Source organism: Serinicoccus kebangsaanensis (assembly GCF_008919445.1).
Classification (GTDB): domain Bacteria; phylum Actinomycetota; class Actinomycetes; order Actinomycetales; family Dermatophilaceae; genus Ornithinicoccus; species Ornithinicoccus kebangsaanensis.
Map to the genome: position 1 here is coordinate 168,850 of NZ_VSLG01000002.1, position 55,904 is coordinate 224,753.

The window sequence follows — 55,904 nt, forward strand, 5'->3', positions numbered from 1 at the left end:
TCGGCGATCCGTCGAAGCCCACCACGAGTGGGCGGGTGGTGTGTTCCGAGTCAGCCATGATGATCACCTCTCCGTTTATACTACTTAGTATAGTAGATAGAGCTGGCTATGTCGTCCAGTGTGGGTTTCGCTCAGCTGCCGATCCGGGGGAAGGGCGATCGGCTGAAGACCGTCTCGACCGTCACGTCGAAGAACTCGGCGATCTGCAGGGCGAGGACCAGCGACGGGCTGTACTCCCCGCGCTCCAGGTAGCCCACCGTCTGGTAGTGCACGCCGAGCGCGTCGGCGAGGTCGCGACGGGTGATCCCGCGCTCGACCCGCAGCATCGCGATCCGGTTGTGCAGCGGCGTGGACTCGCTCGGCACGGAGCTCAGTAGCCCTTCGCCAGCACGCGCTCGCGCGCCGCCTGCACCGTGCTGCCCGACTGCCGACGCGCCATCCGGCGCAGCAGCACCGGGGCCACGAGCAGTCCCACCACCGCCCAGCCGAGCAGCACCAGCAGGGCGAGGGCCAGCCGGAACTCGCCACCGATCTCGGCCGCAGCCGCGCTCTCCGGCAGGACGATCGAGCGGACCGCCACCCCGATCCAGTAGAGCGGGCTGAGCTGGGCCAGCCACTGCAGCGGTGCGGGCCAGCCGCCGACCGGGTAGAACACCCCGGAGAGCGCGGCGACGGCATACATCGTCATCATCGCCCACGCCAGGCCGATCATGGTGCGGAAGACCGACCCCAGCACCGCCCCCCACGGGAGCATGGTGGCCACGCCGAGCAGGAAGACGAGGATGAGCAGCACCCAGCCCGGGACGTCCCGGGGCATGACCTCGGGCAGGAAGATGGCCGCCCCGACGATCGCCGGCAGCATCGGGATGAGCGCGTCGAACGGCGCCACGAGGAGCTTGGCCAGCAGGTGACCGCTCATGCCGTGCGGCACCGCCTTGGCCCGCAGCAGGGTGCCGTCCTCACGCTCGGCCTGCAGCTCGCCGGCGACCCCGAGGACCGCCGCCGAGATGACGCCGAAGGCGAGGAAGCCGCTGAAGATGTAGCCGCTCGCGCCGACCTGGGCGGCGCCGAACTCGGCGTCACGCAGGAACCACAGCACGACGAGGACGACCAGCGAGACGACGATGACGCTCAGCCCGGCGGCGGAGGTGTACTTGCGGACCAGGGTGATCCGGGCCTGCCGGGCGGCGGCCGCGAGGACGGCGGTGGGGATGGTCTGGCTCATCGCAGGGCCTCCAGCGCGGTGGTGTCCAGCTCACCGGTGGCGGCGTCGTCGGCCTCGGAGCGGCGCACGATGTCGAGATAGACGTCCTCCAGGGAGGCGGCGCGCACCTCGAGCACCTCGACCTCGCCGGGGCGGCTGCCCAGGACCTGCGTGAGGTATGCCGTGGGGTCCGGCTCGGCGTGCACGGTGACCTGACCCGTGGCGCGGTCCCGCAGCCGCACCTCGCTGGACCGGGAGAGCTCGAGCCGCAGCGCGTCCGGGGTGCCGTCGGCGACGATCCGGCCCCCGGCGAGGATGAGCAACCGGTCGGCGATCTTCTCCGCCTCGGCGAGGTCGTGCGTCGTGACGAGGACGGTCGTGTCCAGGTCGGCCAGGTCGGCGACGAGGTCGTGGATGTCCCGTCGCCCGGCCGGGTCGAGGCCGGTCGTCGGCTCGTCGAGGAAGAGCAGCTCGGGTCGCCCCACGAGGCCGATCGCCACGTCGAGCCGGCGCCGCTGACCGCCGGAGAGCTTGTCGATCCGCGCGCTCGCGTGCTGAGCCAGGCCTACGCGGGTGAGCAGCTCCTCGGTCGGCCACGGCCGCGGCACCGCCGCGGTGGCGTAGGGGCCGTAGTAGCCACCGATCACCTCGATGAGGTCGCGGACCTTCCAGGTGCCGTGGTCGCGCCAGCTCTGCAGCACCACGCCGACCCGGGCCCGCCACGCCTCCGGCGCCGAGGTCGGCGTCTGGCCGAGCACCGTGACCTGACCGCCCGAGGGCTGCCGGAATCCCTCCAGGATCTCCACCGTCGTCGTCTTGCCGGCCCCGTTCGGCCCGAGCAGGGCGACGACCTGGCCGCGCTCGATGGACAGGTCGACGCCGTCCAGCACGAGGTTGTCCCCGTAGGCCATGGTGAGGTCGCGGCAGTCGACGACCGGATCGTGCGGCATACCGGTGAATGTAGTATGAATGCTACATTTCGTGCAAGACCCACTATCTCGTTCCCGCTGCCGCGATCGCGATTTTGGTGGCGCTCTGGCGCGTGGGGTAACCTCGATCTTCGCGTGCGAGACACGTGTGAGGGCCTATAGCTCAGTCGGTTAGAGCGCTGTCCTGATAAGACAGAGGTCACTGGTTCAAGTCCAGTTAGGCCCACCACCCGCCGGCCGACGTCGACCCGGATGCAGGAGTTGATGGAACAGATGAAGCGCCTTCTCATGGTGGCCGCTGCCGCGGCCGGACTGGTCGCCCTCAAGCGGATGCAGGACCAGCAGGCCGAGCGCGAGCTCTGGGCCGAGGCCACCGACGACGTGCCGACCCAGCCGGGTCAGTAGTCTGGCCGCCCGGCGCGCTGCCGGGTGACACAACTGCATACCCCTCGGGGGCGTGGCGCAAGTGGTAGCGCATCTGCTTTGCAAGCAGAGGGTTGTCGGTTCGAGTCCGGTCGCCTCCACCCGAGCACAGAGGCCCTCCAGGGGATTCGGGGAGGGCCTCTGCCGTGCCCGTACTCCGGATAGCTGATGATGGTCTCGATGACTCGCTCATGTCCGGGCCGTTGCTGGTCGACCGACTCAGTCAGCAGTCGCGTCGTCGAGCAGCTCCAGCGTCGCCCGGACGATGTGGTCCTGCGCCACCTCGCGCGCCACCCCGGGTGTCCCGTCGCCCGGCTGCTCGCCGTAGTCGCCGAAGAACGCATGCACCCCGCCGCTGATCTCGATTACCGAGGTCCGCGGCGGAAGCAGGTCCAGGCTCGCCTCGATGTCCGCCGGTGTTGCCAGCCCGTCCTCGCTCCCGAAGATCGTGCTCACCTCGAGGTCCTCCCGCGCGCTCAGGTCCCCGATCGGGTATGCCGCCCACAGGACGAGCCCGTCGACCTCACCCGGGTGCTCCTCGGCATACGCCGACGCGGCGACCCCGCCGAGGCTGTGCCCGCCGATGCTCCACCGGTCCACCTGCGGATGGTCGGCGATGATGTCGCCGGGCGCTCCCAGTGCGGTGAAGCCGACCGCGAGGGGCTGCTTCACGATCACGACGAGGTGTCCCTGCCCGGCGACCTCGGTGAGGACCGGTAGGTAGGCCCGCGGGTCGACGCGGGCACCCGGCTGGAAGACCAGGCCGTCGGTCAATCCCTCACTGCCGGGCGTCAGCGTGATCCGTGTGGAGCTGTCGGTGACGGTGACCCGTTCTGTGCCCGCCGTGAGCGCTGCGGCGTCGGGGGTCGCGCTGAAGGGCCGCAGCCAGGCCACCGCCGCCAGCACGAGCACCGAGATCGTGACCAGGACGACGCGCGCGAGGACAGGGAGCCAGGCCGGTCCGCGGCGGGTGCCACCCGCGCGCTTCCGGGGGCGCAGGCTGAGCGCCAGCAGCGCCAGTCCGGCGACGCCGACCAGGGTCACGAGCAGCAGGTATGACGGGTGTCCGGCCAGCAGGACCCCGGGTCGCGTCAGCCAGACCCATGCGGCCACGGCGACGCCGGCCAGGCCCAGCACGAGGGGGAGCCAGGCCACCGGTCGGGTGCTGGTCGTGGTCACCTGGCGATTCTCAAGCCTGGCACCACCCTGGGCAAGGTTGTGCACGACATGCACGAGTCTCGACGGTGCATCCGGTGCAAACCCTTGCCCAGGTCAGGGCAGCCCGGCCAGCCGGCCCAGGGCGGCGGCCAGGGCTCCCGCCACGACCACGACGAGGAAGGGTGCACGCATCCGGAGCGCCACGATCGCCGCGCCCAGGGCCAGCAGGCGCGAGTCGAACGCCAGCCGCTGACCGTCGCCCACGGCATTCATCATCACCAACGAGGCGAGCAGGCCGACCGTCATGCACGCGGAGATCCGGACGAGGGCCGGGGACTCCAGGATCCGTTGCGGCACGAGATAGCCGCTGAGCTTGGTGAGGTAGGCCAGGGCGCAGGCGCCGAGGATCCATAGCCAGAGGGTCATCGCCGCGGCACCTGCTCCGTCGGGCGCGCCTGCTCCCGGCGCAGCTGCCACCCTCCGATCGCGGCGGCCACCGCGGCGGCGACCAGGATCGGGATCCCGGGAGGCACCAGGGGTATGCAGGCCACCGTCACCACCGCGCACACCGCCGCGATCGACCAGGGCTCACGGCCCCGCAGCCGCGGCCAGAGCAGGCCGCAGAAGGCGGCGACGGCAGCGCCGTCCAGGCCCCAGCGCCGGGGGTCCCCCAGCGCGTCCCCGGCCAGGGCCCCGACGAGGGTCATGAGGTTCCACAGCAGGAAGATCCCCACCCCCGCGGTCCAGAAGCCGCGCGCCCGCTCGCGCGGGTCCTCCTGGGCCAGGGCGGTCGCCGTCGACTCATCGATGGTCACCTGCGCGGCCGCGAGACGGCGCCATCCTCGCGGCCGCAGCAGGGCGTTCATCTGCATGGCGTAGACCCCGTTGCGCAGGCCCAGCAGGGTGGACGCCCCGGCCGCGGACGCCGCCGATCCCCCGCCCCCGAGCACGCCGATGAAGGCGAACTGCGACCCACCGGAGAAGGTCAGCAGGCTCAGCGCGCAGACCTCGAGCACACCGAGCCCGCTCGCCGTGCCCAGGGCGCCGAAGGAGACGCCGTAGGCGCCGGTGGCCACCGCGATCGACAGCCCCGCCCGGACGGCGGGACTGTCGCGCACCAGCCCGGCCACAGTCATACCGTTAGGATGCAGACCATGGGTAGTGTTCGTCAAACCGAACATTTCGATCGGGATAGAGAACGCGGCCAGGCGGTGAGCCGGCTGGCGGCGGCGGTGCGTGGCGAGCGCGAACGGGCCGGACTGAGCCTGTCCGAGCTGGCCCGGCAGGCGGGCATGGCCAAGTCCAGCCTGTCCCAGCTGGAGGCCGGGCACGGCAACCCCGGCGTCGAGACCGTGTGGTCGCTGGCCACCGCCCTCGGGGTGCCGTTCTCCGCGCTCATCGACCCGCCGCAGCCCGAGCGGGCGCTCATCCGCGCCGGGGAGGGCGACCCGACCCGCTCCGACCTGGCCGACTACACCGCCCTCGTGCTCTCGCACAGCCCGCCGCACGTGCGCCGCGACCTCTACCGCATCGAGGCCGAGCCAGGGGCGGTGAAGGTCTCCGAGCCGCACGCCGCGGGCACGGTGGAGCATGTCGTGGTCATCTCGGGGCGGGCCAGGGCCGGCGACCAGGCGGACCCGGTCGAGTTGGGTCCGGGTGACTACCTGCGCTACCCGGGGGACCAGCAGCACGTCTTCGAGGCCCTCGAGCCGGGCACCAGCGCGGTGCTCGTGTCACAGCAGCGCTGAGGTCCGGGTCAGAGGAACTGCATCGGGTCGAACTCCTCGATCGGGATGATCCGCAGCCGGGGCAGGGTGGTGTTGAAGGCCCGGGTGTCGTGCTCCAGGTCGAAGAACTCCATGCCCTCGGCCACGAGCTGGTGGAATCCCGAGTTGCGGAACTCCTCGAACGCGATGAGCCCCACCCGGCGGTCGCCGTCCAGCAGCGGGGTGACGGCCTCCAGGAAGTCGCCGTCGTGGCTCACCAGCATGACGTTGTCGGGCCGTTGCGCCAACGCCTCCAGCGTGCGCTGGATCGCGATGTCGACGACCTTCTCCTCCGCCGTCCCGGACAGCGGCACCGGGACGTAGCCGAGCGCGCGCAGGGCCTGGACGAAGGACATCGGCAGCCCGCTGCTGGCGTTGAGGAAGAACAGGCCCTTGGCGCTGTGCCCCCACGTCTCCTGGGTGAAGGTGAGCAGACGGTCCCAGCGCGGCCGCTCCTCCGGCTGCGGGCGGCGACCCAGGATCGAGTTGCCGAGGGTGGCGTCGATGTTCTCCCCGTCGACGAGCAGATAGGTGAGGCGCTCCATGACTGCGGCTTTCTGTCGATATATCAGTTCATTCGTAGACAAGCTTCTGCGGCCCCGGGAAGATCCAGGACAGCCCGTCCCGCAACCGGTCCCGCCAGTTCTCCCACGAGTGCCCGTCGCGCGACTCGACGTACTGCACCCGCGCCCCGGTCGACTCGAAGACCGGGACCATCGACCGGTTGGGCACGATGAGCGGCTCGTAGACCCCGCAGGTGACGAACATCCGCTCGGCGACCCGGCGGGGACTCTCACGGTAGCGGTTCATGAACTTCACCACCGGGTCGAAGGCCGGGCCACCTCCGTGGTCGGAGCCGATGTCGGTGAAGACGAACGAGCCCGACTGCAGGAAGAGGTTGTCCCACGCGCCGGGGTTGCGGGCGGCCGTGGACAGCGAGGCCACCGCACCGAAGCTGGCGCCCATGAGGCACCGCGCGTCCGCGCGCCGGATCACCGGCAGCTGCTCCTCGATCGCCGGCAGCAGCTCAGTGGTGAGGTGCCGGGCGTGCGGGGCGTAGTTCGGGTACTCCCGCAGCCGGTCACCGGGGTTGGAGAAGACCACGATCGTCTCGGCCATGTCGAGGTCGTGGATCAGGTTGTCCAGCACGGTCCGCATCGCGGCGTACTCGAGGTAGTCGTCGCCGTCGTGCACCACGAGCAGGGGATAGTGGCTGCTGCGCCGGAACCGCGCGGGGAGGTAGACCCGGTTGTGCGTCGTGCGCCGCAGCGCCTTGCTCTGCAGGGTCAGGTCGACCAGCTCGCCGGGGCGGGCGTCCGGCTGCGGTGTGACCCACTCCGGCGTCCGGTATCCCGCGGCCTGGCACACGCTGGAGGACCCCACCGGGCTGTGCGCGACGTGCGGGTTCAGCGGGTCGTTGAAGGTCTCGACCGCCTCCCCGACCCGGACCTCGATCTGGTACTCCACCCGGGACGCCGCGGGCAGCTCGATGGTGACGTACCACAGCGGCACGGTCGGCCCGGGCGCGTCCACCCGCTTCATCGGCACGTGCTGCGGCTGGTTCACGATCCGGTGCCGCACGGCGACCGCGTCGGCCTCGCCGCGGTAGAGGAAGGTGCACTTGGCCCCCTCGACGACGGGCACCTCGCGATCGGCCAGGAACCGGGAGATCACCTCGTCGTCCAGCTTGCGCGCCCGCAGCTGGTTGATCGCCAGCTTGCCCTTGTGCCGCGGCGGCAGGGGGTATGCCTGGGGCTGGCTCATCGGGCACCGTCCTCCGCGCTGAAGACCCGGGCGCCGTCGGGCACCCGCCCGGTCGCCGTCAGGGTGACCTGGTCGCCCCGGTCCAGCGGCAGCGCGAGGCGGGGACGGCAGCGGCTGACCAGCGTCTGCATCCGCAGCGGGTCGGTGACCGCCAGCCGGTCCGCCGCCGAGGGCAGGGTGACCAGCCCGCGGGTGAGACCCAGGCCGTCCATGAGCATCTCCGCGACTCCTGGTGCGACCACCGAGTCGTCGTAGAACAGCAGCACCCGCTCGGTGAGGGCCATCGCGCCGGCCCCCCAGGCGACGACCGGCCGGTCGACCCGCGCGTGCACCCCCGACGGGTCGGTCTCGTCCTCGACCGCGTGCGCCAGCACGGGGGCCAGGTTGAACATGTGCAGCGTGCCCAGGAGGACACCGACGTGGCCGCCGGTGATGACCACGGCGTCGCAGCCCTCGACCAGCCGGCCGACCTCCGTCCGCCCGCGGACCACGGCCTCCCGCTGCTCCGGGGCGTGGACGGCGTAGAACTCCTGGTGCAGCTCGGCCACCCGGGCGACGTGCCGCTCGTCGAGGTCGCGCATGATCCCCAGCACGTCCTCCACCGCCATCCGGTGCACCCGCACGTCCCGGGGCTGGTGGCCGCGGATCCGGGCCAGGGCGTCGACCGCGTGCTGCAGGCCGATCACATACAGCTCCTGCATCTCGGTGAGGATCTGGCGGCGACGCCGGTCGGCCCGCTCCAGCTCGGGGTCGTCCTCCCAGATCTGCTGCATCCGGCGCCACAGGCCGAGGTTGACCGACTGCCCCCCGAGCTGCTGCACGAGAAGGGCGTCGTCGTGCTCCCGGTCCCGCCAGCCCGCGGTGATCGTCGCCACCCGCGCCGTCGCCAGGCCCAGCGACGTCATGACCTGGTCCAGCTGCGGGTCCCGTTGCGGGCCGAGCAGGGTGATGCGCGGATCGGACCTCGCGTCGGGGGCGGTGGGGGTGTCGGCCTCAGCCGGCATGGACGTGCACCGTGCGCCCCACGTCGTCGAGCATGCCCCGGAGCGCGTCGAAGTCCGGGTGCCGCATCCGGATCCACGCGTTGGCCATGAAGCCCGCCTCGACCGGCTGCGTGCCGGTGCCGGCCACCGGCACGTGCGCGTCGATGATCCACCGGCCGTAGCGGTTCTCGATGTCCTCCAGGCCGCTGTAGCCGGTGATGACACCGTCCCGGTCCGGCCGCAGCGCCACGATGCCGGCGCTGTGGCTGCGGCTCGCGTGCTCGCGCACCTCGCCGTGCACCACCGCCTGGGCCCAGGCGGTGTAGACGTCCATGTCGTTGGCCGCGCAGTAGAGGTCCCAGCACCCCACCCCCGGCGGCCGGCAGCCGATCTCGGAGAACTTCAGGCCCTTGGGTCCGTGGAACCACTCCATGTGGGTGGCGGAGGTGCCGATCCCGAGCGCCTCGTTGACCCGGTGACCCATCTCCCGGATCTCGTCGTAGAGGCCGCCGCCGTCGATCCGGTTGGTGGCCACGAACTGCGGCGAGATCCACCGGGTCCGCATCGCCTCGAGGACGCCGGGGAAGTAGTGCGAGGCGAAGTCGACGGCGATCCGGCCGTCCACCGAGACGGTGTCGTAGAACCCCTCGTGCCCCTCGATGAACTCCTCCACCGCGATCGAGGAGTAGCGGCCCATCCGCTCCAGCGCCGCGGCGAGCTCGGTGTCGTTGTCGACCCGCACGGTGTCGGCCGCCCCGGCGGCGTCCCGCGGCTTGAGGATGAGGGGGTAGCCCACCCGCCGGGCGAAGTCACGGACCTGGTCGGCGTCGTCGGCGCCGGTCGACGCGGCGGTCGGCACCCCGGCGGCGCGCAGCGCCTCCTTCATCGACGGCTTGTCGCGGCACAGCCAGGTGGTGCGCACCGAGGTGCCGGGTATGCCCAGGTCCTCGCGGACCTGGGCGGCGACCAGCTGGTGCGACTCGATCGTCGACTCCATCCGGTCGACCCACACCATGGACTGCACCCGGCGCACGGCGTCGGTCATCTGCCGCCGGTCGGTGACCGAGCCAACCTGCTCGTAGTGCACCATCCACGACTTCAGCTGGTCGTCCAGGTAGTCCAGCGGGGTCTCGCCGATGCCGATGACGTTGGCACCGGTCCCCGCGAGGGCCCGGGCGAACTCACGCTGGTTCTTCGGGAAGTGCGGCTCGACGAGGACGATGTTCACAGGTCTGAGCCTGCCACATCGGGGCGGCGGGCGGGAGTGGGGCGGGTGCGTCCGCTCAGCCCTGGTCGGCCAGCTGGTCGAAGGCCCGGGCCACCACCGCGGCATACACGTGCATACCGTCGATGTCGGGGTGGACCTGGTCGCTCTGCAGCACCTCGGGGCGCTTGCTGATCGTGGCGCGCCACTCGCCGACCACGGCGTTCGGGTAGTCGGAGACGACCCTGCGGATCGCCTCGTTGGACTCCTGCGTGAACGGCGCCTGGACGTAGAGGTCCATGACCACGACGTTGCGCTCGGGGCCGAGCAGGTCGAGCACCTCGCGCAGCGCCGCCTCGTCGACCCCCGCGTTGGTCCCGAGGTGCAGCACCACGTTGCCGCGGATCTCGCCGGCCTCCAGGGCCGAGGAGACGATCGCCGCGGCATCGCCCCACTGTCGGTTCGACTGGGCGACGTAGGACGTGTCGGGGAAGCGGTAGGACAGGCCGTCGGCGCTGGTCACGACGAGCGAGTCGCCGATCGCGGTGAGGTCGGCCCCGGAGGGCACGACCAGGCCGTCCTCGTCCGGGCGGAAGGTGGAGCCGCGCACCTGCACCTCGCCGGGGGCCGGAGCCGCCGCCGCGGAGTCCTTCTGGTCCTTGTCCTGGGTCTCCTTCTCCTTCGCGTCCTTCGCGCCCCCGTCGGAGCCGGAGCCGGCGTCGCCGTCGTCCTCCCCGCTGGCGGCACCGCCGCCCGCGGTGCTCCCCAGCCAGGCACCCGCTGCCCCGGCCTCGCGCCCGGCCGGGGTGAGGTCGGGGGCGGCCGGCTGCGTGTTGTCGATCCGGGCCTGCGACTCCTCGATCTGCCGCTGGGTCGCCGACTTCTCCGGTGCCGTCGCGAGGGCGACCACGGTGCCGACCAGGAGCAGCACCAGCCCGGCGGCGACGATGCGCGGCAGTCGGCTGCGGTGCCAGCCGCGGGTGAACCAGCTGCCGACGTCGCCGATGCTGGCCCGGATGCCCCGGCGCCGCACCGGCACCTCGAGCAGCCGCCAGGAGGCCTCCGCCAGGACGAGGGTCGCCAGGAGCGCCCCGACCAGGACGAGGGCGCCGCGGACGGTGCCGGCGGCATACGGCACGAGCACGCCCGCGATGACCAGGACCGGCCAGTGCCACAGGTAGATCCCGTAGGAACGGCCACCGAGCCACACCAGCGGCCGCAGCGACATCAGCCGCCGCCACGCGGACGGGGCCTCGAGCAGCCCGGCGATGAGGACGACCGTGGCCAGCGACGCCAGCGCGATCCCACCCCGGAAGGTCAGCGCCGAGTCCTCGCTGGTCCAGAGCATGAGGGCGGCCAGGGTCAGCAGCGCGCCCAGGACGGCAGGGCCGCGCACCCGGCGCCAGCGACGGCTCCGCAGGCCGGCGCGGTGCCGCGGGTCCGCCCAGGCCAGGGCCAGCGCGGCGCCTCCCATCAGCCCGACCAGGTGGGTGTCGGTGCCGTAGTACACCCGGGTGGCGTCCTGCCCGGGGTCGAACAGGGTGGCCATGAGGACGGTCGAGGCCAGGCCGACGGCTGCCACCGCGCCGACGCGGGAGCGGGTGCCCGGCGCGAAGGCCAGCACCACGACGAGGGTGAGCGGCCAGAGCAGGTAGAACTGCTCCTCGACCGCGAGGCTCCAGAAGTTGACGAAGAGGATCGGGCTGGTGCTGTGGAAGTAGCTCGACCCGGCCGCGATCTCCAGCCAGTTGCTGGTGAAGGTCAGTGCCCCGAGGGTCTGCCGGCCGATCCCGACCAGCAGGTCTCCGCCGACGATCCGGCCGACCACCACGCTGGTGACGACGACCAGGGCCAGCGGGGGCAGCAGCCGTCGGGCGCGACGGCGCCAGAAGGTGAGCAGGTCCACCCGGCCGGTGCGGTCCACCTCGCGCAGCAGCAGCGTCGTGATGAGGAAGCCGCTGACCACGAAGAAGACGTCGACGCCGAGGAAGCCGCCGGGGAGCGTGGCGGGCACGAAGTGGTAGGCGAGCACCGCGATGATCGCCAGGGCCCGGAGCCCGTCCAGACCCGGGATGTGACCCGGGCGCGGGTCGACGTCGGTCGGGCCGCGACCGCCGCGCCGTGGCCGCCGGGGCGCGCTGTCGGCCTCGAGCGTCGACGGGGTGTCGGTATGCCGCGCCGCCGGTGTCGCGTGCGTGGCGGGCCGTCCTGGATCCACCAGGGCGCGCTCGCCGCCGGGGACGGGAGCGTCGTCGGCCTCCGGGTTCGGGTGAGAGGCGGGCAGCGACATCTGCCGTGCCACCTCCTTCGTCGACCGGACCGGGGACCGCTGTCGCCCAATCTAGGGTCGGCTCCGGCGCAGGTCGGGGACGGTCGACGGTGTGTCGTCAGGCGTGCGTCGCCGGACGCGACGAGGCGCCCACCGCCTGGTGGGCGCCTCGTCGGCGGCAGGTGCCGGGTGCCGGCTCAGACCTGCTTCGGCGTGTCCTCGTCGGAGTCGTCGTCCGCCGCGTGCGGGAGCGCGTCGTGCTGGTGGCTCCGGGCGTGCTCGATCTCCTCGGTGGGCGACTCGCCGACGCCCTGCTCGTCCACGGAGCTGGGCGTGTCCGTGCCGAGGTCGTCGATCTGCTCGGTGTCGAGCATCCGGGGCGAGCCGTCGTCGGTCAGCGCGGGGGCCGCGGTCTCGGAGCCCTCGTCCGCGGTGGTCTGCTGCGCGGCGGTCTGCTCGGGGCCGTCCGCCTGCTCCGCGGCCGGGCCGTCGGCGGACGTGCCGGTGGTGTCGTCGTGAGCGTCGTTGCTCATGGTGGTCTCCCTCTCGGTGGTGGACGTGGCCGCAGCCGAGGTGGTGGCGGCCACCGCGGGCGCGGCGGTCGCCGCACCCGAGCCGGAGGAGGTGCTGCTGCCGGCCCACGGGTCCCGCTGGGTGTCCTTGTCCGCCCAGGGGTCGGCGGCCGGCTGCTGCTGCTGGCTGAGCCACCAGGCGACACCCGCACCGACGGCCGCGAGCAGGCCCAGGGCGATGAGCGTGCCGCCCTTGCGCCCCTTGGCCTTCGGCGCGCCGGTGACCGTGGCGACGACGCCCTCGTCCTGCGCGAGCAGGCGGTCCTTGCCCGACTGCACCTCGCCGAGCATCTCCTGGATCTTGGGCAGCAGCTCGTCGTTGATCAGGTCACGGACGTGGTCCACCACCGGGGCGACCCCGGAGAGACTTTCCTGCGCGCGGGGCACTGCGGCGTCGATCCCGTGGTCGAGACCGGACACCGCGCGGTCGCGGGTGGTCGCGGCCAGCCCGGCGAGGGCGGCGGCACCGGCCCCGGCCTTCGCGACGGTCGCCTCACCGAGCGGGCCGGCGTCGCGGGCGCGGTGCAGCGCCTCCGACCCCCGGTCGCGCAGGCTCTCGGCCGCGTGACCGCCATGCTGGCGCAGCGCCTCCGACTGGTGGCGCAGCGCCTGGCCGGCGTGCGCACCCTGGGTGCGGGCCTCGTCCGCCAGGCGGGAGGCGTGGCTGCTGGCCAGACCACCCAGGGCAGCGGCGCGACCGCCGGCCTTGTCGGACTGCTTGTCCAGGGCCACCCTGCCGTGCTTGCCGGCCCGGCCCGCGGCGTCCCTGGCCTTGGTGGCGGCCTTCGCCGCGGAGGAGCGGTCCTTGCCCGCGGCCTTGAGCGCCTTGGCCCTGGCCTTCTGCGCGTGCCGTCGGCCCGAGGTGTCGTCCTTGGGGGCGGTCACCTCGGCGAGCGTCGCCAGGACGGCGGCACCGAGGTTGCGTGCCCCCGAGGCGGCGCTGGCGCCGGCCCTGCTGGCGTCCTGCCGGGCCTGGGCCGCCTCGGCGGCGGCCCGCTCGGCATCGGTCTTGAAGAACACGTGCTGTCCCTCCTGTTGTCGGTCTGGTCCCATCCTGCCCTGTCCCGCTGCCGAACTCCACCTCACCCTGCCCCGCGCCACGGCCGGGGAGGGGCGGCATACCGACCGTGCGAAACTGGGGGCATGAACGTGACGCTGCACACCAATCATGGCGACATCGCGATCGAGCTCTTCGAGCACGCGGCGCCCAAGACGGTCGCCAACTTCACCGGCCTGGCGACCGGGGAGAAGGAGTACTCCGACGAGGCCGGGCGCACCAACCCGCAGCCGTTCTACGACGGGCTGCTGTTCCACCGGATCATCCCGGGGTTCATGATCCAGGGCGGGTGCCCGCTCGGTGAGGGCTTCGGCGGCCCGGGCTTCACCTTCGACGACGAGATCAGCCCGGACCACAACTTCACCCAGCCCTACATGCTGGCCATGGCGAACGCCGGCAAGCGCATGGGCAAGGGCACCAACGGCTCGCAGTTCTTCATCACGGTGGAGCCCACCACCTGGCTCCAGGGCAAGCACACCATCTTCGGCGAGGTGGCCGACCAGGCCTCCCGCGACGTGGTCGACGCGATCGCCGCGGTGCCGACGGGCGCCGGCGACAAGCCGGTCGAGCCGGTCGTCATCGAGCGGGTCAGCGTCGAGGGCTGACCGCCCGAGGACCTGGTGAGCGAGTCCATACCCGGAGCGCCGGCCGGTGAGCGGGGGCCGGGCGACGCACCCGTCTGCCCCCGTCACCCGGACCGCACCAGCTACATCCGCTGCCAGCGGTGCGACCGCCCCACCTGCCCGGACTGCCAGCGACCGGCCGCCGTCGGCGTCCAGTGCGTCGACTGCGTGCGGGAGGGCTCGCGCACGGCACCCGTGGCGCGCACCCGCTTCGGGGCTCCGGCGCAGTCCGGGCGACCGGTCGTCACCTGGACGCTGCTCGGGATCTGCGTGGCGGTGTATGTCGGTCAGCTCGCCAACCCGGCGGTGACCCGGGAGCTGGCCTTCTTCGGCGTGCTGGCCGGGGTGGAGCCGTGGCGGCTGCTCACCACCGCCTTCGTCCACTCCCCGCAGAGCCTGTTGCACATCGCCTTCAACATGTACATCCTCTTCGCCTTCGGCCCGATGCTGGAGGAGTCGCTGGGACGGGCGAAGTTCGCGGTGACCTACCTGCTCTGCGCGATCGGCGGCTCGGTGGGGGTGCTGCTGCTGTCCGTGCCCAACCCGGGCTGGGGCCAGCCGGTGGTGGGTGCGTCCGGCGCGATCTTCGGGCTGCTCTTCCTCTTCGTCGTGCTGGCGCTGCGACAGGGCACCGTGCCCACCACCCTGCTGGTGATGATCGGCATCAACCTGGCACTGCCCTTCTTCGTGGGCGGCATCGCCTGGCAGGCGCACATCGGTGGCGCGTTCACCGGTGCGGCCATCGGCGGCCTGCTGGTGCTCACCTCCGCCGCCGGGCGGTCGGCCGAGGCGGTGCGTCGCCGCCGGCTCGCCTGGCCGGCGCTCTCCAGCGTGTTCCTGGTGCTGATCCTGCTCGCGGGTGCCCGGTTGTGGCAGGTCATCGGGCCGGCGGCCTTCGGCCTGGGCTGAGGTTGCCGGCAGGCGACGGCGAAGTTACACGCGTGTGACTATCCCCAGGATGGGGACAACCTGTGGACAACTAGCGCCACCGGGTGGCCATGGCGAAGCCGACCATGATCAGCCCCATCCCGATCCCGAGGTTCCAGTAGCGGATCGAGGCGACCGGCCACTCGCCGCCGGTGACGTAGAAGACGGCCACCCAGAGCACCCCGACGATCATCAGGGTGCACATCACCGGGACGAACCACGACGGGTTGCCCGGCAGGCCCTGGGTCTGGGGCGACGTCTGGCTGGTGCGCTCGGCGCGCTTGCGCGCACCTGCTCGGCCACGGGACTCGGGCACGTCCATCTCCTTCGTGGTGGGAGTGTTCAGGATAACCGGCCGATATCCTGTGGGTGATGAGCGAGGACGTGGAGGGCCGCACGACGCCGCGCCGGTACCGGGGCGTGGGCGTGACGGTGATCTGCCTGGTCGCCGGCGTCCTCTTCGGGACGAGCGCGTCCCTGGCGCGGGACGGGGGCGGTCCCCCGACCGACCTGGTCGACCTCATCACCGAGCGGGACGCCCAGGTGCGCGAGCTGACGCGGGAGACGGACGACCTCGGTGCCGAGGTGGAGCAGCTCCGCTCCGGCCAGACCTCGAGCGCCGCCGTGCTGGACGGCCGGGCCGCGGACGAGCTGGCCCTCGGCGTCGGTGCCGTCGCCGTGACGGGACCGGCGATCAGCGTGACCCTCGACGACGCCGGCTACAGCCTGGACACCCTGCCGGAGGGCTACTCCGTGGACGACGTGGTGGTGCACCAGCAGGACCTGCAGGGGGTGGTGAACGCCCTGTGGGCCGGGGGCGCCGAGGCGGTCATGGTCCAGGACCAGCGGATCGTGTCGACCAGTGCCGTCCAGTGCGTGGGCAACACGCTCTACCTGCAGGGCCGCGTCTACTCGCCGCCCTACACCGTCACCGCGGTCGGCGACACGGAGGCGCTGCACGCGGCGCTGGCCGCCGACCCCGTGGTGTCGACCTACCGCGACTGGGCCGACGCGATCGGCCTGGGCTACGCCGTCGCCGACCTCGGGGAGACCGAGCTGCCGGCATACTCCGGCGCCGTGCGCCCCCAGCACGCCACCGTCACCGCCCCCTGACCCCACCGCGGTGGGTAGGTGCGGCGGGGGCGACACGTACCGACCGCGGTGGGTAGGTGCGGCTGGGGCGACACATACCGACCGCGGTGGGCAGGTGCGGCCCGGGCGACACATACCGACCGCGGTGTGTATGCGCGGCTGGGGCGACCGCCACCGACCGCGGTGGGCAGGTGCGGCTGGGGCGACACATACCGACCGCGGTGGGTATGCCGGGGCGCCGGTCAGCTGTCCGTCGGATCCTCGGTGGGTGGCTCGTCCGACGGCGGGTCGTCGGGCGGTCCGGGCTCGGTGGGCTCGGGCGAGGTGGGCTCCGGCGACGTCGGCTCCTCGGTGGGCGTCTCCGTGGGGTCCGGCGTGGTGGGGTCGGGCTCGGTCGGGGTGGGGGTGATGGTCTGCGTCTCGGTGATCACCTCGGTCTGGGTCTGCACCGGCTCGGCCGCCACCACCAGCTCGATGGTGGTGCCCTGGTCGACGAGGTCGCCGGCCTCCACCGACTGCTCCAGCACGGTCCCGGGATCCGCCTCGGTCGTGCGCCGGGTCTCCACCTCCCACTGCAGGGTGCGCCCGTCCAGCAGCAGCACGGCCGCGTTCTGGTCCCGGCCCACGAGGTCGGGCACCTCGACCTGACCGCTGGAGACGGTGAGCACGATCTCCTCGTCGGGGGCGATCTCCTGGCCCTCGCCCGGGTCGCTGGAGACGACCTGACCCTCCTCCCAGTCCGGGTCGTCGGTCTCCTCGGCGTCACCGCGCACGTTGGTGAAGCCCTCGCGCTCGAGCAGGTCGCGCGCGGCCTGCTCCTCCAGTCCTTGCAACCGCGGGATGGTGCGGGCCTCGGGCCCGGAGGAGACGGTCAGGGTCACGCTCGCGCCCCGGGCCAGCTCGCCGCCCGGCGGGTCCTGCTCGATGACGGTCCCCGGCTCCGCGTCGCTGTTGCGCTGCCGGACGTCCTCGTCGACGGTGAACCCCGCCGAGGTCAGGGTGGTGCGCGCCTCCGCCTCGGTGCTGCCGACGGTGCTGGGCACGACGAGCATCTCGGGTCCTTGGTCACCGTTCGGACCGAGCACCTGGAAGAGCACCCACGCCACCCCGGCGAGCGCCACCGTGGCCAGGGCGCCGAGCAGCAGCGCGGCACCCGGGTGGCGTCGCTCGCGCACCGGGAGCTCGTCGGTGCGCTCGTAGCCGTCGTCGGCCCCGGTCGCGGGGAAGATCCCCGTCGGCTCCTCCTGGTATGCCGGTGCCCCGGCGCCCGAGGAGCTCGCCACGGGGACCGCCTGGGTGGCCACGGCGGCGGCTCCACCGGCGGCGGCCGCGCCGGCGCCGGTGCCGAGCACCCGGGCGAAGGTCGCCTGGGCGGCCGAGGAGACCGGCTCGTCGGCGCGCGCGGCGTTGAGGTCGGAGCGGAACTCGCCGGCGTCCTGGTAGCGGTCCTCCGGCTTCTTCTCCAGGGCGTGCAGCGAGATCGCGTCGAGGGCCTGCGGCAGCCGGGCCGCGTGCGTCGACGGAGCCTTGGGCGCCTCGCCCAGGTGCTGGTAGACCAGGGAGACCGGGTCGCCCTGGAAGGGGGTCCGCCCCACCAGCAGCTCGTAGAGCAGGCAGCCGACGGAGTAGAGGTCGGAACGGCCGTCGACGTCCAGGCCCTGCGCCTGCTCCGGCGACAGGTAGCGCGCGGTGCCCATGACCGCCTGGGTCTGGGTCATCGTCGCCGCCGTGTCGGCGATCGCCCGGGCGATGCCGAAGTCCATCACCTTGACCGCTCCGGCCTCGGTGACCATGACGTTGGCCGGCTTGATGTCCCGGTGCACCAGGCCGCGCTCGTGGGCATACTCCAGCGCGGAGAGGACGGACGCGGTGATCCGGGCCGCCTCGTCCGGCTCCAGGGTCCGGTGCTCGTTGAGCAGCTCGCGCAGCGTCCTGCCCTCGACCAGCTCCATGACGATGTAGGGCACCTGGACGGTGGCCCCGCCGGACTCGGTCACGCTCTGCTCGCCGGAGTCGAAGACGCCGACGATGGCGGGGTGGGACAGGCCGGCCGCGGACTGCGCCTCCCGCCGGAACCGGGCGAGGAAGGAGGAGTCGCGGGCGAGGTCGGTGCGCAGCACCTTGATCGCGACCGAGCGGCCCAGCCGCAGGTCGTGGCCGACGTGGACGTCGGCCATCCCGCCGCGCCCGATGAGCTCACCGAGCTCGTAGCGGCCGCCCAGCACGCGGGCCTGCGGGTCCGGCGGGGTCGTCGCCTGCGTCGGATCGTCGCTCATCGCTGCACTCCTGCCTCGAGCATGGCCCTGGCCACCGGTGCGGCGACCAGCCCACCCGTCTCGCCGACCCAGTTGTCGGTCGCCGACTCCACGATCACCGCCACCGCGATCTGCGGGTCGTCCGCCGGTGCGAAGCCGGTGAACCAGGCGTGCGCCGCGCCGTTCTCGCCGAACTCGGCGGTGCCCGTCTTCCCGGCGACCTGGATGCCCGGGAGGGCCGCCGCCTGGCCCGAGCCCTGCTCGACCACCTGGGTCATCATCTCGGTGAGCTGGCTCGCCGACTCCTGCGAGACCGCCCGCGACCGGGTGCGCGGCTCGGCGGTCTCGATAACCTCGACGTCGGAGCTGCGCACCTCCTCCACCAGGTAGGGGGTCATCGTCACGCCGCCGTTGGCGATCGCGGCGGAGATCATCGCCACCTGCATGGGGGTCTCGCGGACCTCGAACTGCCCGATCCCGGTCAGAGCCAGCTGGGCGTCGTCCATGGTGTCCGGGTAGATCGACGGCGTGACGCTCATCGGCACCTCCAGCGGCTGCCCGAAGCCGAAGGCCTCGGCCTGCTCACGCACCGCGTCCGCCCCGAGCTCCCCGGCCAGCCAGGCGAAGGAGGTGTTGCAGGAGACCTGCACCGACTCCGCCAGGGTCGGCCGGTCCTCGGGGTCGCAGGCCGCCCCGCCGAAGTTGGGCAGCGTCGTCTCGGTGCCGGGCAGCGTGTAGGTCAGGCCGCCCTCGAGCTCGGTGTCCGGCTCGTACTCGCCCGACTCCAGGGCCGCCGCGGCCAGCACCAGCTTGAACACCGACCCGGGCGGGTAGAGGTCGCCGCCGATGGCGCGGTTCACCAGCGGGTCGGTGGGGTCCTCGGTCAGGCTGGTGTATGCCTCGTCCACGGCGCTGAGCTGGTGGCTGGACAGGGCGTTCGGGTCGAACGTCGGCTGGCTCACCATGGCGAGGATCTCCCCGGTCCGCGGGTCCAGCGCCACGGCGGCGCCGCGCCGGTCCCCGAGGGCCTGCGCGGCCGCCGCCTGCACCGCGGGGTCGATGGTGAGCTCGATCGAGGCGCCCGAGGTGGGGGTGCCCGTGACCACGTCCGAGAGCCGCTGGTAGAAGAGGCTGTCGTCGGTGCCGGCCAGGACCGAGTCCTCGGACCGCTCGAGCCCCAGCCCGGCGCCGTAGGTGAAGGAGTAGTAGCCGGTGAGGTGGGCATACCTCCGCGCCTGGTCGTAGCGGCGCAACCACTCGAGCTCGTCGTCGGTGCGCTCGGACGTGGCGATCGGGGTGCCGTCGACGAGGATCGCGCCGCGGTCGCGGCTGTAGTTCTCGATCAGGGTGCGCCGGTTTCCGGGGCGCTCGCGCAGGTCCTCGGCCTGGACGAACTGGATCCAGGTGGTGGAGAGCAGCAGCGCGGTGAACATGGCGAAGACCACGAGGGCGAGCCGGCGGATGGGGGTGTTCATGTGCTCGCCTCCGTCCGCTCGGCGGCGTCGATGCTGGGGTCCTGGCTCCGCTCGGAGATGGGGCGGCGCGCGTGGTCGCTGATCCGGAGCAGCAGCGCCACGATGATCCAGTTCGCCAGCAGCGAGGACCCGCCGGCGGACAGGAACGGCGTGGTGAGGCCGGTGAGCGGGATGACCCGGGTGATGCCGCCGACGATGACGAAGACCTGCAGCGCCACGGTGAAGGACAGGCCGACCGCGAGCAGCTTGCCGAAGCCGTCGCGGGAGCCGATGGCGGTCCGCAGACCGCGCTCGACGAGCAGGGCGTAGAGCATGAGCAGGGCGAACAGCCCGACCATGCCCAGCTCCTCGCCGAAGCTGCCGACGATGTAGTCGCTGTTGGCGTAGTAGGTGATGTAGGGGAAGCCGTTGCCGAGCCCGGCACCGAAGATGCCGCCGTGGGCCAGCCCCATCAACCCCTTGGCCACCTGGTCGGACTGCTCCGGGGCGAAGGGGTCCAGCCAGAGCGTGACCCGCGCCTGGACGTGGTCGAAGAGGCGCCAGGCCAGCACGCAGCCGCCGACGAAGAGGCTGAGCCCGATGACGATCCAGCTGGTGCGCTCGGTCGCGACGTAGAGCACCGCCACGAACAGCCCGAAGAACAGCAGCGAGGAGCCGAGGTCGCGCTGCAGCACCAGGATGAGCACGGACAGCGACCAGGCGACGAGGATCGGCCCCAGGTCCCGGGCCCGCGGCAGCTGCAGCCCGAGCACGCGTCGCCCGACGAGCGACAGCGCGTCCCGGGTGGAGACGAGGTAGCCGGCGAAGAAGACGGCGACCGCGATCTTGGCCAGCTCGCCGGGCTGGAAGCTGAACGGGCCGATCCGGATCCACAGCCGGGAGCCGTTCACCGTCTGCCCGATGACGGGCAGCATCGGCAGCAGCAGCAGCACGAAGCCGAGCGCCATCGCGATGTAGGTGTAGCGGCGCAGCACCCGGTGGTCCGGGAGCAGCACCAGCACCGCGGCGGCCATCGCCATCGCCAGCCCGGTCCACAACAGCTGCCGGCTGGCCACCCCGGACGTCCCGCCCGCCACCTGGACCAGGTCGATCCGGTGGATCATCACCAGCCCCAGCCCGTTGAGGAGGGTCGCGAGCGGCAGTAGCAGCGGGTCGGCATACCGGGCCCGGAGGCGCAGCACGACGTGCAGCCCGAGGGCGAGCGCCCCGAACAGGCCCACGTGCCACCACACGTCGGTGGGGAGCTCGCCGACCGCGGTGAGGTTGACGGTGACGTAGGCGAGGGTGACGATGCCGACCGCCAGCACGACGAGCAGCAGCTCGACGGTGCGGCCGCTGCGCACCCGCAGGCTGGTGACGGTGGAGGGGGCGGGGCTGGTGGTGCTCACGGGCACCCCTCCGGCCAGACGACCGTGGCGGTCGGCTCGGCGTCGGCCCCGGTGGGCTCGGCGCCGGAGGTGGGGGCGTCGGACCCGGCCAGGGCACCGCTGCCCAGGTCGAGGGAGTCCTGCAACGACTCCACGGTCGGTGAGCCGGCCTCGTCGAGGCTGTCGGCGGTGACGGTGGCCATGTCGTCGGGGATCTCGGTCGCCGTCGAGCCGTCCGGCAGCAGCACGGTGGGCACGCAGGCGGCCGCGGTGAGCGCCCGCAGGTCGTCCACGATGCGGTCCGCGCCGTCGCGGCCGTCGGCCGACAGGGTCCCCTCGACCCGGCGCTGGTAGTAGCGCGGCAGCTCCTCGACCGGCAGGTCCGTCTGCTCCTCGGCGGTGGACAGGCTGATCGGGCCCAGGTCCTGGGAGATGCCGCGGTAGATCGTGACCATGCCGTCCTGCTCGCCCACGTAGTACTGCTGCTGGCTCCAGGCCCAGCCGGCCCACCCGCCGGCGACGAGCACCGCGAGCACGGCCACGCCGATGCCGACCGAGCGCAGGGCGCGCACCCACGGCCGGCTCTGCTCCTCGGCGAGCACCGGGGCCTCGGGGACCGCGGTGACGCCGGACGCCTCCCGGGACAGGGCGGCGGCCTTCTCGGCGGGGCTGAGCTGGCTGAGCGGGCGGGTGCCCCGGCGCTCGCTGGCGGCGCCGACGACCTGCGGCTTGCTGGTGCCCTCACCGGGGGAGACCGCGTCGGCGACGACCACGGTGACGTTGTCGCGGGTGGAGGCCCGCAGGGCGGTGTGCACGAGCGCGTCCGCGACCTGGCCGGGGGTGCGGCCGGTCTCGGCGAGGATCTCGGTGACCACCTCGGTGGAGACGTAGTCGGTCAGGCCGTCGCTGCAGATCAGCACCCGGTCACCGGACCGCAGCTCGCGCAGGGACAGGTCCGGCCGGTCCTCGGGCCGACCGGTGAAGACCCTGGTCACGAGGGAGCGCTGCGGGTGGTGCTGCGCCTCCTCCTCGCTGATCCGGCCCTCGTCGAGCAGCTTCTGGACGAACGAGTGGTCGGTGGTGATCTGGGTGAGGCGGGCGTCCCGCAGCAGGTAGGCCCGGGAGTCGCCGATGTTGGCGACGGCGAGCTTGGTGTCGACCCGCATCATCGCGATGCAGGTGGTCCCCATCCCGTCGGAGTCGGGGTAGACCTCCATCACCTCGGAGAGCCGGTGGTTGGCCTCGTCCATCGCCCGCTCGAGGATGTCCAGGGCGTCGTCCGCGCCGTGCGACTCGCCGTCGAGGTGGACCAGCTCGCCGACCACCAGGGAGGAGGCGACGTCGCCGGCGGCGTGCCCGCCCATGCCGTCGCACAGCACGAGGAGCTCGGGGCCGGCATACGCGGAGTCCTCGTTGCGGGCCTTGCTGCCGAGGCCGATGTTGGTGCGCGCGGCGTAGCGCAGGGCGAGCGCCATGGTCAACGACGCAGCTCGAGGACGGTCTGGCCGATCCGGATGTGGGCGCCCGGGTCCAGCCTGGCCCCGGTGCCGATCCGTTCCCCGTTGACCTCGGTGCCGTTGGTGGAGCCGAGGTCGTCGGCGTACCAGGCGTCCGAGCCCGGGTAGATGCGCAGGTGGCGGCCGGAGGCGTAGTCGTCGGTGAGGACCAGCGAGCACTCCGGGTTGCGGCCGACGAGCACCCCGGAGTCGTGCAGCGGCACCGAGGTGCCGCGCAGCCGACCCTCGGTCACGACGAGGTGGGTCGGGGTGTTGCGCTTCTGCTTGCGGTCGGTGCGGGACTCGGGCTTGCGGGACGGTCCGGCGTTGCGGGTCAGGACGCGGGTGCCGTAGAGGTCGCCGCGCAACGCTCCCACGACCGCCACGACGAAGGCCCAGAGGAGCACCACCACGCCCAGCCGCAGCAGGTTGAGGGTCAGCTCACCCATCAACCCTCCAGCTGGACCGTGATGTGCGTCCGTCCCAGGGTGATGCGATCGCCGTTGCGCAGCTCCTCGCTGCCGACCTGCTCTCCGTTGAGGTAGGTGCCGTTGGTGGAGCCGAGGTCGCGCAGGATCACCTGCAGGTGCGGGCCGTCGTGGCTGATGCGGATCTCCGCGTGCTTGCGCGAGGCGCCCGGGTCGGCGACGACGACCGTGCAGCTCTCGTCGCGGCCCAGGGTGGTGACGGCCGCGCTCAGGCGCACCTGCCGGCCGTCGATCTCCAGCGCGGGTCCGGAGCGGCGGGGACGACGTGCGGGCTCGCTGGGGCGGCGGTATGCCGACTCCTCGTAGCCGTCGTCCGTGCCACTGTGCTCGTGGCGGGGGCGGCGCTCGCCCTCCCGCTCGGCCTGCTCGCGCTCGTGGGCCCGTGCCTCGCGGCGCGCGTCCTGCACCTGTTGCGCCTCGGCGAACTCGCGGGCCCCGCCGCGGTCGCCACCACGGCGGCCGTCCTTGGCGGCCGGGCGCACCCGGAAGATGCCGGTCTCCAGCTGGTCGCCGGAGACAAGGCGGACCTCGAACGGGCCGGGGGCGACATAGCGCTGGGCGTCGGCGTGGTCCTCGGCCGCGGCCACCAGCTCGTCGGTGAGGGCGCGGGAGTAGGAGGACAGCCGCTCGTAGTCGCTCTCGGCCAGCTCGACGGTGAAGACGTTGGGGACCATGGTGCGGCCGGGCCCCAGCACGGCGGCGCGGTCGTCCATCGCGCCCCGCATGGCGGAGGCGATCTCGACCGGCTGCACCTCGGCCTTGAACACCTTGGCGAAGGGTTGCTTCACGGCGCGCTCGAGCCCCCGCTCGAGCTTGTCGAAGACACCCACGGCCCTCTCCTGACTGATGGCACGGTTCATGGCTGGCGCCCTCGATGGTAGCCGCCACGGGTGGGAGGAACCTGGAGGCTGGCCCCGCGCGCGGATGCCGTCCCGGGCCGCCCGGCGGATTAGGGGGCGGGCTGGGCGCAGTGATAGTCTTGCTCGGCACTCGCGCGAGTGGCGGAATAGGCAGACGCGCACGGTTCAGGTCCGTGTGCCCGCAAGGGCGTGGGGGTTCAACTCCCCCCTCGCGCACGCTCGTCCTCATCGCAGGACGCCGAGACCCCCGGACCCCTGGTCCGGGGGTTTCTTCGTGCCCGGGGGCCGCACGCAGGGCACCAGAGACGTCTGACGACGCTCTTGACGGAACGCCCAACACCCCTTAATCTCGGACTTACTTTAGTCACGAACAAAGGGACGCGATGGACGCTCTCGACCGCCGGGCACCGGCGCTGCTCGCCACGCTCGGCGTGCGCGGCCCGCAGTCGCGCACCCAGCTCGCGCGGGGCCTCGGGCTCAGCCCGGCGACCGTCACCCAGCTCACCAGGCAGCTCCTGACCGCCGGTGTCATCGGTGAGGTGGACTCGGTCCCCAGCCGTGGCGGACGCCCGGCCACGCTGCTCGCCCTCACCAACCGCCGGGCGGGGGCGATCGGGGTCAAGGTCAGCCCGAGCCGGATCACCGTGGTCCCGGTGCAGATGGACGGCGCGGTCGGGGAGCGCACCGTCGCCGAGTTCGACCCGGGCGCGCCGGAGGCGCTCGAGGTGCTGGCCGACACGATCGCCACGCAGGTCCAGGAGTTCGACGGGGTGCTGCTCGGGGTCGGCGTGGGTCTGCCGGGAGCGGTCGACGACCAGGCGCGCGGGGTGGTCGACGCCCCGACCCTGGGCTGGTCCGGCATGGCTGTCGGCGACTACCTGCGCCGCACCCTGCCCCAGCCGGTGCCGGTGCTGCTGGACAACGACGTCAACACCCTCGCCGTGGCCGAGCACATGTACGGCGAGGCCGGCCGCCACCCCTCACCGCTCATCGTCACGATCGGGCACGGCATCGGCTGCGCCATCGTCGCCGGCGGGCGCCTGCACCGCGGGTTCCGCGGCGGGGCCGGCGAGCTGGGCCACGTCCCCGTGGCGCTCGACGGACCGGAGTGCCGGTGCGGCAACCGCGGGTGCCTGGAGGCCCTCGTCGGCGACGACGCCCTCGCCCAGCGGGCGCGCGAGCGCGGGATCGTGGGGCCGCAGGAGGGTAAGAGCGAGCTCAACGACCGCGCCCTGGGCGGTCACCCGGGCGCGATCCAGCTCTTCGAGGAGGCCGGGACCCTCCTCGGCCGCACCCTCGCCGGCCTGGCCCAGGTCGTCGACCCCGACGTCCTCGTCATCCTGGGTGAGGGCACCGACGTGTGGGAGCTGTGGCGTCCCTCCTTCACCATGGCCCTGCGGCGCCACCTGCTCCCGGACCGCCGCAGCATCCCCATCGTCATGGAGGACTGGCCGGACGACCGCTGGGCCGCCGGTGCCGCCTCGCTCGTCCTCTTCAGCCCGTTCGACACCGACGGCCTCGGCGGCGACCAGGGCGAGCTGGTCCGCACCCGTCTGCACCGCGGGCTCACCGAGGCGGTCGAGGCGTGACGACGACCGCGCCGGCGATGGCCTCCACGACGGCGAGTGCCGCCACCGCGCCGCCGACGCCCTCCCCACGACGTGGAGGGCGCCGACGCCAGCTCGGCTGGGCGGTCCTCTTCCTCGCCCCCAGCGCGGTCCCGCTGCTGCTCTTCTCGCTGCTGCCGATGGGGGTCTCGCTCTGGGTCAGCCTGCAGCAGTGGAACCTCATCTCCGACCCCACCTTCGTCGGCCTGGACAACTACCGCTCGCTGCTGGCCGACGAGCGCACCCGGGCGAGCTTCTGGCACACGCTCACCTACATCGGTGGCTACCTGCCGCTCGTGTATGCCGGGGGCCTGGCGCTCGCGGTCGGCCTCAACCACACCTTTCGCGGGGTGGGTGCGCTCCGGACGGCCTACTTCCTCCCCGTCGTCACCAGCTGGGTGGTGGTCGCCCTCGTCTGGCAGTGGCTGCTCAACCCCTCCACCGGCCTGGTCAACCACCTGCTCGGGCTCGTCGGCCTGCCCCAGCCGGGGTGGTGGACCGACCCGGCGTGGGCGATGCCGTCGGTCATCCTCGCCTCGGCGTGGAAGGACCTGGGCTTCGTCATGGTGATCCTGCTCGCCGGGCTGCAGGCGGTCCCGCAGGAGCTGCTCGACGCGGCCAAGGTCGACGGCGCGAACGCGTGGCAGCGGTTCCGGCACGTCACCCTGCCGCTGCTGTCGCCCGCCACCTTCTTCGTCGTCGTCATCTCGCTCATCAACGGCTTCCAGGTCTTCGACCAGGTCGACGTCATGACCGGCGGCGGTCCGGCGGGCGCCAGCCAGGTCGTCGTGGGGCAGGTCTACGACCTCACCTTCCGCTACGGCAGCGCCGGTGAGGCCTCGGCCCTGTCCTGGCTGCTGTTCCTCGTCATCCTCGCGGTGACCATCGTCCAGGTCCGCGGGCAGCGCCGGTGGGTGACCCATGCCTAGGCTGCGCTCCGCCGCGCTCGTGGCGGCCCTCGTCCTCGGGGCCGGGGTCATGCTCTTCCCGTTCCTGTGGACCTTCGTCACCTCGATCACCCCCAGCGGCTCCCTGGCCGACGGACCCACCCTGCTCGTCGAGGACCCGACGCTGGAGGCATACCGCACCCTCGGCGACTCGCTGCCGATGACCCGGATCGTGGTCAACTCCTTCTGGATCGCCGCCGTGACCACCCTGCTGCAGCTGTTCACCGGCAGCACCGCGGCGTATGCCTTCTCCCGGATCGCCTTCCCCGGCCGGGGCGTCGTCTTCGCGATCTACCTCGCGACCCTGATGATCCCGCTGCAGGTGCTCATCGTGCCGCTGTTCATCCAGCTCACCCGGCTGCAGCTGAACGACACCTACTTCGCCCTGCTCGCCCCGTCGATCGCCTCCGCCTTCGGCGTCTTCCTGCTCCGGCAGGCGATGGACCAGGTGCCGCGCGAGCTGGACGAGGCGGCCACCCTCGACGGGGCCAATCACCTGCGGATCTACGCCTCCGTCGTGCTCCCGCTGGTCCGGCCGGCACTGGCCACCGTCGCGGTGCTGGCGTTCATGTCCTCGTGGAACAGCTACCTGTGGCCGCTGGTCGTCATCCGCTCTCCCGAGCTGATGACGCTGCCGCTCGGGCTGGCCACGCTGCAGGGCCGCTACACCACCCAGTGGGACGTCATGATGGCCGGCTCGGTCGTCTCCATCGTCCCCATCGCCGTCGTCTACCTCCTCGCCCAGCGCTACGTGATCGCCGGGTTCGCCCACAGCGGTCTGAAATGACCCCCCACCGACGGGCAACGACGCCCGTCACCCCCAGAAAGGTTCCACCGATGCGCAGCTCCCACCCCTCCCGGACCCTCGTCCTGCTCGCCGGCTCCACCCTGCTGCTCAGCGCCTGTGCGCAGGGATCGGCCACCAACCCGCAGGCGGACGAGCCCAGCACCGACACCGAGGCCGCCGCCGATGACACCGCGGACGAGGCCGCGCAGGAGATGGTGCAGATCACCTACTCCAACTTCAGCGCCAACGGCGGCAACGAGGAGAACCTCGACGCCATCGTCACCGCCTTCGAGGAGGAGAACCCCTCGGTCGACGTCACCGTCGAGACCCTCCCCTACGACGACTACTTCACCGCGCTGCAGACCGCCGTGGCCGGAGGCTCCGAGGCGGACGTCTTCGAGCTGAACTACGAGAACTTCGTGACCTACCAGGAGAGCGGGGCGCTCGCCGCGATGGAGGGTGTCGACACCTCCGCCTACGTGCCCTCGCTGGTGGAGGCCTTCGCCGTCGACGGCACCAGCTACGGCCTGCCCGAGTCCTTCTCCAACGTCGTCCTCTTCTACAACGCCGACCTCTTCGAGGAGGCCGGGGTCGAGCCCCCGACCTCGGACTGGACCTGGCAGGACGAGCGGGCCGCGGCCGAGCAGCTCACCGACGCCGGCGCGGGCGTCTGGGGCGACTACCAGCCGATCAGCTTCCACGAGTTCTACAAGGCCCTGGCCCAGAACGGCGGGACGTTCCTCAGCGAGGACGGCTCGGCCGTGGCCTTCGACTCCCCGGAGGGGGTCGAGGCCGCCGAGTGGCTGGTCGGGAAGTCGGGCACGACCATGCCCTCCGCGGAGGACGGCGCCGGCACCCCCGACTTCGACTCCGGCCTGTTCATGGACGGCGAGCTGGCCATGTGGCACACCGGGATCTGGATGTTCGGCGCGATGGCCGAGGCCGACTTCGCCTGGGACATCGTCGTCGAGCCGGGCATGCAGGCCCAGGCCTCGGCCATGTTCGCCAACACGGTCGTGGTCTCCGAGCGCTCCGAGCAGCAGGAGGCTGCCCAGGCGTTCGCCGCCTACGTCACCGGCTCCGACGTCGCCGCGCAGACCCGCATCGAGGCCGGGTGGGAGCTCCCGCCGGTGGACGACGAGAGCCTGAACGCGGCATACCTGGAGCAGACGCCCCCGGCGAACCGCGCCGCGGTCTTCGAGGCGCTCGACGAGGTCGTCCTGCCGCCGGTCATCGCCAGCCAGCAGGAGATGCAGGACATCGTCACCGAGGAGCTGACCGAGGCGGCCGCCGGCCGCAAGACCGCCCAGGAGGCCGTCGACTCCGCCGCCGAGCGCGTCGCGCCCCTGCTCGGCGAGTGAGCGTCGACGCCGGCCGCGAGGTCGATCAGAGCGTCCTGCTGACGCACCGCCCGGCTGGCTCGGGCCACCCCTACGCCGACTCTCCCGACCAGCGGGTGCCCGTGCGTCCGCTGGTCGGGGAGCCGGTCCGGCTCGGGCTCGGCGGCCCCGCGTCGCTCGCGGAGGTCACCTGCCACTGGCGGGCGGCCGGTGAGGCGGAGCAGCTCCTCCCGATGCGCTGGGAGGGCGACGACGGCTCGGGGCTGGCGCACGCCGGCGGCGAGGGACACCTCGCGGCGGCGCAGGCCGGTGCGTCCGGCAGCGGGCCGGGCCGGTGGGTGTGCGACAGCCCTCCGGTGACCGGGCCGGTGCACTACGCCTTCACCGCGCGCGACGGGGAGGACGGACTGACGACGGGCACGTATGCGGTCGCGCCGCTGGTCGATGCCGCCGGAGCAGGGGTGCTGCGGCTGGTCCGCCCGGACCGCACCACCCCCCTGCAGGACGCGCTGGCCGAGCCACCGACCTGGCTCGCCGACGCGGACGGGGTGTGGCGGACCTCCTTCGCGCTGCGGCTGCGGCCGGGCGACCACGTCGTCGGGTTCGGGGAGCGGTTCGACAGCCTCGACCACCGCGGCTCCCGGCTGGACTCGCGCGTGTTCGAGCAGTACAAGGCGCAGGGGCGGCACGGACGCACCTACCTGCCGATGCCCTTCGCGCACGTCCTCCCCGACGACCCCGCCGAGGCACCGTGGGCCTTCCACGTCGACACCAGCACGCGCGTGTGGTTCGACGTCGGTGCCACCCGCCCCGACCTGCTCCGGGTGACCGTGGAGCTGGACGGCGCGCCCGACCCGGTCCTCGAGGTCGTGATCCACGAGGGTGGCCCCGCCGCGGCGGTGCAGGCCTTCACCGCCGACGTGGGCCGGGCCGAGCCGCTCCCGGACTGGGTGCACCGGCTCTGGGCCTCGGGCAACGAGTGGAACACCCAGGCCGAGGTGATGCGGCAGCTGGACCAGCACGACCGGCACGGCATACCCGTCGGCGTCGTCGTGATCGAGGCGTGGAGCGACGAGCGTGGGTTCGTCGCCTTCCGGGACGCCCGCTGTGCCGTCCACCCGGACGGGTCACCGCACGCGCTCGCGGACTTCACCTTCCCCGCCGACGGAGCATGGCCGGACCCGGCCGCGATGGTGCGCGAGCTGCACGACCGCGGCATCAAGGTGCTGCTCTGGCAGATCCCGCTGCAGAAGACGCGGCACGAGCTGGGCGAGGAGCTGGTCGACCAGGCCGTCGTCGACGGCGACCTGATGGTGGCCCGCGGGCACGTCGTGCGCGAGGCCGACGGGACGGCATACCGCAACCGCGGCTGGTGGTTCCCCCGGTCACTCATGCCGGACCTCACCGACCCGGCGGCCCGCGACTGGTGGTTGGACAAGCGTCGCTACCTCGTCCGCGACCTCGGTGTCGACGGCTTCAAGACCGACGGGGGCGAGCACGCCTGGGGCGACGACCTGCGCTACGCCGACGGCCGCACCGGCGCCAGCGGCAACAACCTCTACCCGGTCCACTACGCGCGTGCCTACGGTGACCTGCTCCGCTACGAGGGCAGGGCGCCGGTCACTTTCTCCCGCGCGGGGTATGCCGGGATCCAGGCGCACGGGGTCGTGTGGGCCGGGGACGAGGACTCGACCTGGGAGGCCTACCGCTCCTCCATCACCGCGGGCCTGAGCGCCGGCGCGTGCGGCGTCGTCTACTGGGGCTGGGACCTGGCCGGCTTCTCGGGGCCGGTGCCCGAGCCGGAGCTCTACCTGCGCGCCGCGGGTGCGGCGGCGTTCATGCCGGTGATGCAGTACCACTCCGAGTTCAACCACCACCGTCGGCCGGCCCGGGACCGGACCCCCTGGCACGTCGCCCGGACCCACGACGCCCCGCAGGTCGTCGACACCTTCCGCGGCTTCGCGCGGTTGCGGGAGCGCCTGGTGCCCTACCTCGCCCGGCAGGCCCGGGTGGCGATCGAGACCGGCCGGCCGCTGATGCGGGCGCTCTTCTTCGACCACCGGGAGGACCCGGAGATCTGGGCGCACCCGCTGACCTACCAGCTGGGGGACGACCTGCTCGTCGACCCGGTGACCGAGCCGGGAGCCACCACCTGGTCCACCTACCTGCCGCACGGCGACTGGGTGGACGTGTGGACGGGGGAGGCCGTGGCCGGTGGCTCGCTGCACGAGCGCGACGTGCCCCTCGACGTGGTGCCCGTCTACTGCCGGGCCGCCGCGTGGGGCGAGATGCGCAGCATCGTCTCGCCCGGCTGAGCCTCGCCGAACCCGGCATACCTGTGCAGAACGGTGTGTCACACCCGTCGCCCGAGCAACCGATGTGACACACCGTTCTGCACCAGGTATGCGCGGTCAGGCGTCGATCGTCGACATGTCGCCGTAGCGCTCGCCCTGGACGGCGTCCCGCGGGACGGCCTGCTCCAGCGCGGCGAGGTCGTCGCTGGTGAGCGCGACGTCGGCGGCGCCGATGTTCTCCTCGAGGTAGGCCACCCGCTTGGTGCCGGGGATGGGGGCCACGCCGAGCCCGGCGTCGCCCTGCGCCAGCACCCAGGCGAGCGCGAGCTGGCCGGGCGTGCAGCCCTTCGCGGTCGCCAGCTCGCGGACCTTGTCGACCAGCGCCAGGTTGGCGTCCAGCGCCTCTCCCTGGAAGCGCGGGAAGTAGCCCGAGCGGCGGCTGTCCTGCTCGTCGCCGGCGCCGCTGCCCGAGGTGATGGAGCCGGTCAGCAGGCCGCGGCCGAGCGGGGAGTAGGGCACCAGGCCGATGCCGAGCTCGCGCAGCACACCGAGGATCTCGTCCTCCAGGTGCCGGGTGAAGAGCGAGTACTCGGTCTGCAGCGCGGTGATCGGGTGGACCGCGTGCGCCCGGCGGATGGTCGCGGCCGAGGCCTCCGAGAGCCCGAGGTGGAGGACCTTGCCGGCCTCCACCAGCTCGGCCATCGCGCCCACCGTCTCCTCGATCGGGACCGACCCGTCGACACGGTGCTGGTAGTAGAGGTCGACGTGGTCGACGCCGAGCCGCTGCAGCGAGGCGTCGCAGGCCGCGCGGACGTAGTCGGGGCTGCCGTTGACGCCGACCATGGTGCCGTCGGCGAGCCGCTCGTTGCCGAACTTGGTGGCGAGCTGGACCTCCTCGCGTCGGCCGGCGATCGCCGTGCCGACGAGCTTCTCGTTGGTGAAGGGGCCGTACATGTCCGCGGTGTCGAGGAAGGTTACGCCGAGGTCGAGCGCGCGGCGGATGGTGTCCGTGCCGCCCTGCTCGTCCGGCGTGCCGTAGAACTCCGACATGCCCATGCAGCCGAGGCCGAGGGCGCTGACGGTCAGCGGGGAGGTGGTGCCGAGCGTGCGTGTCTGGATCTGTGTCATGTCACCCACGAAACTCCCTGGAGTGCGCTCGAAGTCAACTCCCGCGGCTGTCGGTCAGGAGGCGGGCGCGACCCGGCCCTCGTAGAGCGCGATCTTGTAGTCGATCGCCCGCAGGTGGGAGGTCACCTCGACCAGCTGCTGCTCGACCACCTCACGGTGGGCGAGCAGCAGCGCCAGTCGATCCGCCTCGTTGCCGTCGCCCTCGCGCACCAGGGCGGCGTAGCGGCGCACGTCGCGGATCGGCATACCGGTGGAGCGCAACCGGGTGACCATCTCGATCCACCGGAGGTCCTCGTCGGAGTAGCGGCGGTGGCCCGAGGGTGCGCGCTCGACCGACTGCAGCAGCAGGCCGTCGCGCTCGTAGTAGCGCAGCGTGTGGGCGGTGAGCCCGGTCTGCTCGGCGGCCTCGGCGATGCTCAGGCTGGTCATTCCACCAGTCTCTGCCTTCGAGTGCACTCCAGGTCAAGACCCGTGCGCCGGTCGGCGCCCGGTCAGGCGGCGAGGAAGGCGTCGATCTGGTTGATCGACTCGGTCGCGCCCTCCTCCATGCCCATGTCGAGCACCTGCTGCAGCGCGTCCGAGGACTCGTAGACGGAGGTGAAGGTGGCGCGGGTGCCGCCGTCGCTCGGCTCGAAGGCGTAGGTGTTGCGGGAGACGGGCATACCGTCGGCGGCCTGCCAGGTCTGCGCATCCGCGAACCGGTCCTCGAAGGAGAAGCTGCGGGGCTGGTCGACGGCGGTGAGGTCCCACATCCCGCCGAACTTCTCGCCCTCCGGGCCGGTCATGTAGTACTTCGACGTGCCGCCCGCGGTCAGCTCGTGCTCGACGAAGGTGGCGGGGTAGGTGGGCGGGCCGAAGACCTGCTCCAGCTGGCGCGGGTCGGCATACAGCTCCCACACGCGCTCGACCGGGGCGGCGAACTCGGCGGTGATGGTGATGGTGCGGGCGTCGATGTCGGTGGTGACGTCGGTGACAGGCATGTCAGTTCTCCTTGAGGAAGGTGTCGATGCGGTCGATGCGACCGCGCCAGATGTGCTCCAGCTCGGCGAGCATGGAAGAGACCGAACGCACGGCCTCCACGTCGCCGCTGGCCAGCTGCTGCCGGCCGCTGCGGCGCTTGGTGAGCAGGCCGGCGCGCTCCAGCACGGCGACATGCTTCTGGACGGCGGCGAAGCTCATGTCGTAGCGCTCCGCCAGGGCCGAGACCGAGTGCTCACCGGCCAGCACGCGCCGCAGGATGTCCCGGCGGGTGCGGTCGGAGAGCGCGTGGAACATCGCGTCGGCGCGTTCCTCGTTGGCCTCGTCCATGAGAGACAACATACAACCAAACGGTTGTATGTTGTCAAGTGCCGGAGCCGGGGAACCGTCCGATGAGGCTCTCTTCCTCTATCTACGGATTGGCCAAGAAAGACGTAGAGAACGCGAGCATCGCCACGGGAGTCCGCCCGGGTCGCGCCCGACCGCGGTCGGGAGCACCATGACCGTCATGGCCAGGTATGCCGTCAACGACGTCGGGGTTCAGCGCGTCCGGCGTCTGATCGAGACTCGGCAGTACATCGCTCGACAGCGAGTGGGGTGAGGTGCAGCCGGACGCGGAGGCCGAGAACGCCTACCTCGACCGGCACTGCTTCGAGGACTACGCCGGGTGGCACCTGGGGCTGACCGAGGGCGGCCCCGCTCAGCGCGGATCCAGCACCATCACCGGGATGATCCGGTCGGTCTTGGTCTCGTAGCCGGCGAACCGCGGCTGCGCGGCGACGAGCCGGGCATAGATCTCGTCCCGCTCCTGCGGCTCGGCCTCGCGGGCGCGCACCGGGATGGCCTGCTGGTCGACGTGGATGGTGACGTCCGGGGTGGCCCGCAGGTTGTGGTACCACGCCGGATGACTGTCCGCGCCGTTCGCGGAGGCGGCCACGGCATACCCCTCGCCGTGGCGCACGAACATGAGCGGCGTCTCGCGGGCCGCCCCGGACCGGGCCCCCACGTGGTCGAGGACGAGCACGGCCCCGTCCTGCTGCCCGCCGCCGAGCCGGCCGGTGGCCTTGACGAGCTTGGCGTGGAGGGTGGTCACGACGCGCATCAGGGTGGGCATGCCCGGCAGACTACGCCTGCCGACTCAGCCGAGGAAGTCGCTCAACCCGCCGCTGCGTCGCTCGCCGCTGCCTGTGTTGGCGGCGTTCTCCGCCGGCTGCACGAGCACGTGCCCACGCCCGGAGAACGCCATCTGCAGCATCTCCCCGGTGCCCCCGCGCACCATCGAGCCGATCCCGCCGGTGTCCGTCCGCACGGACATCTGCACCCCCTGGGTCCACAGCACCACCGCCTGGGCGTCGCCGAAGGTCGGTGCGGACGACACCTCGAGCGCCACCGGCTCGCCCTTGGTGGTGACCGCGACATACCCGCTGCCGCGCAGCGAGACGTTGAACAGCCCACCGGCCATCATGCCGCCGCGGGCCGAGACCCGGTGGATGTCCCAGTCGATCGAGGCCGAGAAGGCGAGCACGTTGGCTCCGTTGACGGACACCATGTCGTTCTCGAGATAGAGCACCTGGATGTCCGCCGCGTCCTCGGCGAGGAACAGGTCGCCCTGGCCGGTGCACTCCATCACCGGCACCCCCTCGCCGGTGAGGGAGGACTTCACCAGCTTGCTCAGCCCGCCGGAGCCCTTGTTGGCGAAGCGGACGTCGCCCTGGTAGGCGACCATCGAGCCGATGCGGGCCAGCACCGGGCCGTAGTCCATCCGCACCTTGAGCATCTTGCTGCTCTGGCGAGTGAACTGGTCCCGCCCCTCGGTCTCCTTGAAGTCGTCGAACAGCGATCCATGGATCGGCATGGTGCACACCCTTCTCGTCACGGTCCCGTCCGAGTATGGTGCGAACCGGATGCCGCTGTCACCCCCGGAGAAGGGACGATGTTGGGCCTCCGCCACCAGGGTTCTCGCCACCGGGACCGCCTGGTCGCGCGTGCGATGAGCGCGGTCCCGCGAGGTGACTTCCTGCCGCCCGGGGTGCGTCATCGCGCCTCGGTGGACGCGCCGCTGGCGATCGGGCACGGTGCCACCAGCTCGCAGCCCAGCACGGTCGCCACCATGCTGAGCGCCCTGGACGCACGCGCGGGTCACCGCGTGCTCGACGTCGGGGCCGGCTCCGGGTGGACCACCGCTCTGCTCGCGCACCTGGTGGGGGAGTCGGGGCGGGTCGTCGGGGTCGAGCTGGAGCCGGAGCTGGTGGACGCGGCCCGTGATCGGCTGCGGGCCGCAGGCGTCGGGCGTGCCGACGTCGTGGTCGCCCGGCAGGACGTCCTCGGCTGGCCGGACGAGGGTCCCTACGACCGGATCCTGGTCTCGGCGATGGCGGACCGCTGGCCGCGGGAGCTGGTCGAGCAGCTGGCCGACGGGGGCAGGATGGTGCTCCCGCACCGGGGGCGGCTCGTCGTCGCGGACCGCCGTGGCACCGAGGTGCGGCGCCGCGAGGCCCCCGGGTGGTATCGCTTCGTGCCGCTGCGGTGATCCCGTCGTGACGAGCGGCCGCCCGGCCCGTGTGCCAGGGTGAGGCCATGTCAACGTCGACACGCACCGTCCTGGCCACCCTCTCCGCCACTGCGATCGGCGCCACCCTGGCGCTCACCCCGACCTACGCCGCCAGCACCTCCTACGTCGCGCTCGGCGACAGCTTCTCGGCGGGGACCGGGACGTATGCCCGCACCGACAGCTGCTACCGGTCACCGCTCGGCTACCCGGCCCTCATCGCCCGGCAGAAGGGGTTGGCGCTGGACTACCAGGCCTGCTCCGGCGCGGACACCTCGGACGTGCTCGCCGACCAGGTGGGGGCGCTGGACGCCGGCACCGGCCAGGTGTCGATGACGATCGGCGGCAACGACGTCGGCTTCGCCGACGTGCTCACCGAGTGCGCGCTGCCGGGCTGGCTCAGCGACTGCCACGGGGAGATCGACGACTCGCTGGTGACGCTGCGGACCGAGCTGCCGGGTCGGCTGGACGAGGTCTACGGCGAGATCGCCGACCGCGCGCCGAACGCCAGCGTCACGATCGCCGGCTACCCCTACCTGTTCAACGGGCGCGACTGCAGCTGGGCGACGTTCTTCTCCGGGTCCGAGATGCGGCGTCTTAACGACGGCACCGCGGAGCTGGACGAGCTGATCGAGGCCCGGTCCGCCGCGTCCGGGTTCAGCTACGTGGACGTGCGCGACGACTTCGCCGGGCACGCCGTCTGCGACCGGCAACCGTGGATCAACAACCTGACGCTGCCGATCGACGAGTCCTTCCACCCCAATCGTGCCGGCAACGTGGGGTATGCCGCGGCGATCGCGCCCTCGCTCGTGGGCTCGCCGCTGAGCACGAGCCGGATGGCCACCGCCCAGAGCGCTCCGGCGCCGAGCGTCCGGAGCCAGGCGGCTGCCGTGCTCGACCTGGAGCTGGACAGCAAGGCCCATCTGCGCCAGGCGAAGCAGGCGGGCATCAGGCCCGGCGAGATCCGCAGTGCCGTCGCCAAGCTGCGCAGCGGCGACGACCGGGTGGTCCGGGCCGGGCTGGCCGAGCTGCAGGCGCTGGACGCCCGGGTCTCCGACGGCGGCTGATCCACGGCCCGATCTACGGCCCGCCCACGGTCCGCCCGAGGACAGCCTCGGCGGGTGCGTGGAATGCTGGACGCATGCGCAACGTCCTCGGCACGCCCCTGCAGGAGTGCGGCACGGACCCGGTGACCGGGTTCACCCGCTCCGGCTGCTGCGAGGTCACCCCGCAGGACGTGGGGGTGCACGGCATCTGCGCCGTGGTGACCGAGGAGTTCCTCGCGCACCAGTTCTCCGTGGGCAACGACCTGCTCACCCCGCGCCCGAGCTGGGGCTTCCCCGGTCTGCAGCCCGGCGACCGGTGGTGCGTCGTGGCGCTGCGCTGGCTGCAGGCGCACCACGAGGGCGCCGCGGCTCCGGTGGTGCTGGCCGGCACGCACGAGCAGGTCCTGGAGATCGTGCCCCTCGACCTGCTGCAGCGGTATGCCGTGGACGTGCCGGACGACCCGTCCGGCCTGGGCTGAGCGGACGCTAGGAGTCGTCGGGCACCCGCCGGGAGACAGCGAGCAGGAAGGCCCCTCCGAGCAGGTCGAGCACGCCGATGACCAGCAGGATGACGGTGAGGGCACCGCTGTCGCCCGAGGTCAGCCGGTTGCCGGCGAAGAGGACGATCGCCAGGCCGAGCACGACGTAGACCCAGCCGCGGCGCCGCAGGCTCGCCGGGTCCCGCCGGGCGGCCTCGGCCGCCGACCGGCCGGCCGGGTCGGGGGCACCCGCGGGTCCACCGGCCGCGGGGTCCGGGTCGGTCGCCGGCGCGGTGACGAAGGTCCCGTCGAAGGAGCGCTGCGCCTGGTGGTCGTAGGGCTCGTAGCCCGTCTCCGCCGCCACGACCTCGACCGCACGCGCGGCCTGCCGCTCGGTGGCCTCGCGGGACTCGTCGTCCCCCGCCTCGGCGTCGGTGATCGTGACCGCCGCGGAGCGGTCGAACAGCTCGACCTGGATGCCGGAGTCGACGGCGGTGAGCTCGCCGTAGACGTCACCGCCCGTCTCCTCGGCGACCCAGGTCTCCAGCTCGCCGGAGAGCTCGTCGCGCAGGCGCTGCTCGATGCGGCGGAAGGTCTCGACCCCTGCGGTGAGGGCGTCCGGGTCGTCCTGGACCCCGGTGTCCTCGGCGTCGGCCGCCGCCAGGGCCTGCGTCCAGTCCTGGTCGGGCTCCCGCGGGCAGAGGGTGATCTCGTAGCTCATGTCCCCATCTTGCCTGCTCACGACACGCGGTCGGAGCAGGGCCTGGGTCGGCTGCCGTGAATATGCGCCGAGAAAGCGTCCCTAATGCTTGGAGGCGGGCCTTCACGACCTTTTCCCGACATTTGACGAACACCCGGTGCCCTATGTCTGATCAGGCACGATGTCCTTGTGAGGGGGTCAGCAGCCGCCCTATCGTCGACCATTGTCGACAGCATTCTCGACCGACATGAGAGGAACGACAGACATGGCCACCATGACCGCGATCACGTCCTGCGCCGCGACCACCTGCGCCTACAACAAGGGCGGCTGCAGCGCCGAGGCAGTCACCATCGCCGGTGACGCCGGTGGCGCCGCCTGCGGCACCTTCGTCGAGCTCGACGTCCGCGGCGGGCTGCCCGTCGCCGAGGGCCACGTGGGCGCCTGCCAGCGTCTCGAGTGCGTGCACAACACGGACCTGATGTGCACCGCTGAGGCGATCACCGTCGGCGGCGACACCGCCAACTGCCTGAGCTACACCGCCAGCTGATCCAGCCCGCCGACCGCCGTCTCGAGGGTGTCGAGGCAGGTGGCCGGCGCGGCGAAGGGCACGAAGACCGTGCGCGTGCGCTCGGCGTCCACCAGCAGCCAGGTGCAGCCGGTGCTGTCGATGTCGGCCAGCACCGTCTCGCCGGTGAGGGTGCGCACCGACCGGGGGGTGGGGTGCCCCTGACCGACCACGCCGTCGCGGTCGCCGCGGCACACCCCTGAGACGATCCGCGCCGCGGCGTCCGCACCGAGGCCCTGCACGATCTCGCGGCACTGCCACTCCTGGTCGCGGTGCGGGAAGCGGTCCAGGCCGACGAGTTCGCCGAAGGCCAGGGCGGTGACCCCGCCCTGGTCGTGGAGCAGCACCTTGTCCAGCGCCAGCAGCGCGACCTGGGCGCCCGCCTCCCTGGCCCAGTCCACCTCGGTCGGCAGCAGCCCCAGCGACGCCAGCTCCTCCAGCTCCGCCTCCTCCACGAGCCGCAGGTGCGCGAGGGCGTGCACGCTGGCCGTCGACACCCGCAGCCGCGGGTCGGCCCCGTGCTGGTCGATCCGCATCCGCACCTCGTGGCACGAGGCCGTCGCGTCCAGGCACCCGGGCGGCAGGGCGACCGCCATGACGTCCGCTGCCGTGAGCCCGTGCGCCAGCACCTGGTGCGAGACGTCGGGCTGCTCCCGGTAGGCGACGAGCGAGGCGCGACCGGTGCCGCCCAGCAACCGCGCGGCCGTCGATCGGGTGGTCGCCGCGCGCAGCGTGAGCCGGACGTCGGCGGCGGGGGTGCTCGTCATGAGGTAAGGATAACCTCACTCCTTTAGCGCACGGCAAGTGCGCGCATACCCCTCAGGCAGGGCTGTGCCGGAAGCGCACCAGCACGATGCCGTGGTCCGCCGTCCCGTCGGCCCGGTGGTCCTCGGTGTTGAGGTGGTCGTTGTAGATCACCAGCCCGTCGAAGAGCCAGCGCCGCCGGTAGGAGTGGTCGTAGAACTGCTCGGAGACGAGCACGTGGTCCAGCGACTCCCGCAGGTCCTGGTAGACGTGCGTGTAGTAGACGTCGCGGGTGTCGCGGTACTGCTGCAGCGTCTGCGCGGTGTAGAGCGCGATGTCGCCGCCCCCGCGGGAGTCGCCGACGAGGTAGCGCGGCTGCTCGGTGAGGATGTTGAGGGTGTTCGAGTGCTGCCCGTCGTTGACGTCGCCGAGCACGATGACCGGGGTGACCGTGCCCTTGGTCTCCGCGGTGAGCACGACCCGCAGCGCGGCCGCCTCGGCGGTCCGGCGGATCGTGGACAGCGCGGCCCCGATCGCCGTGGTGTGCGCCTTGTAGCGGTCGCGGTCGGCGGTGTACCACCCCTCCCGCCAGATCTGGGTGGGGGCCTTGGACTTGAAGTGGCAGACGTAGACCGCGGTGGCCGGCTCGTCCTCGCGCGGGGCGATCTCGAAGCGCAGGACCGGGCGGGAGAAGCCGCGGATGCCCACGTCGATCTCCGGCGTCTGCGGGTCCTCACCGGAGGAGGTCAGCCGCAGGTCGTCCGGGAAGTCCTCGATCCACCGTGCCGAGTCGGGCACCAGCAGGCCACGGCGCACCAGCGCCCCGCACACGATCTTGGCGCCGGTCGCGGGGGTGGCGAGCAGGTCGTACTCCTCGTCCATCCCTGCCTGGGTGACGATCTCGGCGAGCGCGTCGGCGTGCCACAGCTCCTGCACCCCCAGGACGTCCGGGGCCAGCTCGCGCAGCATCCGCGCGGACCAGGCGATCTTGGCGGCATACTCCTCGTCGCTCCAGCCGTCCAGGTCGCGGTACATCGGCCCGCCGGGCAGGTTGAGGTTGTAGAGGTTGAAGGTCGCCACGGACAGGTCCGGCTGGTTCATGGGTCGTCTCCTGCGACGCTCTCGACGGGTATGCCTGATCTCACCCTGTCAGAGCCTCCCGGGTGCCGTCCGGATACAGTCCGCCGCCTTAGGAGGGCCACGTCATCGGGTTCTTCTACATGTACCTCCTGCTCACCCAGGGCAGCCTCTTCCTCACCCCAGCCACACCAACCGGTGGTGGAGCCTCTCGCTGGAGCTGCTCGTCGCAGCGCACGGGCGGCGTCGACACCGGTCGTTCACGCGGGTGGTGGCCAGGCTGAGCAGCCCCAACCAGCGGCTGGTCCGGGGCGGGCGGGGTTGTCGGACCAGATCTGGCGCCACACTTCCTTCGGGAAGGCCGTGCCGCCAGTGTGCCGGGTCGCGTGGCTCAGGTGGTCCCGGAGCCGCGGCGTCCGGGTGCGTTCAACCACCGCAGCAGCCCTCCGATGACGGCGAAGAGCACGGCGATGAGCACTCCGACGATCACGATGGCCGCGCCTCGGTTGTCGATGCGGTCTCCCAGGTTGGCCATCACCACCGCGATCAGCAGCGGCCCGAGGATCAGCAGCGCGAGGGTGACCAGGATGGTGGCGAGCGGACCACGCCGCGGGGCACGCTGGTCGGCGTCCTCGGAGGGCCGTGGATCCGCAGCCGGCTCGGTGACCAGGGTCTGGTTGACGTGGTTGGCGAGGGCGGCGGTGAGGGAGAAGGCCTCGTGGACCCGACCCGGCGTCGTGGGCCCGAGGGGTCGGCTGCCGAAGACGGTCAGCTCGTCGCCCGTGACTTCGACGGTGTAACGGCCGGCGAATCGCGCGAGGTCGCCGAGCACCTCCGGCGGCACGACGTCGCGTTCGCTCGTGGTGCGCTTCGCGACGCGGCCTGCGAGACGCGCACGCAGGAAGACCTCGGCCTGGTGGGGCTCGACCTGGGCACGGCCGCTCGGTTGCATCAGGCGGGCGCGCGGAGCGGTGGCTGGAAGCCGGTCGCCCACCTCGAGGAAGTGGGGATCGCGGGTGCGGACGCTGCGCAGCACCGACGCCCTGCCTGCACCGAACGTGCTGCCGGCATAGTGCGGCACGAACACGCTGCGCACGATGATCAGGTGGTTGGCCCGGCCGAACTCGGCGAGTCGGTCGCCGCCGGAGGACTGCCGCAGCAGGTCGAACCAGACATAGCCGCCGATGGCGAGGAAGAACACGACGACGAAGATCGGGGCGCCGAGCACCCCCTGGCCGACGGCCAGCATGGCCACGAACACCACGACCGGGACCGCGACGAGAAGCCCGGCGACCACAGACGCCATCACCAGGCGGTTCTCCTGCCCGATCCCACGAATACGGCTGGCCAGGCCCGGAGAGCTCGTCAGGGGCGCATAGTCGAGACCTCGCGCATCCACGAGTCCGATCCTTGCACGTCGATCGGACGACGGGCCGGTCGGTGGGGAGGTGGGCACCGGGATGGGCTGACCGTCCGGTCGCTAGCAGGTCCGGTATGCCGTCGCGCCCTCAGGCCGAGTCGCGCGCCACGACCTCGGTGGGGAGCAGGCGGCCCTCCGACCCGACGTTCACCCCGGCGAGCTGGTCCAGCACCAGCTGGGCGGCAGCCGCACCGAGACCGCGCGCAGGCTGGCGCACCGTGGTGAGTGCGGGCTGGCACCGACGCGCCCAGCTGGAGTCGTCGATGACGCAGGTGTGCAACGACGTCTCCGTCGGCCCCTCCCCTGAATCGGGAGTGTGGTCGGCATAGCACAACCTTCATCGGCGAACTTCCCGATGAGGGTTCTGCTAGGCCGACGTTGGTCCGGGGTGATCGGTGCACCGTGGCCGGTGACCGGCCGTGGCACGATCAGCCCATGCACCCTGCCGACAGCCACGACGTGATCCGGGTCCGCGGAGCACGGGTCAACAACCTCAAGGACGTCGACGTCGACATCCCCAAGCGCCGGATGACCGTCTTCTCCGGGGTCTCCGGGTCCGGCAAGTCGAGCCTGGTCTTCGGGACCGTGGCGGCCGAGAGCCAGCGGTTGATCAACGAGACCTACTCCGCCTTCCTGCAGTCCTTCATGCCGGTGACCAGCCGGCCCGAGGTGGAGGAGCTGGACGGCCTGTCCGCCGCCATCGTCGTCGACCAGGAGCGGCTCGGGGCCAACGCCCGGTCCACGGTGGGCACCGCCACCGACGCGTATGCCCTGCTCCGGATCCTCTTCAGCCGCCTGTCCGAGCCGCACGTCGGCCCCAGCTCGGCCTTCTCCTTCAACCTCGCCTCGGCGAGCGGCAGCGGGCGGCTGCTCGTGGAGAAGGACGGCAAACCGCCCAAGGGCGAGGTCGCGACGTTCGAGTTCATCGGCGGCATGTGCCCGGTCTGCGAAGGGCTGGGCCACCAGGCTGCGATCGACGAGGACGTCGTCGTCGACCGGTCCCTGTCGCTCAACGAGGGAGCCATCCTCGTCCCGGGCTACGGCGTCGGCACCTGGGGCTGGAAGATGTACGGCGACGAGGGGGCCGCGGCGGGGGGCAAGCTCGACATGGACAAGGCGCTCGGGGACTACTCCGAGCGGGAGTGGCACTGGTTGATGTACCAGGAACCCACCAAGGTGAAGTTCGCCGGGATCAACCTCACCTACGAGGGCCTGGTGGTGCGGATCCGGCGCACCCTCTTCGGCGACCGGGAGCCGAAGCAGAAGCACATGATCGAGTTCAAGGAGCGGGTCGCGACGACCGGCCCGTGCTCCGAGTGCGGCGGCACCCGGCTGAACGAGGCGGCCCGCACCGCGAAGGTCGCCGGCACGACCATCCCCGAGTGCACCGCGATGCAGGTCAGCGATCTGGCGGAGTGGGTCCGCGGCATCTCGGACTCCTCGGTGGGGCCGCTGCTGGCCAACCTCGCCGCGATGCTCGACGCGTTCACCGAGATCGGCCTGGGCTATCTCTCCCTGGACCGGGAGGCAGGGACCCTCTCCGGCGGCGAGGCGCAACGGGTCAAGATGATCCGGCAGCTGGGCAGCGCGCTCACCGATGTCACCTACGTCTTCGACGAGCCCACCGTGGGCCTGCACCCGCACGACATCCGCCGGATGATCGCGCTGCTGGAGTCGCTGCGGGACAAGGGCAACACCATCCTCGTGGTCGAGCACAAGCCGGAGGTCATCGAGGCGGCGGACCACGTCATCGACATCGGCCCGGGTGCCGGCAACGACGGGGGCGAGATCACCTTCGAGGGCGACGTCGCCGGCCTGCGCGCCTCCGCCACGACGACCGGGCACTACCTGGACCACCGGATGCCGTTGCGCCCGGGCGAGGAGGTCCGTGAGCCCGCCGGGGTCCTGGAGATCAGGCGGGCCTCCACGCACAACCTCAAGGACGTCGACGTCGACATCCCCACCGGGGTCCTGGTGGCCATCACCGGGGTGGCGGGGTCGGGCAAGAGCTCCCTCGTCCACGGATCGTTGGGCGGCCGCGAGGACGTCCTCATCGTGGACCAGTCGGCGATCCGTGGGTCGCGCCGGTCCAACCCGGCCACCTACTCCGGCCTGCTCGACCCGATCCGCACCGTCTTCGCGAAGGAGAACGGCGTCAAGGCCGCGCTGTTCTCCCCCAACTCCGAGGGGGCCTGCCCCGCCTGCAACGGGCAGGGCGTCATCTACCCCGAGCAGGGCATGCTGGTGGGCGGTCCGTCCCGGTGCGAGACGTGCGGTGGTCAGCGGTTCCGCGAGGACGTGCTGGAGCACACGTTGCACGGGCTGAACATCGCCGAGGTCTTCGACCTCTCGATCGCGCAGGCCGCCGAGGTCTTCACCACCGGCAAGGCGCAGGGCATCCTCGCCCGGCTGGTCGACGTGGGCCTGGGGTACCTGCGGCTCGGACAACCCCTGACCACTCTGTCCGGCGGTGAGCGGCAGCGGCTCAAGCTCGCCTCCCAGCTCGGCGGCAAGGGCACCACGATCGTCCTGGACGAGCCGACGGCCGGGCTGCACCTGGCCGACACCGAGCGGCTGGTGACGATGCTGCACACCCTAGTCGAGCAGGGTCACAGCCTCATCGTCATCGAGCACAACCTGGCGGTGGTCGCGAACGCCGACCACGTGATCGACATCGGCCCAGGGGCCGGGCACGACGGGGGAGAGGTCGTCTTCCAGGGCACCCCCGCCGAGATGGTCGCGAGCGGCGCCACACTGACCGCCGAGCACCTGCAGGAGTGGGTGGGCGCCAGCTCCTGATCTCATCCTCGCGGCGGAGCGATGTCGTGCTGCGGACGGAGGCGCGCAGCGCCTCATGGGGGCAGGCTGGCAGGCATCGGTTCATCCATGACCGGGAGGGATCCACCATGCACCGACGCACCTCGACCATCGCCCTGAGCCTCGTGCTCGCCGGCATACCGGCCGCGACGACCGCGGCACCGACCACGGGGGATTCCGACGACCGGGCGACGCCCGCGTCCATGGCCGCCGAGCGGGACGAGGAGCTGCGGTCGGCCATCCGGGACGCCGCCGCCACGGCCCGGGCGACCCAGGCGCGGCGGTCCGCGTCCGGTGAGCTCCCCGGCCCGGCGCGGGTGCCGCGCAGTCCGCAGCCGACGCTGGAGGCCGGCGTGGAGCAGCTCGTCGCCGACGGCGCCATCGGCGTCACGGCGAGGGTGGAGACCCCGACGCTGCGGTGGGCCGGGTCCGCCGGAACGCGGAGCCTGGACGGCGACGCGCCGGCGCTCGAGCGCAGCCCGCTGCGCGTCGCCAGCAACACCAAGACGATGATCGCCACGCTGGTGATGCAGGAGGTGGAGGCCGGGACCTGGACCCTCGACACCCCGGCCGACGACGTCATACCCGGGTTGTTCCCCGACCACCCGGAGGTGACGATCCGGCACCTGCTCAGCCACACCTCTGGTATGCCGCGCGGCACCAACGAGCTGATCCTTCCCTACGTCGAGGACCCGGAGGACTGGGACGACTTCGTGACCGCGATCAGCCGCGACTACGCCGACGCCGAGCACGTCGACGCAGTCAACGCCGTGCCGTGGGCCTCCGAGCCGGGCGAGGCCTACAGCTACTCCAACACCGGTTACGTCGCCCTCGGCATGCTGCTGGAGGAGGCCACCGGCACCGACGTCGGCACGCTGGTCACCGAGCGGATCCGTCGACCGGCGGGGATGGGCCAGAGCCGCTACCCGGAGGAGCCGGGGCTGCAGGGCGCCGCGCTGCACGAGGCGATGTTCGTCGACGAGCGCGGCTGGATCGACCTGGACACCTTCGACCCGGATGTCTTCTCGCACAGCGGCGCCGCCGTCGCCACGGTGGAGGACCTGTCCGACCTGACCACGTCGCTGCTCGGCGGTGACCTGGTCTCCCCGGCGACGGTCGAGCAGATGCTCGCCCCGTCGTCGGCGAACCCGATGAACTACGGGCTCGGCATGTATGCGCTGCCCGATCCGTGCCGGCCGGGCGAGTTCCTCTACGGCCACGACGGCGCGTCCTTCGGCAGCCTGAGCCTGACCTTCGCCTCGCGGGACGGGTCACGCCAGCTGGCCCTCGGGGTGACGGGTCGGGACCTGACCGTGGGCCAGGACGCGCTCTACGACATCAACGACGCGCTGATCCCGATGCTGCTCGCCACCTGCTGACCGGCCGCACGGTTTGCGTCGACCGGCCGCACGGTCTGCGTCGACCGGCCGCACGGTTTGCGTGGACCGGCCGCACGTTCTGCAGGTCAGGGACGGTCCTCGCCCTCGTCGCCCTCGCTGAGGTGCATGGCGGCCTCCTCGGCGGGGTCGCCGGACCTCGCCGCTGGCTGCTCCAGCTCGAGGTCGGCGTCACCACCGAGCACGTCCTGGTCGGCCGGGATCGCGTCCGGGTCGTCACCGCCGAGCAGCTCCGGCTCGCGGTCGCCGGCGGTGTCCTCGCCACCGACCTCCGGGCGGCCGTAGGACGTGCCCTCCTCCGGGACCTCCTGGGAGATCCGCTGGTCGATGGTCTCCTCGGCCGCGTCGTCGTCGGCGAACTCCGAGCTCACCGGCCGCCGCTCCGGGGGGCTCCACGCCACGTCCGCGGTGGCGTCGGGCTCGTCCAGGTTCACCTCGGCCTCCGCCTCCTGCTCCAGGCTGTAGTCACGGGTGCCGCTCTCGTCCTCGTAGAGGTGGTCGCTCATGGGTCTACCGTGCGCCCGCAGCGCGGTCGGCGCAAACCGTGCGGCCGGTCAGCGCAGACCGTGCGGTCGGTCAGCGCAGACCGTGCGGTCGGTCGGCGCAAACCGTGCGGCCGGTCCGTAGCATCGCGACAGCGTGCGCGTGTGCCCGACCTGGGCGTGGATGGCGGTGCGCGTGTGCCCGACCTGGGCGTGGATGGCGGCGAGGGTCAACGTGGCACGGGACAGCGTGTCGGTGCACCACCCACGTCATGGGGCCGCCGTGACCGGATCGTCCTCGAAGATCACCGTCCGCGCCCGGAAGCCGGTCCACTCCGGCACGTCCCACACTCGCGGTCGTCCGGCCCTCGTCGGACGCCGCAGCACGTTGGTGCCGCAGTGGATCTGGCCCATGTGCAGGTGGTAGTACCACGAGTCGATGAAGTGGAGGGTGAGCCCGAGGTCCTCGACGACAGCAGCGATGAAGAGCTCGAAGAGGTCAACCATCCCGTCGGCGACGCGGATCCTGGAGAACTCGTCGCGGAGCAGCCCGCGCCCGTCGAGCGCCCCGGCATTGGCCCGTCGCAACCGCCGCCCAACCTCCTCCGCCGACTGCCCCGGGAAGCTGTCCTTGAAGACGGCGACGAGGTCGTCCACGTCCTGCATCCCGCCGTAGCTGCGCCGGATGGTGCCGCTCGGTGTCTCGTCATACGCCGGGGACTGCCGCCGCACCCAGGTCGTCTCGCGCGTCATCCGCCGGGCGGAGATGAGACGGCGCCCCACCCGGGACCGTGCAGATTCCAGCCCGTCGACACCTTCCATCACTGTGCGCACGACCTGGACCGCGTCGTCGACGAGCATCCGCGGCCCGTAGGGCTTCGGCACGAGCAGGTGGCTCCCGAGCACGACGAGGTTGGCGCAGTCCGGGGAGAAGGCGGACGTGGGCGTGCGCAGCGATCCGGGTGGGGGCCAGGGCCGGTATGCCGTGAGGTCCGGCACCGCGTCCCAGAGGACGGGGAGCGGGAGGACGGGAGCCCCCAGCTCGGAGCGCAGGAGCTGTCGGCTCGGCTCGAGGACCGATGTGTCGAGGATCTCCTGGGTGCTGTCGCCCCGGCTGTCGGTCTCGCACCACAGGATCTCGGCCGGTGTGATGTCGGCGCGGTAGTAACGCTCGCCCGCCCCGCGCACCATGCCGATCGGGTGGACGTTGAACGCATCCGAGTCGCCGAACTCGAACGTGAGGTTCTGGAAGATCCGCGGCGGCTGCACGTCAGTGTTCGGTCCACCGGGGCGAGCGGAGCCGACAAGGTGCTTCCACATCTTGCCCCGGAAGAGGCGCGTCACCGGGTGTGGCCCGCCGTCCATGAGGCGGGGTAGGACGCCGGACGGTCGACGCAGGCTGCTGTCGGGGTCCTCGATGGGCAGGCCGGTCATCTGGAGGCGACTCGCCTCCCGCAGGAGCGCGAGCGCCATCGCCGACGAGGCGTGCAGCACGGCGAAGCCGCTGCTGGGGCGGGGCACGACGGCGAACATCTCATCGACGTGACCGACGTCGAGCCAAGTTGTGTCGAGCTCGACGATCGGTTGGCGTCGCTGCGCGACGAGCAGGCGCAGGACGTCCGGGTCCATGAACTCGGCACCGCCCTGGAGGGAGCGGTTGCCCAGCAGGATCTTGCCGAGGTCGGCGCCCGGGACCGGAGGGGTCGACTCGATGTTGCCGCCGTAGACGGCCGAGCCCTGCATCTGCTCGGCTCGGGTGACCACCTTGCGAGCGATCTCCTCGGAGAAGGCCACGGCGGACCCCGACACGGGCAGGGTCACCGTCGCCCGACCCTGTGGACCCGCGACGGTGACGCCGCGCAGGGCCTCCGCGACCTGACGACGGACCTCCGCGACGAGGGCGTCGACATCGGCCTCGCGCCGCAGGCTCGGCGCGGCCGACTTGGCCGCAGTGGCGAGGTCGTCGATGGTCCGCAGGTTGTCGGGGATGGCGCGCACCGTCGCGACCCAGTCCTCGGTGAACGTCACGGACGGCCCGCTCGGCGTCCCCGAGCCCCCCGAGGATCCCGAGCTACTCGAGGCGGCGCTCGTGAGGACGGACGCCGACTGGAGGAAGAGCCGGGGCAGGTCAGCGACCCTCGCGACGGCGACGAGGACCTCGGCGAGCGTGACCGGCGTGAACCGCGCGACTCCGCCGGATGCCGTCGACACGGGCAGCTCCCGCCTCCACAGCCCCGCATAGACCCCGAGGTCGGCCGACCGGAAGTGGCTGTCGACGAAGCCCCTGAGGTTGGCAGCATCCGGCCCGACGGCGCTGTTGCTGGCCATTCGGGGCAGGTGCAGGACGAGTTGGCGGAACCCGCTCGGACCCTCGACGTGCGCGTGCTGGAACTGGTCCTGCAGCCAGGCATCACCGGAGTTCAGCGACTCGGGGACCTCGACGACGGGGACGCCTGCGGCGCTCGCAGCTCGCCGCAGATCGGCGAGGGAGGGAGCATTGCCCGGCACCGACGCGGCATACACGCGTGTGGCCGGAGCCAGGCAGTCGTCGAGGATCGCCGGTGCCACCGAGAAGCATCCCCGATCCTCCTCGGTGAAGGTCCCGTCCGGCCGCTCGTACCCGATCGCGAGGATGAACCTGTCATCGGCGACGTCGACGGCCCGGTATGCCGTGTCGATACTCGCGAGTCGCCCGAACGACGCGCCCGCGATGGTCCTCACCTGGAGGGTGAGGTCGAGGACACCCGATGTCGGGACGGACGGAAGGACGTAGGTGTCCGGCCGGCCGAGCCGGTGCGGCACGATGACACCGGTCGAGTCGGACAGGCGCACCCGGGTGTGCATGAGCATCCCCGGTAGGTGCGCGACGAGTTCCTCGCCCGGGCCCGGCCCTCCGCCTGCAAGCACCCGGATCTGGATCGGCACCAGCTCGTCGTCGCGGGTGAAGGCGGTGGCCAGGTCGTAGTCCGGCGTCGGGTCGCCGCCACTCCCACCGCCGACCGAGCCCGAGAGGGCTCGCTGGTCGCGGTCGAGGTTGGGGACCACGATGCACCCCGGGTGGGCGAGCCTCGCCGACCGCTCGTCCGCGCTGCTCGTGAGGAGCCCGTCCCGGTCGAAGTCGGCATGGAGCTCGAGTCGGCCCGTCATGTCGGCTCTGCCTCAGTTCTCGACCCAGGAGCCGTCCGGCTGCTTGGACCACGTCGGCAGCGAGTCGTCGGCGCGCAGCCGCACGAGCGAGGTCGGCACACGCACCTCCCACGGGTCGCCGACGGGGATCTCGTCACCGGGACGGCCGAGCCGTTCGGTGAGCTCGTCCGCGATGGGCAGGTAGGTGTCATCCGAGATCGGCGGCAGCGAGCCGCCCATCCACGGGTCGCCGAAGAGCCGGAAGTGGTCGACGGCGGCCTCGAAGCCGGGGCGCACGGGCAGCTGGACCCGGACCGCGCCGGCCTTGAGGAAGGCCTCGTAGTCGGCGTCGTCGTCCTCGATGACGAGCTTGTCGAGCCAACCTTCCTTGCGCCCCCAGAAGTAGGAGTAGGGCACCCACGAGACGTTCTCCCACTCGAAGGCCTGCTCGAAGAACCGCGCGTACGCGCCCTCGGTGGTCGCCTCCGCGAAGGCGATCTCCGGCAGCCCCGCACTCCCGGAGTCGATGGCGTCGAACGCGTCGAAGTGCTGGAGGGTGAGCGTGGAGATCGCGAGCCGCTTGATCTCGTCGAGCATGAGGGCGCGGTTCTTTGCCGACGGCCCGCTCTGGATCTCCGCCGGGGCCGATGCCTGGAGCTCGGCGAGCCGCGCTTCGTACTCGGACAGCCGTGCCTTGTAGGCCTGGGTGAGCTTGGCGTGGGTGTCGGCCCGCCAGAGGTCGAAGGCGCGGTTCGTCGCCTCGCAGATGACCTCGACGGCGATGGCGACGTCGCCGACCCGGTCGGTGACCATCGCGAACGGCACGGCTCCGGTCTCCTCGTCGAGCGAGGTCGACCAGACATTGCCGCCGCCGGAGAACCGGTGCGCGCGCTGACCGATGACGACGTCCACCGCCCAGTCGTCCCAGACCGTGACGACCTGGCCGACGGTGGCGCGGATCGCTCGGTAGCCGGCCGGTACCTCGACCCGGGTCGAGTTCGTGAACTCCTGGTCCTTGTCCTCACCACCGGTGTTGTAGTCGTAGGCGGACGTCACGTAGGGCTGCGGGGGCGGGGCGACGTCGGTCGCAAGGTACTCGCGCACGTAGGTCTGGTAGTTGTCCGGCGTGAGCTGACGCGGCGTGATCTCGAACGTGGCCGGCTTCTCCAGTTCGAGCGAGGCCGAGCGCCGAGTCCTGAACGCCTCCATGAGCATCGCGGCCGGCTCGGGGACCATGAGGTCGTAGATCGTGCGCGGTCCGTAATTGAAGACCTGCGCTTCGTACACCTTCTCGACCCACTGGTAGACGCCGGACACGTGCCCGGCACCGGTGGTGTTGTCGAAGCCGTGGCGGTCGATGTTCTCGACCTCGCGGGTGATCCGCCGGGTCTCGCGCGACAGCACCCGCTCGGTGACCTTCTCCGACGCCTTCTGCGTCACGGTCCGCGCGGTTTCGGACGCGGCCTTCTCGGCCTCCTGCGACTTGCGCTGCCACGACGCCTCGACGGACGCGCGGAACTCGACGGTTGGTCCGTAGCTCGCCTTGAGGCTGGCCGAGCCCTTGACCGAGGTCTCCTCCTGGAGCGCCTTCTCGGACTCGCGACGCATCTCGAACCGGTCGGTCGTCTCGAGCGACCGCTCGGTCGTCGTCTCGACCTCCCGCTCGGTGAGCGTGATGACCTCGGTCTCGAGCCGGGTGCGATGCGTCCGCTCCTTCTTCTCACCCTTGAGGATGGTGGCGATGTGCGAGACCTCGGCACCGGCATACCCGGTGAGCTGCTGCTTGACGAGGAGGAGGTCCATGATCCCGGCTGGCTCGATGTCTGCGTGGCTCGTCGGCACCCGCTCGGGCAGAAACGGCCGGACCGCGTCGAGGAGCATGCCCGGCGTGAACGACAGGATGTAGGCCATCGGCTTGGACGTCAGCGCGACGGACGTGCCGCCCATCGTCTTGAACGACTTCTGGGTGAGCGGCACGAGCGACTGCGCGGCCTCGTGGATCTGCTGCCGCTCGGCGGTGAGGGCCTCGACCGTGCGGGCGATCGGCTGGCTCGGGTCGTAGCCCAGGTCGCTCAGCGTCCCCTTGGTCTCCTTGCTCAGGCCCTTGACCGTCTCCGGCGTGAGGCGCAGGCCGACCAGGCCGGGCAGGACCGGAGTCATGGCTGGCGAGCCGGTGATGGCCAGGCGTGCCCCGGAGGGTGCAGCCAGCTTGGGCGCGGTGACGCCGAGCTGGTCGATCGCGAAGTTCTCGAAGGACCGTCGCACCACGTCTGCCGGGGCTTCGAGGGCGCCGAGCACGTTGGGGCGGTCCTTGCCGATGTCCTTGCCCGACGCGGCGAAGATGCTGCGCAACGCGGCCTGGCGGATCGCCACCTCCTCGGCGAAGAGCTGGGTCGGCCGCAGCTTGGGGTCGGGCATGAGTGCTGGGTGCTCGCGCACGCCGACGGTCGCGAAGCCGTCCGGGCGGATGGCGCGCAGCTCGCCGATGGCGGCGTCGATGGCGGTGTGCCTCGAGACGAGGTCCTTGAGCTTCTCCGACAGGTCGGGTGGTGTCGCGCGCGGCGGCGTCGGCGGCCGCGTCGGGAGCGCGTGCCCGGGTACGCGAAGTCCGCGGCGGGCCGCGGCGACGAGGTCCTCGCGCGACTCCGGGAAGGCGGGCTTCGCGGCATACCGACGGAGGAACTCAAGCGCACGCAGGACGGCGCCGAGCCGGCGGATCGGCAGCTTGTGGTGGGCCGCCGAGAGCTTGATCGCGAGGATGGAGTCCTTGACCCGCACCTCCAGTGCCGGGAGACCGGCGCGGTCGAGGTATGCCGCAGGGTCGCCTCCCAGGGCGTCGGTCAGGGCAGTCTCGACGTCGCTGCGCGAGGGGGCGTCGTTGTTGGCGAGCAGCTCGTCGATCGCGGTCGACGCGGCGTCGAGACCGGCCGTCGTCGCGTTGCCGGCGATGTCGCCGACGAACTTCGCCGAGGTGGCGTACTTCGCCGCGAGCGCGCGTAACTGGTCGTGCCGAGTGTCGCCGTTGGGGATCGCCGCGCAGGCCGACTGGAACTCGGATTCGGCAGTGAGGTCGATCGGGTCGGACTCGTCGGGCGTGCGGTTGGGTTCGCGGACGATGTTGAACCGGAACAGTGTCTCCACGGTGGGCCTCCTCAGGTCGGCGACGCATGAGGAGGAGTGCCGGTGGCTGCCGCCAGATACATCGCGGCGGCCACCATCCGGGCTCCGCGAGGGACCGTGCTGGTCAGCCGCCCGGCCGGGAAGGCGACCTGGGCCGCGCCTGGCTGGGCGCGCGGCTGAGCGACCACGCGCCCGTGGTCGTCGACGACGACCTGCGATGAGTCACCGCCCCGGCCGGGGTCGGAAGGGGTATGAGCGAGAAAACCCCGGAAGGTCCGTCAGGGTCCGGCAGTAACGTTCGCGGTATGGGTCCGACCGAGACGGCCGGGGTCGTCAGGACCGACCCCGACCGCACCTTCCACCACCTGCTGGTGAACACCGCGCTCGCCGGTCTCACCACGTCCTACCTGTGGTTCGGGCTGACCTTCTGGGCCTACCTGCAGACCCGGTCGGTCATGGCGACCGGGATCATCGGCGGCGCCTACATGCTGCTGGTCGCGTTCAGCAGCGTCTTCTTCGGCACCCTGGTCGATCACCACCGCAAGCTGCCGGTGATGCGCTTCTCGAGCACCGTGACGCTGGTGGCCTTCACCGTGGCCGGGCTGCTCTACCTCGCGATCCCGGACGAGGACATGACCGACCTCACCCAGCCGTGGTTCTGGACCCTGTCGGTCATCATCCTGGCCGGCGCGGTGGTCGAGCACATGCGCAACATCGCGCTCTCGACCTGCGTCACGATCCTCATCCCGGACGAGCGGCGCGCCAACGCCAACGGCCTGGTCGGCTCCGTGCACGGCATCGCCTTCATCGCCACCAGCGTGCTCTCCGGGCTGTCCATCGGGCTGCTCGGCATGGGCTGGACGATCGTCGTCGCCATCGGCCTCATCGCCGTGGGCCTGGCCCACCTGGCCACGTTGCGGATGCCGCAGGAGGTCGTGCCGGCCGCGTCGGAGGAGGGGGACGCACCCGGCAGGATCGACCTGGCCGGGTCGCTGGCGGTGATCCGCAGCGCTCCCGGGCTGCTGTCCCTCATCTTCTTCGCGACCTTCAACAACCTCATCGGGGGCGTCTACATGGCGCTGATGGACCCCTACGGCCTGGAGCTGTTCTCGGTCGAGATGTGGGGGATCGTCTTCGGGGTGGCCTCGACCGGGTTCATCGTCGGCGGACTGGTCATCGCCAAGACCGGCCTGGGCGCCAACCCGATGCGCACCCTGCTGCTGGCGGTCATGGTGATGGGCTTCCTCGGGGCCATCTTCACGATCCGGGAGTGGGCCTGGCTCTACGTCCTCGGCATCTTCGTCTACCTGTGCCTCATCCCCGCCGTCGAGGCGGCGGAGCAGACGGTCATCCAACGCGTGGTGCCGCTGCGGCGGCAGGGCCGGGTCTTCGGCCTGGCGATGGCGGTGGAGTCCGCGGCGGCACCGGTCACCGCGTTCCTCATCGCGCCGCTCGCCGAGTTCTGGATCTTCCCGTGGGTGCGCTCGCCGGAGGGCCGGGAGTCCGTCGCCTGGCTCCTCGGCGAGGGCGAGGCACGGGGCATCGCCCTGGTCTTCCTGGTCGCCGGTCTGATCATGGTCGCCGCGGCCCTGCTGGCGATGGCTTCGCCCGCCTACCGGGCGCTGTCGCGGAGCTACACCTCCGCAGCGCCGCCGGAGGACGGCTCCCTCGAGGACCTCCCCGACGACGGCGTCCCCGCCGCTGTGGTCGGTCGCTGAGCGCGGGAGGCGGCGACCGGCGCCGCTCCTCAGCGGCGCTGCTCGTCCAGGTAGCCGTGCACGAGCGACACCACGGACGCGCCCTCACCCGTCGCCGACGCCACCCGCTTCATGCTCCCGGCGCGGATGTCCCCCGCGGCGAAGACGCCGGGGACGCTGGTCGTCAGCGGTGTGGGCGGCAGCTCCTCCTCCCACCTCTCCTGCGGCACCTGCCGGCCGGTGAGCACGAAGCCGCGCTCGTCGCGGGCCAGCTCCTGCGGCAGCCAGTCGCAGTGCGGCTCGGCCCCGATGAGCAGGAAGAGGCCGCCCACCTCGAGCCGCTTGCGGTGCTCCTTGTCCCGGTGCTCGAACTCCAGCCACTCCAGCCGGTCCTCGCCCCCGCCGTCGACCACCTGCGCCCGACCGTAGACGGTGATCCGGGGGTTGGCGTCCAGCTCCTTGATCAGGTATGCCGACATCGTCGCCGAGAGGTCGTCGCGCCGCACGACGACGGCCACCGACCGGGCGAACCTGGCCAGGTGGACCGCGGCCTGTCCGGCGGAGTTGCCGCCGCCCACGACGACGACGTCCCGGCCCTCCATCTCCCGGGAGGCCGCCATCGCCGCCCCGTAGTGGACCCCACGGCCGACCAACTCCTCGAGCGAGTCGATGCCCAGCCGGCGGTACTCCACACCCGTGGCGATGACGACCGTGCGCGCCCTGACGTCACCGCCCTCGGTGACCACCCGGTGCGGCTGCCCGTCCCGCCCCGGGACGAGCTCCACCGCCGGCCACCCGGTGTAGAACTGGGTGCCGAAGCGGATCGCCTGCAGCCGCGCCCGCTGGGCCAGGCGCATACCGGAGATGCCACGGGGGAAGCCGAGGTAGTTGCGGATCATCGAGCTGGTCCCGGCCTGCCCCCCGATCGCCTCCGACTCGAGCACGACCGTGCGCAGCCCCTCGCTCGAGGCGTAGACCGCCGAGGCCAGCCCCGCCGGACCGGCACCGACGACCACGACATCCGCGACCTGCTCGGTCTCGATCTCGTCGGGGCGGCCGTAGAGCCGGGTCGCGACGTCCCGGACCGACCGGACCGACCCCACGTCGCCGTTGTAGGTCGCGACGACCGGCCACTGCGGGCTCGCCTCGTCCAGCCGCGCCAGCGCCTGCTGACCCGCCTCGCTCTCCGGGGTGTGCACCCCGGTCGGTGCGCCCACCCGGCCCAGGTAGTCCAGCAGCTCGCGGGTCAGCGCGTCCTTCTCCGGGTTGATGATCTGGATCGACTCCACCTCGGGCGTGGCGACCGTGGCGTTCCAGTCGTTCAGCAGCTCGCCGACGGCGACGTGGAACTCCTCGTCCCGCTTGCCGCGCGGCATGAGCATGAAGGCGTCGATGGCGCCGGTGGCGACGGGGGTGCGCATCTCCACCGCGCCCTGCCGGAAGTGGTCCCAGTGCGAGACGGCCAGCCTGCGCGCGGTCGGCACCAGGTGGCGCAGCTTGGCGAGCACCTGCTCGGTCTCCACGCCCTGCACCGGGTGGTCGACGACCAGCAGCGCGATCGGGATGCCGTCGGCGACCATGGTCCCGATGAGCTGCTTGGCGGCCAGTGGCGTGCTCGTGGGGATGACGGCGTACTCCCCGCTGTACCTCGCGAACTGCGTGAGCAGCGTGTCCAGGTGCGAGCCGGAGAGGA

The 55,904-nt window shown here is 72.0% G+C and carries 52 protein-coding genes and 3 tRNA genes (2 of these 55 only partly in view); 20 read left to right on the forward strand and 35 right to left on the reverse strand.

Annotated features, from left to right (window positions below; all coding sequences use genetic code 11):
- From FXF60_RS02920 to FXF60_RS02935, 4 genes are all read right to left on the reverse strand, one after another.
- A protein-coding gene (locus FXF60_RS02920; protein WP_151523769.1) for a universal stress protein crosses the window boundary here: on the reverse strand, positions 1–58 show its 5' portion. Its footprint begins 836 nt before the window's first position; the window shows 58 of its 894 coding nt (coding positions 1–58); it begins with the start codon at positions 56–58; the stop codon falls past the left edge of the window.
- A 73-nt stretch (positions 59–131) separates the two neighbouring features.
- Positions 132–365 (reverse strand): helix-turn-helix transcriptional regulator, encoded by a 234-nt coding sequence (locus FXF60_RS02925; RefSeq protein WP_238335668.1) that lies wholly within the window; start codon positions 363–365, stop codon positions 132–134.
- 5 nt (positions 366–370) lie between these two features.
- Entirely contained in the window at positions 371–1,225 is an 855-nt protein-coding gene (locus FXF60_RS02930) for an ABC transporter permease (protein ID WP_151523770.1), read from the reverse strand.
- On the reverse strand, positions 1,222–2,154 hold the full coding sequence (locus tag FXF60_RS02935; protein WP_202879533.1) for an ABC transporter ATP-binding protein: 933 nt from the start codon (positions 2,152–2,154) through the stop codon (positions 1,222–1,224). The genes FXF60_RS02930 and FXF60_RS02935 overlap by 4 nt, the downstream gene beginning before the upstream one ends.
- A 131-nt stretch (positions 2,155–2,285) precedes the next feature.
- On the opposite strand from FXF60_RS02935, the gene FXF60_RS02940 reads away from it, so the two are divergent.
- The 3 genes from FXF60_RS02940 (at position 2,286) to FXF60_RS02945 (ending at position 2,657) form a co-directional block, all read left to right on the forward strand.
- A tRNA-Ile gene (locus tag FXF60_RS02940) sits at positions 2,286–2,362 on the forward strand.
- A gap of 35 nt (positions 2,363–2,397) precedes the next feature.
- Positions 2,398–2,538, forward strand: a complete 141-nt coding sequence (locus FXF60_RS16650) for a DLW-39 family protein (protein WP_202879554.1) — start codon at positions 2,398–2,400, stop codon at positions 2,536–2,538.
- A 46-nt stretch (positions 2,539–2,584) separates the two neighbouring features.
- Positions 2,585–2,657, forward strand: a tRNA-Ala gene (locus FXF60_RS02945).
- Positions 2,658–2,775: 118 nt separating this feature from the next.
- Here FXF60_RS02945 and FXF60_RS02950 read toward each other — a convergent pair.
- From FXF60_RS02950 to FXF60_RS02960, 3 genes are all read right to left on the reverse strand, one after another.
- The gene (locus FXF60_RS02950) at positions 2,776–3,735 is read right to left on the reverse strand and encodes an alpha/beta hydrolase (protein WP_192796567.1); all 960 of its coding nucleotides are present in this window, start codon (positions 3,733–3,735) and stop codon (positions 2,776–2,778) included.
- Between the two features lie 93 nt (positions 3,736–3,828).
- Positions 3,829–4,140 (reverse strand): AzlD domain-containing protein, encoded by a 312-nt coding sequence (locus FXF60_RS02955; protein WP_151523772.1) that lies wholly within the window; start codon positions 4,138–4,140, stop codon positions 3,829–3,831.
- Entirely contained in the window at positions 4,137–4,850 is a 714-nt protein-coding gene (locus tag FXF60_RS02960; RefSeq protein ID WP_151523773.1) for an AzlC family ABC transporter permease, read from the reverse strand. Before FXF60_RS02960 ends, FXF60_RS02955 begins: the two co-directional genes overlap by 4 nt.
- Positions 4,851–4,925: 75 nt before the next feature.
- Between FXF60_RS02960 and FXF60_RS02965 the strand changes: the two genes are divergently transcribed.
- A complete protein-coding gene (locus FXF60_RS02965) occupies positions 4,926–5,462 on the forward strand; it encodes a helix-turn-helix domain-containing protein (RefSeq protein WP_238335669.1) in 537 nt (178 codons plus the stop codon).
- Between the two features lie 8 nt (positions 5,463–5,470).
- Here FXF60_RS02965 and FXF60_RS02970 read toward each other — a convergent pair whose 3' ends face one another.
- The 6 genes from FXF60_RS02970 to FXF60_RS16425 form a co-directional block, all read right to left on the reverse strand.
- Positions 5,471–6,025 (reverse strand): NYN domain-containing protein, encoded by a 555-nt coding sequence (locus FXF60_RS02970; RefSeq protein WP_151523775.1) that lies wholly within the window; start codon positions 6,023–6,025, stop codon positions 5,471–5,473.
- A 28-nt stretch (positions 6,026–6,053) separates the two neighbouring features.
- The gene (locus FXF60_RS02975) at positions 6,054–7,244 is read right to left on the reverse strand and encodes an alpha/beta hydrolase-fold protein (protein ID WP_151523776.1); all 1,191 of its coding nucleotides are present in this window, start codon (positions 7,242–7,244) and stop codon (positions 6,054–6,056) included.
- Positions 7,241–8,248 (reverse strand): type 1 glutamine amidotransferase family protein, encoded by a 1,008-nt coding sequence (locus tag FXF60_RS16420; RefSeq protein WP_192796568.1) that lies wholly within the window; start codon positions 8,246–8,248, stop codon positions 7,241–7,243. The genes FXF60_RS02975 and FXF60_RS16420 overlap by 4 nt, the downstream gene beginning before the upstream one ends.
- Positions 8,238–9,455 carry an ATP-grasp domain-containing protein gene (locus tag FXF60_RS02985; protein ID WP_151523777.1) on the reverse strand — a complete coding sequence of 406 codons (1,218 nt, stop codon included), beginning with the start codon at positions 9,453–9,455 and terminating at the stop codon, positions 8,238–8,240. The genes FXF60_RS16420 and FXF60_RS02985 overlap by 11 nt, the downstream gene beginning before the upstream one ends.
- 55 nt (positions 9,456–9,510) lie before the next feature.
- Positions 9,511–11,721, reverse strand: a complete 2,211-nt coding sequence (locus FXF60_RS02990) for an acyltransferase family protein (protein WP_151523778.1) — start codon at positions 11,719–11,721, stop codon at positions 9,511–9,513.
- 176 nt (positions 11,722–11,897) lie between these two features.
- Positions 11,898–13,292: a flagellar basal body-associated FliL family protein gene (locus FXF60_RS16425; protein ID WP_192796569.1), complete on the reverse strand. Its 1,395-nt coding sequence runs from the start codon at positions 13,290–13,292 to the stop codon at positions 11,898–11,900.
- Between the two features lie 123 nt (positions 13,293–13,415).
- On the opposite strand from FXF60_RS16425, the gene FXF60_RS03000 reads away from it, so the two are divergent.
- Positions 13,416–13,934, forward strand: coding sequence for a peptidylprolyl isomerase (locus FXF60_RS03000; protein ID WP_151523779.1), 519 nt, complete (start codon positions 13,416–13,418; stop codon positions 13,932–13,934).
- 15 nt (positions 13,935–13,949) lie between these two features.
- Positions 13,950–14,861 (forward strand): rhomboid family intramembrane serine protease, encoded by a 912-nt coding sequence (locus FXF60_RS03005; RefSeq protein ID WP_238335670.1) that lies wholly within the window; start codon positions 13,950–13,952, stop codon positions 14,859–14,861.
- Positions 14,862–14,931: 70 nt separating this feature from the next.
- Here FXF60_RS03005 and FXF60_RS03010 read toward each other — a convergent pair whose 3' ends face one another.
- Complete coding sequence (locus FXF60_RS03010) at positions 14,932–15,195, reverse strand: cell division protein CrgA (protein ID WP_151523781.1); 264 nt, start codon at positions 15,193–15,195, stop codon at positions 14,932–14,934.
- A 56-nt stretch (positions 15,196–15,251) separates the two neighbouring features.
- Between FXF60_RS03010 and FXF60_RS03015 the strand changes: the two genes are divergently transcribed.
- Positions 15,252–15,992: a DUF881 domain-containing protein gene (locus FXF60_RS03015; RefSeq protein WP_151523782.1), complete on the forward strand. Its 741-nt coding sequence runs from the start codon at positions 15,252–15,254 to the stop codon at positions 15,990–15,992.
- 221 nt (positions 15,993–16,213) lie between these two features.
- Here the strand turns inward: FXF60_RS03015 and pknB are convergent, their stop codons facing one another.
- From pknB to FXF60_RS03045, 6 genes are read right to left on the reverse strand one after another with little or no spacing between them, the layout of a single operon-like run.
- Positions 16,214–18,247 (reverse strand): Stk1 family PASTA domain-containing Ser/Thr kinase, encoded by a 2,034-nt coding sequence (gene pknB / locus FXF60_RS03020; protein WP_151523783.1) that lies wholly within the window; start codon positions 18,245–18,247, stop codon positions 16,214–16,216.
- Complete coding sequence (locus tag FXF60_RS03025) at positions 18,244–19,701, reverse strand: peptidoglycan D,D-transpeptidase FtsI family protein (protein ID WP_151523784.1); 1,458 nt, start codon at positions 19,699–19,701, stop codon at positions 18,244–18,246. Before FXF60_RS03025 ends, pknB begins: the two co-directional genes overlap by 4 nt.
- Positions 19,698–21,095 carry an FtsW/RodA/SpoVE family cell cycle protein gene (locus FXF60_RS03030; protein ID WP_151523785.1) on the reverse strand — a complete coding sequence of 466 codons (1,398 nt, stop codon included), beginning with the start codon at positions 21,093–21,095 and terminating at the stop codon, positions 19,698–19,700. Before FXF60_RS03030 ends, FXF60_RS03025 begins: the two co-directional genes overlap by 4 nt.
- Complete coding sequence (locus FXF60_RS03035) at positions 21,086–22,543, reverse strand: PP2C family protein-serine/threonine phosphatase (RefSeq protein ID WP_151523786.1); 1,458 nt, start codon at positions 22,541–22,543, stop codon at positions 21,086–21,088. The genes FXF60_RS03030 and FXF60_RS03035 overlap by 10 nt, the downstream gene beginning before the upstream one ends.
- A gap of 2 nt (positions 22,544–22,545) precedes the next feature.
- A complete protein-coding gene (locus FXF60_RS03040) occupies positions 22,546–23,013 on the reverse strand; it encodes an FHA domain-containing protein FhaB/FipA (protein WP_151523787.1) in 468 nt (155 codons plus the stop codon).
- Positions 23,013–23,912, reverse strand: coding sequence for an FHA domain-containing protein (locus FXF60_RS03045; protein ID WP_238335671.1), 900 nt, complete (start codon positions 23,910–23,912; stop codon positions 23,013–23,015). Before FXF60_RS03045 ends, FXF60_RS03040 begins: the two co-directional genes overlap by 1 nt.
- A 132-nt stretch (positions 23,913–24,044) precedes the next feature.
- Between FXF60_RS03045 and FXF60_RS03050 the strand changes: the two genes are divergently transcribed.
- From FXF60_RS03050 to FXF60_RS03075, 6 genes are all read left to right on the forward strand, one after another.
- Positions 24,045–24,128: transfer RNA gene (locus FXF60_RS03050), tRNA-Leu, on the forward strand.
- A gap of 167 nt (positions 24,129–24,295) precedes the next feature.
- On the forward strand, positions 24,296–25,501 hold the full coding sequence (locus FXF60_RS03055) for an ROK family transcriptional regulator (protein ID WP_151523789.1): 1,206 nt from the start codon (positions 24,296–24,298) through the stop codon (positions 25,499–25,501).
- A complete protein-coding gene (locus tag FXF60_RS03060; protein ID WP_202879534.1) occupies positions 25,498–26,448 on the forward strand; it encodes a carbohydrate ABC transporter permease in 951 nt (316 codons plus the stop codon). The genes FXF60_RS03055 and FXF60_RS03060 overlap by 4 nt, the downstream gene beginning before the upstream one ends.
- Positions 26,441–27,253, forward strand: a complete 813-nt coding sequence (locus FXF60_RS03065; RefSeq protein ID WP_151523790.1) for a carbohydrate ABC transporter permease — start codon at positions 26,441–26,443, stop codon at positions 27,251–27,253. The genes FXF60_RS03060 and FXF60_RS03065 overlap by 8 nt, the downstream gene beginning before the upstream one ends.
- Positions 27,254–27,303: 50 nt before the next feature.
- Positions 27,304–28,614, forward strand: coding sequence for an ABC transporter substrate-binding protein (locus FXF60_RS03070; RefSeq protein ID WP_151523791.1), 1,311 nt, complete (start codon positions 27,304–27,306; stop codon positions 28,612–28,614).
- Positions 28,611–30,908, forward strand: coding sequence for a glycoside hydrolase family 31 protein (locus FXF60_RS03075; protein WP_202879535.1), 2,298 nt, complete (start codon positions 28,611–28,613; stop codon positions 30,906–30,908). The genes FXF60_RS03070 and FXF60_RS03075 overlap by 4 nt, the downstream gene beginning before the upstream one ends.
- A gap of 96 nt (positions 30,909–31,004) precedes the next feature.
- Here FXF60_RS03075 and FXF60_RS03080 read toward each other — a convergent pair whose 3' ends face one another.
- The 6 genes from FXF60_RS03080 to FXF60_RS03105 all read right to left on the reverse strand — a co-directional run bounded on the left by FXF60_RS03080 (position 31,005) and on the right by FXF60_RS03105 (position 34,848).
- A complete protein-coding gene (locus tag FXF60_RS03080; protein WP_202879552.1) occupies positions 31,005–32,006 on the reverse strand; it encodes an aldo/keto reductase in 1,002 nt (333 codons plus the stop codon).
- 63 nt (positions 32,007–32,069) lie between these two features.
- Positions 32,070–32,444 carry a MerR family transcriptional regulator gene (locus tag FXF60_RS16655; protein ID WP_202879536.1) on the reverse strand — a complete coding sequence of 125 codons (375 nt, stop codon included), beginning with the start codon at positions 32,442–32,444 and terminating at the stop codon, positions 32,070–32,072.
- 62 nt (positions 32,445–32,506) lie between these two features.
- On the reverse strand, positions 32,507–32,995 hold the full coding sequence (locus tag FXF60_RS03085) for an SRPBCC family protein (protein WP_151523792.1): 489 nt from the start codon (positions 32,993–32,995) through the stop codon (positions 32,507–32,509).
- A 1-nt stretch (position 32,996) separates the two neighbouring features.
- On the reverse strand, positions 32,997–33,323 hold the full coding sequence (locus FXF60_RS03090; RefSeq protein WP_151523793.1) for an ArsR/SmtB family transcription factor: 327 nt from the start codon (positions 33,321–33,323) through the stop codon (positions 32,997–32,999).
- A 370-nt stretch (positions 33,324–33,693) separates the two neighbouring features.
- Positions 33,694–34,107, reverse strand: a complete 414-nt coding sequence (locus FXF60_RS03100) for a nitroreductase/quinone reductase family protein (RefSeq protein ID WP_151523794.1) — start codon at positions 34,105–34,107, stop codon at positions 33,694–33,696.
- Between the two features lie 24 nt (positions 34,108–34,131).
- Positions 34,132–34,848, reverse strand: coding sequence for an AIM24 family protein (locus tag FXF60_RS03105; protein WP_151523795.1), 717 nt, complete (start codon positions 34,846–34,848; stop codon positions 34,132–34,134).
- 78 nt (positions 34,849–34,926) lie between these two features.
- Here FXF60_RS03105 and FXF60_RS03110 point away from each other — a divergent pair, with 78 nt between their 5' ends.
- The 3 genes from FXF60_RS03110 (at position 34,927) to FXF60_RS03120 (ending at position 37,066) form a co-directional block, all read left to right on the forward strand.
- Positions 34,927–35,523: a protein-L-isoaspartate O-methyltransferase family protein gene (locus FXF60_RS03110; RefSeq protein WP_151523796.1), complete on the forward strand. Its 597-nt coding sequence runs from the start codon at positions 34,927–34,929 to the stop codon at positions 35,521–35,523.
- A 47-nt stretch (positions 35,524–35,570) separates the two neighbouring features.
- A complete protein-coding gene (locus FXF60_RS03115) occupies positions 35,571–36,608 on the forward strand; it encodes an SGNH/GDSL hydrolase family protein (protein ID WP_151523797.1) in 1,038 nt (345 codons plus the stop codon).
- 74 nt (positions 36,609–36,682) lie between these two features.
- Complete coding sequence (locus tag FXF60_RS03120; protein WP_151523798.1) at positions 36,683–37,066, forward strand: DUF2237 family protein; 384 nt, start codon at positions 36,683–36,685, stop codon at positions 37,064–37,066.
- A gap of 7 nt (positions 37,067–37,073) precedes the next feature.
- Here the strand turns inward: FXF60_RS03120 and FXF60_RS03125 are convergent, their stop codons facing one another.
- Complete coding sequence (locus FXF60_RS03125; RefSeq protein ID WP_151523799.1) at positions 37,074–37,787, reverse strand: hypothetical protein; 714 nt, start codon at positions 37,785–37,787, stop codon at positions 37,074–37,076.
- Between the two features lie 244 nt (positions 37,788–38,031).
- On the opposite strand from FXF60_RS03125, the gene FXF60_RS03130 reads away from it, so the two are divergent.
- A complete protein-coding gene (locus FXF60_RS03130; protein ID WP_151523800.1) occupies positions 38,032–38,313 on the forward strand; it encodes a DUF1540 domain-containing protein in 282 nt (93 codons plus the stop codon).
- Here the strand turns inward: FXF60_RS03130 and FXF60_RS03135 are convergent.
- From FXF60_RS03135 to FXF60_RS03150, 4 genes are all read right to left on the reverse strand, one after another.
- Positions 38,298–39,098, reverse strand: a complete 801-nt coding sequence (locus FXF60_RS03135) for a hypothetical protein (protein WP_151523801.1) — start codon at positions 39,096–39,098, stop codon at positions 38,298–38,300. The genes FXF60_RS03130 and FXF60_RS03135 overlap by 16 nt on opposite strands.
- Before the next feature lie 52 nt (positions 39,099–39,150).
- Positions 39,151–40,176: an endonuclease/exonuclease/phosphatase family protein gene (locus FXF60_RS03140; protein WP_151523802.1), complete on the reverse strand. Its 1,026-nt coding sequence runs from the start codon at positions 40,174–40,176 to the stop codon at positions 39,151–39,153.
- A gap of 367 nt (positions 40,177–40,543) precedes the next feature.
- The gene (locus FXF60_RS03145) at positions 40,544–41,461 is read right to left on the reverse strand and encodes a hypothetical protein (RefSeq protein WP_151523803.1); all 918 of its coding nucleotides are present in this window, start codon (positions 41,459–41,461) and stop codon (positions 40,544–40,546) included.
- A gap of 199 nt (positions 41,462–41,660) precedes the next feature.
- Positions 41,661–41,852, reverse strand: a complete 192-nt coding sequence (locus tag FXF60_RS03150) for a substrate-binding domain-containing protein (RefSeq protein ID WP_238335672.1) — start codon at positions 41,850–41,852, stop codon at positions 41,661–41,663.
- 155 nt (positions 41,853–42,007) lie between these two features.
- Between FXF60_RS03150 and FXF60_RS03155 the strand changes: the two genes are divergently transcribed.
- Both FXF60_RS03155 and FXF60_RS03160 read left to right on the forward strand, forming a co-directional pair.
- Positions 42,008–44,371, forward strand: coding sequence for an excinuclease ABC subunit UvrA (locus FXF60_RS03155; protein WP_151523805.1), 2,364 nt, complete (start codon positions 42,008–42,010; stop codon positions 44,369–44,371).
- A 107-nt stretch (positions 44,372–44,478) separates the two neighbouring features.
- A complete protein-coding gene (locus tag FXF60_RS03160; protein ID WP_151523806.1) occupies positions 44,479–45,768 on the forward strand; it encodes a serine hydrolase domain-containing protein in 1,290 nt (429 codons plus the stop codon).
- An 86-nt stretch (positions 45,769–45,854) separates the two neighbouring features.
- Here FXF60_RS03160 and FXF60_RS03165 read toward each other — a convergent pair whose 3' ends face one another.
- The 3 genes from FXF60_RS03165 to FXF60_RS03175 all read right to left on the reverse strand — a co-directional run bounded on the left by FXF60_RS03165 (position 45,855) and on the right by FXF60_RS03175 (position 52,535).
- Complete coding sequence (locus FXF60_RS03165; RefSeq protein ID WP_151523807.1) at positions 45,855–46,292, reverse strand: hypothetical protein; 438 nt, start codon at positions 46,290–46,292, stop codon at positions 45,855–45,857.
- Positions 46,293–46,538: 246 nt separating this feature from the next.
- A complete protein-coding gene (locus FXF60_RS03170; protein WP_151523808.1) occupies positions 46,539–49,415 on the reverse strand; it encodes a protein-arginine deiminase family protein in 2,877 nt (958 codons plus the stop codon).
- Positions 49,416–49,427: 12 nt separating this feature from the next.
- Positions 49,428–52,535, reverse strand: a complete 3,108-nt coding sequence (locus FXF60_RS03175; RefSeq protein WP_151523809.1) for a hypothetical protein — start codon at positions 52,533–52,535, stop codon at positions 49,428–49,430.
- A 284-nt stretch (positions 52,536–52,819) separates the two neighbouring features.
- On the opposite strand from FXF60_RS03175, the gene FXF60_RS03180 reads away from it, so the two are divergent.
- Positions 52,820–54,232 carry an MFS transporter gene (locus FXF60_RS03180; protein ID WP_238335673.1) on the forward strand — a complete coding sequence of 471 codons (1,413 nt, stop codon included), beginning with the start codon at positions 52,820–52,822 and terminating at the stop codon, positions 54,230–54,232.
- A 29-nt stretch (positions 54,233–54,261) separates the two neighbouring features.
- Here the strand turns inward: FXF60_RS03180 and FXF60_RS03185 are convergent, their stop codons facing one another.
- A protein-coding gene (locus tag FXF60_RS03185; protein WP_151523811.1) for an NAD(P)/FAD-dependent oxidoreductase crosses the window boundary here: on the reverse strand, positions 54,262–55,904 show its 3' portion. Its footprint extends 25 nt past the window's final position; the window shows 1,643 of its 1,668 coding nt (coding positions 26–1,668); its start codon lies off the right edge, out of view; it ends in the stop codon at positions 54,262–54,264.

Bases quoted from the DNA above. Each gene is read 5' to 3' on its own strand.
- FXF60_RS02930 (WP_151523770.1), bottom strand. From the start codon at position 1,225: ATGAGCCAGACCATCCCCACCGCCGTCCTCGCGGCCGCCGCCCGGCAG.
- FXF60_RS02935 (WP_202879533.1), bottom strand. From the start codon at position 2,154: ATGCCGCACGATCCGGTCGTCGACTGCCGCGACCTCACCATGGCCTAC.
- FXF60_RS16650 (WP_202879554.1), top strand. From the start codon at position 2,398: ATGGAACAGATGAAGCGCCTTCTCATGGTGGCCGCTGCCGCGGCCGGA.
- FXF60_RS02955 (WP_151523772.1), bottom strand. From the start codon at position 4,140: ATGACCCTCTGGCTATGGATCCTCGGCGCCTGCGCCCTGGCCTACCTC.
- FXF60_RS02960 (WP_151523773.1), bottom strand. From the start codon at position 4,850: ATGACTGTGGCCGGGCTGGTGCGCGACAGTCCCGCCGTCCGGGCGGGG.
- FXF60_RS02970 (WP_151523775.1), bottom strand. From the start codon at position 6,025: ATGGAGCGCCTCACCTATCTGCTCGTCGACGGGGAGAACATCGACGCC.
- FXF60_RS02975 (WP_151523776.1), bottom strand. From the start codon at position 7,244: ATGAGCCAGCCCCAGGCATACCCCCTGCCGCCGCGGCACAAGGGCAAG.
- FXF60_RS16420 (WP_192796568.1), bottom strand. From the start codon at position 8,248: ATGCCGGCTGAGGCCGACACCCCCACCGCCCCCGACGCGAGGTCCGAT.
- FXF60_RS02990 (WP_151523778.1), bottom strand. From the start codon at position 11,721: ATGTCGCTGCCCGCCTCTCACCCGAACCCGGAGGCCGACGACGCTCCC.
- FXF60_RS03000 (WP_151523779.1), top strand. From the start codon at position 13,416: ATGAACGTGACGCTGCACACCAATCATGGCGACATCGCGATCGAGCTC.
- FXF60_RS03015 (WP_151523782.1), top strand. From the start codon at position 15,252: ATGAGCGAGGACGTGGAGGGCCGCACGACGCCGCGCCGGTACCGGGGC.
- pknB (WP_151523783.1), bottom strand. From the start codon at position 18,247: ATGAGCGACGATCCGACGCAGGCGACGACCCCGCCGGACCCGCAGGCC.
- FXF60_RS03025 (WP_151523784.1), bottom strand. From the start codon at position 19,701: ATGAACACCCCCATCCGCCGGCTCGCCCTCGTGGTCTTCGCCATGTTC.
- FXF60_RS03035 (WP_151523786.1), bottom strand. From the start codon at position 22,543: ATGGCGCTCGCCCTGCGCTACGCCGCGCGCACCAACATCGGCCTCGGC.
- FXF60_RS03040 (WP_151523787.1), bottom strand. From the start codon at position 23,013: ATGGGTGAGCTGACCCTCAACCTGCTGCGGCTGGGCGTGGTGGTGCTC.
- FXF60_RS03045 (WP_238335671.1), bottom strand. From the start codon at position 23,912: ATGAACCGTGCCATCAGTCAGGAGAGGGCCGTGGGTGTCTTCGACAAG.
- FXF60_RS03055 (WP_151523789.1), top strand. From the start codon at position 24,296: ATGGACGCTCTCGACCGCCGGGCACCGGCGCTGCTCGCCACGCTCGGC.
- FXF60_RS03065 (WP_151523790.1), top strand. From the start codon at position 26,441: ATGCCTAGGCTGCGCTCCGCCGCGCTCGTGGCGGCCCTCGTCCTCGGG.
- FXF60_RS03070 (WP_151523791.1), top strand. From the start codon at position 27,304: ATGCGCAGCTCCCACCCCTCCCGGACCCTCGTCCTGCTCGCCGGCTCC.
- FXF60_RS16655 (WP_202879536.1), bottom strand. From the start codon at position 32,444: ATGACCAGCCTGAGCATCGCCGAGGCCGCCGAGCAGACCGGGCTCACC.
- FXF60_RS03085 (WP_151523792.1), bottom strand. From the start codon at position 32,995: ATGCCTGTCACCGACGTCACCACCGACATCGACGCCCGCACCATCACC.
- FXF60_RS03090 (WP_151523793.1), bottom strand. From the start codon at position 33,323: ATGGACGAGGCCAACGAGGAACGCGCCGACGCGATGTTCCACGCGCTC.
- FXF60_RS03100 (WP_151523794.1), bottom strand. From the start codon at position 34,107: ATGCCCACCCTGATGCGCGTCGTGACCACCCTCCACGCCAAGCTCGTC.
- FXF60_RS03105 (WP_151523795.1), bottom strand. From the start codon at position 34,848: ATGCCGATCCATGGATCGCTGTTCGACGACTTCAAGGAGACCGAGGGG.
- FXF60_RS03110 (WP_151523796.1), top strand. From the start codon at position 34,927: ATGTTGGGCCTCCGCCACCAGGGTTCTCGCCACCGGGACCGCCTGGTC.
- FXF60_RS03115 (WP_151523797.1), top strand. From the start codon at position 35,571: ATGTCAACGTCGACACGCACCGTCCTGGCCACCCTCTCCGCCACTGCG.
- FXF60_RS03120 (WP_151523798.1), top strand. From the start codon at position 36,683: ATGCGCAACGTCCTCGGCACGCCCCTGCAGGAGTGCGGCACGGACCCG.
- FXF60_RS03125 (WP_151523799.1), bottom strand. From the start codon at position 37,787: ATGAGCTACGAGATCACCCTCTGCCCGCGGGAGCCCGACCAGGACTGG.
- FXF60_RS03130 (WP_151523800.1), top strand. From the start codon at position 38,032: ATGGCCACCATGACCGCGATCACGTCCTGCGCCGCGACCACCTGCGCC.
- FXF60_RS03135 (WP_151523801.1), bottom strand. From the start codon at position 39,098: ATGACGAGCACCCCCGCCGCCGACGTCCGGCTCACGCTGCGCGCGGCG.
- FXF60_RS03140 (WP_151523802.1), bottom strand. From the start codon at position 40,176: ATGAACCAGCCGGACCTGTCCGTGGCGACCTTCAACCTCTACAACCTC.
- FXF60_RS03155 (WP_151523805.1), top strand. From the start codon at position 42,008: ATGCACCCTGCCGACAGCCACGACGTGATCCGGGTCCGCGGAGCACGG.
- FXF60_RS03160 (WP_151523806.1), top strand. From the start codon at position 44,479: ATGCACCGACGCACCTCGACCATCGCCCTGAGCCTCGTGCTCGCCGGC.
- FXF60_RS03165 (WP_151523807.1), bottom strand. From the start codon at position 46,292: ATGAGCGACCACCTCTACGAGGACGAGAGCGGCACCCGTGACTACAGC.
- FXF60_RS03170 (WP_151523808.1), bottom strand. From the start codon at position 49,415: ATGACGGGCCGACTCGAGCTCCATGCCGACTTCGACCGGGACGGGCTC.
- FXF60_RS03180 (WP_238335673.1), top strand. From the start codon at position 52,820: ATGGGTCCGACCGAGACGGCCGGGGTCGTCAGGACCGACCCCGACCGC.